We start from the raw sequence: 54,459 nt of genomic DNA, 5'->3' as shown, positions 1-54,459 counted from the left end.
GTTTTCCAGCTTCGGCTTTTACGGCGACGAGGTGGATAGGGCTATACTCCGCAACTTCGCCTGGGTCTCCAAGCCCGACGCGCTGCTTTTGTTAGATGTAGAGAATAGGGACTCCGTGCTCAGGGCGAGGGGCTTCCAGAGGAGCTACAAGTGGACCTTGGAGCACGGAGACAAGGTAATGATAGTCAACAGCCACTACGACCCGTGGAAGTCCATGGATGAAAGCGAGGTAGAGGTGTACGAGAGGGGAGAGGACGGCTTGAAGAAGGTAGTTACCTTGAACTTGCAGTTCCGCCTCTACTCGCTCCACGAGCTCGCCAAGCTCGCTAGGGAGGGAGGGTGGAAGCCCTTAGAGGCCTACGGCGACTGGTCCGGCAAGCCCTTCGAGCCCTCCTCGCCTAGGATAGTACTGGTGGCCAAGAGGGCCTAGGCCCTCTTGAAGTCCACCGTCTTGTTTTCGTAATCTACCAGCGCGTAGTAGCCCCACTTCAGAGGGCCGGGGTTGACCACCAAGGTTTGGCCCAACGCGTCCCACCCCCTCGCCTCGTGTACGTGGCCGCAGTGCACGAACTCCGGCGACTTCTCCTCCACGAGCTTCCTCACCTCCACCAAGCCTATGTGGGCCCCGTTCCAAGCCTTGTCCACAACGCCCTTAGGTGGGTAATGACTCAACAACACGTCGAACTCCAACCTCATTAAGAGTTCTGCAGAGGTCCTCGGCTCTTGGCCGGAGAGGCCCGCGAAGCGCTTGCCGTTGACCTCCCTCACCTTGTTTTCCACGCTGTAACCGAGCTCCTCCAGGAGGTCAGCTATCTCCGGGTCGTCCAAGTTCCCCGTGACCGCCAACACGGGGGCCTTGGCCTCCTCCAAGGCGTGTACGACGCTCAAGCACTCGAAGTCGCCGGTGGCGACCACTAGGTCGTACTCCTCCCGCCTCAGAACTCCCTTGAGCTTCTCGGCGGCGCAGTGGACGTCGGAGACGTGTAGGACCTTCACCCTCTCTTCCCCTTCCTCCTGTTCTTCTTGAACCTGTCTATTTCAGAGAACCTTATTCCGTTCTTATCAATCAATATGAAGGTCCTCCCCCTCACCTCCAACAGCTCCGCCCCCAGCCTCTCGGCGACCTCTTTGGCCACCTCCCTCCTGTCCCTCTCCAACACCCTGATCACGCTCTTCTCTATCTTCACCTTGACGAACCCCCTCTCCTTCAACTGCCTCCTTATCTCCTTTAACACCTCCTCCGTCACGCCCTTCTTCCCTATGTGGACGGTCTCCCTCGTCTGGCTCAGCTCCCCCCTCAGCCCCTTCAAGCTCTCCCGGGTACCTCCTAACGTAGCCGCAATTTAAGCACCTAACCACCACCGTGGGCTTGCCCTTGTTCCTCACCCTAACGCTCGCCGTAACGCCCGGGACGAGGGGCGCGAAGCACCTCCTACAGAACCTCCTCTTGACCTTCCGGGGGACCTTGTAACCCCCTTTCTTGGCCACCGCGAAGGCTTGCCTCCCCAAGGAAGAAGCTATTTCTAACCTCCCCTTCCTGGCCTCCTCGAACGCCAAGTCTACGAGGGCGTAAAACCTCTGCTTCGCCAAGTCCTTCAAAAGCTCCCGCTTCTTCATCCTCCCTCCCTTAGGGCCTTCTCCAGCCAAGCCCTCGCCAAGTCCGGCCTGTCGGTGGCGAAGGCCTCCACCCCCAGCTCGAGGGCCTCCCTAACCTCCTTCGGCCTGTTGTGCAGCCAAGTTAGGACCTTTAACCCCAACTCCTTAGCCTCCCCCACCAGCTCCCGGTCGGCCATGTCCCTCCTAGGGGCCACCCACTCCAGCTCGAGGCCCTCCACGAGCCCCCTCAAGGTGAGCGGCCTGACGGTGAAGAGGAGTCCCTTGCTGGGGTACTTGAGCCTCTTGAGCTGCGGGGCGTAGAACGAGATCACGGTCACCATCTCCCAGCCCTCGAGCGCCTTGTCCAAGGCCTCCGCGGCCAGGGGGCTGGGGTCCTTCAGCTCCACGAAGAGCCTCTTCTTGTAACCTTCAACCACTAGGGACAACACCTCTTTGAGGGAGGGGACGTAAGGCAAGTACCTCTTCAACTGGCCGAGGGTGAACGACTTTATGTCGTACTTCTTGTTACCTATTTGTACTTCCCTATCGTGGTGCACTGCCAAGCTGCCGTCCCTCAAGCGCCACACGTCGCACTCCACTGCGTCAGCTCCGTTTTCCAAGGCGTACCGGAAGGCTTGGAGGGTGTTGCCCCTCACCACGAACCTAGCCCCTTGGTGACCCACTATCATGGGCCTCAACGTCCTTACCGCATTTTTAGCGGCCGGGAGGGCGCAAAAGTGAAGGATCATGGGGGCGTGCGATCGGCTCGAAAACTTCGAGGACACGTTTATTCAATACTTGGAAAAGGTGGAGGACTTCGCATTAAGGATGGCGACTACAAAGTTCTTCATCAGGGGTGAATCGATAAGCTTCCCGCTGAAGGTGTTGAGGAAGTTGAGCCCCCTCTTCGGGGGGAGGACATTAACAGAGACGATGTTCAATAGGTACTTGAGGACGTTAGAATGGCACCACTTCCCCCCTTGGACCTTCTCCTACTTCATGTACTCTGCGGTCTTCCACGGCGTCCTTTACGCTCTGATAAAGGCGCCGCGGGAGTTCGTGGAGGCGTGCGAGCTGTTCGAGGCCGAGAGCAAGGAGACCTACGTCAACCTCCTCAACTACCTGGCCTTGGCCGACTTGTTGAAGTTCATGGCTCCGTCGGTCGTTTCGAAAGCCTTCACCTTCTGTTACATACCTAAGGTGGACTTGGAAAAGAGGGGGATAAGGCAAGTCGGCTTGGGCAAGTATTTACCCTTGTACGACATAAGGGGCTTGTTCAAGATCGAGAACTCCGATAGTCTCTTAAAAGAGATATTCGCGTGCGAGAGCTACAAGTGCGAGGAGTGCGGGGTGACGCCGCTCGACGACTCGGCGTTCGTCGACTTGGGGGCGGCCTACGGGGAGACGGCCCTCTGGTACGCGCTCTACTCCTCCAACTCCAAGCTCCTCGCGGTGGACGCCTCTCAAGAGGCGCTTGCGGTCGCCCGAAGGAACGAGGAGCTCGCGCGCGAATTCTTGAGGTCGAAAAACAACGAGATGATTATAATAAATAAACTGATTAAGAAGGATACAGACGCGCGCGAGTTAATCAACTTGGGGAAGGATAAGAACGCCTACTTCATCAAGAGCGACATAGAAGGCTATGAAAGGGAGGCCTTAGAGGCCTTCAAGGACGTCTTGAAGGAGTATAAGCCCTACTTGGCGCTGGCCGCGTACCACAAGTGGGACGACTTGATAGTCCTCCCGAAGAAGGTCAAGGAGGCCAACCCGGACTACAAGCTCTACTTAAGGCCGCACATAACCTTCTACAAGGTCCCCTACGGCCACTCTTACGTGTTGTTCGCGAGGTGAGCCGAGGTGGACTTGCTCTCGTGGCCCGTGCCGGAAGGGATTACGTTCAGAGTGAAGGTAATAAAAATGAAGATGAAAATAGATTTCGAGACGAGCTTTGGAAAGGCGGAGGGGACGAGGGTAATAACTGTGGCCGAGGCCGGGGGGTGCAAGGGCTTCGGCGAGGCCCCGGCGGAGGCGGAGCCGCTCTACAGCGGGGAGTTCGTGGACTCCGTGGTCGCATTCGCTAAGTTGGTTATACCGAAAATCAAAATGGTTGAGGACGTGAACGGCCTCCTGAAGGTGCTCAACAGCTATAGAGGCAACAACTTCGCCAAGTCGATGATAGAGTACTCGGTCCTCACTTTACTCTCGTGCTTAAGGAAGGAGAGCTTGGTCAAGGCCGTGGGCGGGAGGAAGATAAAGATACCCGTCCAAGAGAGCATAGGCATAGTTAAGGACGAGGACGAGCTCGTCGCTTGGGCGGAGAGGGCGCTGGAGTGGGGCGCTAGGAGGCTGAAGGTGAAGATAAAGCCGGGCTGGGACGTGGAGCCCGTAAGGGCCCTTAAGAGGGAGTTCCCCGGAGTCCCTGTCTTGGCCGACGCCAACGGCGCTTACGACCCCTTGAAGGACGTGCACTGGGAGTACTTGAGCAAGGTCGCCTCTTACGCGGACGCGTTGGAGCAGCCCTTCCCCCCTCACGAGGTCGCCTTCTCGGCGAAGTTGGCCTCCTCCGAGGGAATAGAGGTCATTCTGGACGAGAGCTTGGAGGAGCCGGAGAGGGTGGCGGAGCTGGCTTACTTGAGCGAGGGCGTGGGCGCCCCCTTAGGGGTCAACCTCAAGCCCCCTCGGTTCGGGGGCTTGGTTAAGAGCGTGGAAACCGTGGAGCTCATAATCGAAAACGAGTTGCCCTTCTTCATAGGCGGTATGCTGGAAACGGCCGTCGGGAGGAGCTTGAACATGACCGTGGCGTCGCTGGCCAGGGGGAACTTGGAGCCCTCCGACTTCAGCCCGGAGGACCACTTGTTCGAGAGGGGGCTGGCGAAGGACCCGTTCGAAGTCAAGTGTGGGTTCGTGGAGGTGAGGGACTCCCCGGGCCTGTTGTTCGAAATTGACGAGGACTACTTGGACTCCGTAACCGTTTCTGAGGTGGTACTTTGAAGCCCTTGAGGCTCCCGCCCAAGATAAAGGTGTTGGAAGCCTTGGGCGCGCTGGCCGACGGGAGGGTGAGGCTGGGGGACGGGAGGGCGGAGGTTGTCTCGAGCGAGGGCGACCGGGTTTACGAGGTCTGCGTAGACTTAGAGAGGGGCTTGGCCGACAGCACGGACAACGGCACCAAGTTTAGGGGTTACGTGGGCTACCCAATAATAGCTGTCCTAATGGCCTTGGGCGCTCTCCCGTTCGACCGTGAGGTGGCGGAGGCTCTGAGGGGCGTGCCTTGGAGGAAGCTGAACGAGAAGTACAAGAAGTACTCGAAAGTGATGGAGGTGGTGTTGGAAGAGGCGGAGAAGAAAGGGGTGAGCCGCGAGCGGGTGTTGAGTTTGGTGGACGAGGTTATGAAGAAATTAAAAGAGTTGGGGCTGAAGAAGGGCTGTCACCTATAGCTCAAGGCTGCCTCTGCGAGGTAGAGCTCGAGCTCCTCCTCGGAGGGCTTGGGCTTGGGGAGTTGAACTGCGGTCTGCACGTTAGACCCCAAGCGTTAGTTCGAGCCGTCCCTTAAAGGTCGGTGTCTAACGCTCTGTTCGGCAGTTGTTGAAAAAGCTACTGAAGGCACTCGGGCCCCACTTTGAGCACCTTAACTTCCTCTCCCCCGGCGTTGACCTCTACCTCGAGCTTCTCGAGCACGAACTTTACTTTCGCGTTTCCAAGGGTGCGTTCCAAAAAACTCGTGGCCTTTTCGTCCACTTCGACCACTAGCACTAACTTCAATTACTCCCCTCCCTTCTTCGCCTCTACTACGCTCTCCTCGGTGGGCTCGGCGGTAATTATTAGCTTCCCTTGGACGTCCTTTATTTCCATCACTACCTTGCTTACCCCTTTGGCGCTCAGGGCGCCGAATATCTTCTCCAAAACTTGGTCGTCTATTTCCGCCTCCATGTGGGCGTTCATCTTAGCCACGCGCCATCCCTCGAGGGCTTCTACAAAAGGAGAACTAATTTCTCTTATTTTTGAGAAAAGAACTATCTCTGCGATAGAAAATTAGGGGAGTCCCGGTAAGGGAGAGCTCCGGGTAGGAAAGGGAGGTGGTCCCTTGAAGCTCGCCGTCGTCGGGGCTTGGGGCTACCTGGGGGCCAACTTGTTGGAGCTAACGGACTCTTGCGGGGTGGCCCGGAGGTCCAGCGCGGAGAAGAGGCCGTTCTTGAATGAAGCTTTCAAGGATAAGGAGATGTATTTAATTGACGAAATAAGTGAAGAGGAGCTGAGGGAAGTCTTGGAGAGGTGTGGCGCGGACGCTGTAGTTTATGCTGCCGGCAAGCTCTTCGGCAAGAGAGAGGAGATGTACGATTCTCACGTGACCAAGGCATTAATTTCGTTGAGGGTAGCGAAGGAGCTCGGGCTCAAGTACGTTTACGTGAGCTCCGTGGCGGCGATGGGGCTCGCGGACGCTTGTGAGGAGGGGGGCAAGGTAAGGGAGGAAGGGGAACTCTTGAAGGGCTGCGTTCCCTTGGGGAAGTACTCCGAAACCAAGGCTGAGGGCGAGAGAGCGGTCTGGAGGGAGGGGGGCTCCATAGTGAGGCCCGCCCTAATAGTGGGCAAGTGGGCCTACCGGCCGGAGTGGAAGCTCTTGAACTTCGCGAGGGAGAGGTCCCTACCGGTCCCCAACATGAACGTAAGCAGCGCCGAGTGTGTGGCAAAGGCAATAGAAAGAGCGGCCTCGGAGCCCGGGTGGTACTTGGCGGTGGACGGCACTTTGAGGGACTTGGGCTTTAGGGCCTACGACCTCAAGCCCCCTAAGGCAGTAATAAAAGCCTTGAGGCCCGTCGCGCACGCCTTGGTGGTCATGAGGTACCGGTACGAGAGCAGGAGGCTCAAGTGCTAGCTGCTCTTGATGGCGTCTACCACCTTCTTGGCTATCTCCGCTACGGCCTCGTCCGTTATGGCAGTGGGGCCTATGGCGTTATACTTCACCTCGGCCACTGACTTGTAGCCGCAGTTCTCTAGGGTCTTCTTTAGGTCCTCTATCGCGGCGCTGGACCAGCCGTAGCTGGAGATCAAGACGGCCTTCTTGCCGTTGCCGACCTTCCAGCACAGCTCTTGGGCTACGAACTTCAAGAAGGGGAAGGCCTCCACCTCGTACGTCGGGGTGGCGAACACCACGACCTCCGCGTCGGAAGCGTCCGTGAGTATTTCAGAGATGTACGGCCTGGAGGTGTCGTTGAAGCCGTAAACCGCTACCTCCATCCCTTCCCTAACGAGCTCGCACTCCACCCCCCTCGCGACCTTCTCCACGGTGCCGTACATGGAGGCGTACACCAGAAGCACCTTGTTCTCCTTAGGCTTGGACTTGCCCACGTCCTTGTATACTTGGAATACTCTGTCGACGTTCTTCCTCCATATGAGTCCGTGGGCCGGGGCCACCACGTTTGGCTTTATTCCGAGCTTCTCGAGCTTGGCTATGTTCCTATCTATCCACTCTCTATAATGTCCTATTACCGTAACTACGTACTTCCTCATTTCTCTTATCATCTCTTCCAGCTTTACGCACTGGTCGTCGAAGAGGGAGAGCGGGATCCCGTAGCCCCCGAAGGCGTCGCAAGTTAGCAGCACCCCTTCCTCCTCAAGCCACGTCATCATGGTCTCCGGCCAGTGCAGCCACGGGGTGTGGACGAACCTCAACTTCTTGCCGCCTACCTCCAGCACTTCCCCGTCCTTGACCGGCTTGAACCTCTCCTTGGCCTTGGGGTAGGCGTTCATCATCCTCCCGGCCAGTGGGTGGCCCAAGACCTTCGCGTTGGGGGCCCAGCGAAGGACGTCCTCCAAGCTTCCCGTGTGGTCCGGCTCCATGTGGTGGACGACCACGTACTTCAGCCGGTCTGGCGAGGTAACCCTCTCCAAGGCCTCCATCAAGTGGCTGGAGAACTGCCTCTTCCACGCGTCGAAGAGCACGTCGCCTTCGTCAGTTTTGAGTAGGTAGGCGTTGTACGTTATGCCTTCGGGTATCTCCCACAAGGCTTCGAAGTACTTGGTGTAGCGGTCGTCCACCCTGAGGACGTACAAGTCTTCAGTGACTTTGGCCACGTGGTACATTACCAACTCGTCTCTCCTCCTAGACAACGGCCTCCCGCGAGAAATTTGTTTTCATGTAACGACCCCTCGACCCGAGCCCTTCGCGGGGTTCGGAGAAAGCGTACTTCTCCGCGTTTAGTTGTAAGACAACTCCTAATTCAAATTAGTGTGTAACTCATCACCAAACTTTTCCACTTACTCATTTCCTTTTCAACCTTCACCCATATGGGAACATTCTATGTTCGAAAGCGCACCATTACTATTCACTCTCTCAAACCCCCTTATATCTTTTCATGGGAACGCTGAAGATCATGGAGGGAAGGGCAGAGGAAATTTTTCTTGAATAAAGGGAAAAGCTTGGGGAATTGTAAGTTTGGGGTAGAACGCAATTCTTTTAAGGGAAAGACCTTGGAGCTTTATATGGAAGGGCTCGGTGGAGTCTCAAGAGAGGATAGAAAGGTCTTCAGTCTCTCATTTATAAAGTACCAATTGTTCTTCGTGTGGAGTCTCAAGAGAGGATAGAAAGGTCACGCCTACCCCCGCCGTTGATAAACCGCATTAACCCTGGTGGAGTCTCAAGAGAGAATGGAAAGGAGTAGTTGTCGAGGACCTCCTCTATCTTGTTCACCGCCTCCTGTAGAGTCTCAAGGGAGATTGGAAAGATAGTTCTCCTAAAAGATAACGAAAAACACAACCCGAGGTTCTAATAAAGACAAAGACCACAAAAAGCGCGTTACGCAAAAGCTCCTAAGGTCCGATAAGTAACTCGCCCTCAGATTTCCACAAGCCTTGAGGAAAGTGCGAGACGTGTGCTAAAATTTTATTAACCCCCACCGGTCTCCAAGCCCACGGAGCGGGCCCGTAGCTCAGCCTGGTAGAGCGGCGGGCTCTTAACCCGTAGAGGCGGGGCTTGGCCCGTTTCCCGCCGCGGAAGTCCCGGGTTCAAATCCCGGCGGGCCCGCCACACGGCGGCCAAGGGCTCCTACGTCACCACCTCCCTCAACTCGTACACTATGCTCGGAAGCGGCGTTACGAACAACAAGGTCATGATTGCGTAAGTAGCTAAGGACACGGGCCAAGGTAAGCTGAAGGCGAGGGAGGAGCTCGCCAGCCCGCTGCCGGCGCCGTAGAGGGCGAAGGCGAGCGAGGCCTTCCCCTTCAACTCCTCGGCGACGTCCTTCACGTACGCCACGACACGCTTGAACTTGCTGTACTTCGTTTGTATCAGCTCCTCCAGCTCCTTCCTCTCCTCCGGGTTTTGTATTAGCTTGGTGTCCAAGCCCTTTATGTCCAGCAACAAGTCCCACGCCTCTCTGACTGCCTCTATCTTGCTGCTTATGATCTTCTTGAACAAGACTGCAGAAGCCCCCACGAGGGCCAAGCCCGCCCCGGCGACGGCGGGCTGCTTGAGCGCCGCGCCCAAGGCGGAGGCGAGCGCGTAGGAAGCGGCGAAGGCTAGGAGCTGCTTCCTCTCGTAGAACTGGGCCGCCGCCTCCTTGAGCTCGGCCTCAGCGCTCTCCACTACGCTCATCCCGCGGACCACCTAAGGGCTAGCCCCGGGGCCCGAGCTTAACGGTTAGGGCCGCGGGCTCAGCTTCTTCACGACCTTGAAGACCTCCTCCGCCGGGGCGTCGGTCTTAACGGAGGTGTGGTCGTAGTGGGCCAATAAGGCCTTGTAGCCCGCAGCCCTGAGCTCCTCCACGACCAGCTTCGGGCTGGGCATGTTAACCTTCAATATGCTCGCGACCCTCTCAACCTTGTAAGAGTACGGCACGCCCACGGAGTCCTCCTCTATCAAGTGTTCCAAGAAGCGCTTGACCTCGCCCCCGACCAGCTCCGCGGCCCTCTTGGCCAAGGGGCCGGTCAGGGGGCCCAGCCAAAGGGGGCCCAAGGCGGTCCCCTCGGGCACCCTCTCGGGGAGGGGGTAGCCCCTCACCACCTCGACGGAGTAGTCCGGGCGGTAGAACAAGTAGCCCAGCTGGGACAAGGCCTCCTCGACCCTCCTCGCCCCCCTCTCGACGGTGAGGTGGGCCCTCACGTAGTAGTCCTTGAAGAACGCCGCCTCGGGCTTGAGTGCCACCTCCCTCACAGCCGCAACCCTCACCAAAGCAGCTATCAAGACCCTTATTGCAACCTCCTTGGAAAAGGGAGTCCTCCTAACGGAGGCGCCGTACTTGCGCAAGGCCGACTGGGGCCTCGCCCCGGTCAAGGGGGCGGTGTCTGTCGCGGTGAAGGCCACCAAGCCCCTCCTCCGGGCCGCCCTGATCGCCCCGTCGGCGAAGGGCATGGGAGAGCCGAAGGGGTCCACGTCCACCAAGTCGTAGTAGCCTCCCCTGAGCTCCCGGGAGTGCAAGACCGCGTTCGCCTCTGCGAGCAAGACCTTTACTTTGTCCTCTAGCTTGTTTAACCTTATATTGTACTTTATCAGCTCCACCGCTTTGGGGTCGGCGTCCACCGCAAGCACCTTGTCGGCCCCGGCCTCTACGGCGTACCTCAAGCTCCTAACCCCCGAGCCGGCCAAGGGCTCCAAGACCTCCAGCCTCCCCAGCCTCTCCTTGAGGGCGGCCCCCATGGCGACCGCCACGTCCCTGTTGAACTTAGCCTTGGGGTTGTAGAACACCGGCGCGTGGGCGGGCTCGTAGACCCCGTCGGGCCTCAAGTAGTCGCTCATCCTGGGGACTGCGAGCTTGACCTTCCCCTCCTCTATTATCTCTATGGGGTAGTCCGGCCCCGACAATTTACTTTCCCCCGCGGGCCCCTCCGGGGGAGCGGCTTGATAATAGTGGAAAACTTGGAGGAGTTCAGCGAGTGGCTGCTCTACGAGTACGAGCACGCCTACGAGCTGGTAGGCGACGAACTTTTAATAACGAACGTAAAGGACGAGAGGCTGAAGGAGTCCTTGAAGGAACTCGGAATACCTTTCGAGGAGAGGAGCGTGGTCGAAATTATAGATCACATGCCGAGGCCTTGGGTCGTTCTGGACCCCAAGGGGGAGGGCGAGCTCACTCCCGATGAGGCCTCTGGGACCGTGGTGGTCGGCGGGATCTTGGGGGCCCACCCCCCTAAGGGGAGGACGTGGGAGCTCTTGACCAGCAAGCTGCTGCCCAAGGGGGTTCTGGTGAGGAACTTGGGCCCCGAGCAGTTCTCCATAGACGGCGCGGTGGCCGTGGCTTGGTTGATTAAGAGAGGTAAGAAGCTGAGCGAAATAGAGAAGGTAGTGGGCTTGGAAGTGGAGGTCGGGGAAGTTATGGGCATGAAGGTGGTAGAAGAGCTCCCCTACGCGTACCCGGTGATAGGAGGGGGGGTGTTCTTCTCGGAAAAAGTAAAGGAGTATTTGAAGAGGAGGAGGTTAGCCGAATAGCGCCCCGAGGCCCGCGGAGAGGTCCTCCTCCGAGACCTCCTTCTTCTCCTCTTCTTCCTCTTCCGCCTCCTCCTTCTTCTCCTCCTTCGCCTCCGGCGCCGGCGCGGCCGGGACCTCCACCTCTATTCCGAGCTCCTTCGCCTTGTCGCCCAGAGCGCCCACCAGCGCCAGCGCTTGCGCGTAGGCCTTGCTGAGCAAGTACGGCGCGGTCTCCTTGGTGAGCCAGCCCGCCTCCACGGCTACCTTCAGCGCGTCCTGGAACGCCTTCGCCACGCTCAGCTTCAGCACCTCCGGCACCGGGTAGGCTATGCTCACTCCCAAGGCCAGCGCGTTGGTGTACGCTTCTTGTATCTGCTCCTTGTACTTGTTCAGGTCGAGCACCAGCTCCTCTGCGGGCACCCACCTGTTCAAGCTCTTTATGTAAGCTCCCTTGATCTTCATCTTTAGCTCCATGGGCGTTATGCCCAGCTTCTGGAGGAGGCTCGCGAGCTCCGGCGAGATCACGTCCCCGGGCTTCGCTACCACAGTGTCCTTGGCGATGTGTATGGTACCCCCTTTGACCATAGTTTTGATCTTCAGCTTACCGAAGGTTGAGAGTATGGGGCCCGGGGTGAGGCCGGTGTCGCCGGCCGGGACCACTATCTCGCTCTGGGCCACGTCGCCGGGCTTGGCGGGGGCGGGCATGCTGAACTTAGATATCTTGAGGGCCAGCTTGAAGGGGTTGTCGTTAGTGAATATGAACATGTTGGAGCCTACCAGTTGCTCATCCATCTCCTTAGGCATCTCAATGCCGCTCTGTTCAAACGCCTTCCTCACCAAGTTGTTCTTTATTACCTTCATGTAGGGGAGCTCTTTCCTGAACTTCTTCCTAAACTTGTGTACCAAGTTCGCTGGAGTTTCCACTAGGTCCAGTACCAGCACTACGTCGTTCTCCTTCAGCTTCTCCTTTACCTCGTTTACCAGCTTTACCTTCCACTCGGGGAACTTCTCCCTGTGGTAAGTGGAGACCCTGCCGGTGATCGCGCTCAACGCCCTTCACCTCCTGCTCAGAACGAGCACCGGCGGTCCCATCGTGGTCTTCACTATAACTTTAGCTATCTGGTTTTGAGGGTTGGGGAGCTTCCTCTCCAGAGCCCCCAAGACGGCCGCCGCGTTCTCCGCCAGCTCCTTGGGGTCCATGTCCTCCGTGCCTATGCTGCACATCACTTGCGGCTGCTTCCTAATCCTCAAGTTTACAGACTTGGAGTACCTCTTGACGAAGGCCTCCAGAGGCGCGTTGGGGGGCAGGGGGACCGGGGCCTTCCCCCTGGGGCCCAGGGCGGGGCCCAAGACCTTACCCGCTATGCCCATCAAGTCCGTCTGAACGAGCACCCAGTCGCACCTCTTCGCGAGCTTCTTGGCCGCCTTCTTGTCCATCTGTTGGAGCTCGTCCCTGGTGACCACGGTCAGGCCCATCTTCTTCGCTTGTAGCGCCAAGTCGCCGTGGGCCACCACGCATATCTTGACCTCCTTCTTGGGGGCGTGCGGGAGCTCCACCACCTCCCTTATCCTCCCTTCGGGCCCCTTCAAGTCTATGTCCTTCAATACCACTATCATGTCCACGGACTCCTTGAAGTTGCGCTTCCTGCTCCTCTCTACGGCCTCCTTGACGCCCCTCTCCAAAAGGGCTTCGTCCACTAACAACTTCGGACCCTCCCTCACCACTGAGAGGGGTTTTAACTGACTGCCTCCCACTCGGGCTCGTACTTCTTGAGCTGCTCGTCGTACTTGCCCTCCTCGACCAGCCGCGTCACCTCTTTGGGGTCCATCTTGTCCACCGTGAGCCCTATAGCCCTAGCGGTCCCGAGTACGGTCTTTACGGCCCCCTTCAAGGTCTTAGCCGTCAGCTCTGGAGCCTTGAGCAACGCCGCCTCTATTACCTTCTCGAAGGGCAGGTCGCCGACCTTCTGGTGTATCGGGTCCCCGGAGGGGGCCTTGGCGCCCGCCAGCTTTAGGAGGAGCTCAGTTATGTTTGGAGGCTCCACCTCTATCTCGTACTCCTTGGTGTCCGGGTCAACTATCACCTTTACGGTTACGGTAAACCCCTTGTACCTCTTGGTGACCTCGTTTATCTTCTGAACTACCTCGTTGGGGTCCAGGCCTACGGACTCCAGCGCCGGCTTTATCGGGGGCGCGGGCTTGGCGTTGCCGCCCTCGACGCTGAAGGTTAACACTTTCTTGGGCATCCCCGCTTCACCTCCGCACCGGCCGCACGTAGTCCGCGGGGACTGTTATTTGCAACGGATAAGCCGCCTCCACTATGCTGAGGACCAGTTCGTTCTTCTCCGGTATCTTGGCTTCAACCCTCGCCTTCACGCCCTTGAAGACGCCGGCCACCAGCTCCACTATGTCGCCCACCTCGACGGTCTCTATTATCGGCACGGGCTTTATCATTTTGAGCACCTCCTCCAACGATATCTTCTTGCCGGGCCCCCCTCTGACGTACTTTATCCCCCTTACCGCCTCTGCCACCACGAAGTGGGCGGGGCTCTCCACTATGACGAACCCCTTAATCCTCGGGGGCACTATGACGGACTTCACGTCTAAGTTCTTTGCTCTCGCCCTTTCTTCAATTAGCAGTGCAACGTCAATTTCCCTCCCGCTCACGGTCCTTACCGGGAAGAACGGCACCCCCATCACCCGTAGAGCATTAACACTATGACCAGCCTTATTATGTATGCCAAGGCTGCAATTATTAACGTGCTTAGGCCTACGACCTTCAAAACCGTCTTGAACTCGTCCTCGTCGGGCTTGCTCGCCAAGGCCAATATGGTCCTCCAGTCGTTCATCAAGTTCCTCAACTGCTCTAGGTAGCGGTTCAAGTCCTTCACTTCTCCTCACCCAACAGCCGCTCCACGAACCACTTGGGGTCGAACTTTATCAAGTCCTCATAGTTCTGGCCTACGCCCAAGTATAGGACGGGCTTCTTTATGGTAGCTGCGACGCTCAAGACCGCTCCCCCCTTGGCGTCTGCGTCCACCTTAGTCAATATTACAGCGTCGACGCCCACGGCCTCGTCAAAGAACTTCGCTTGTTCGACTGCGTCGTTGCCGGTTAAGGCGTCCAAGACTAAGACCTTGTAGTCCGGCTCTGCGACCCTAGCGACCTTCCGGAGCTCGTTCATCAAGTCCACGTCTACGTGCATCCTCCCGGCAGTGTCTATCAAAACTACGTTAAACCCCCTCGCCTTGGCGTACTCTATAGCGTCGTAGGCCACGGACGCCGGGTCGCTCCCGTAGGGCTTGGTTATTATTGGTACCCCCATCCTCTCCGCGTGTACCTTGAGCTGCTCCACCGCCCCGGCCCTAAAGGTGTCCGCGGCCGCCAGCACCGGGGTGACCCCGGCCCTCTTCATCGCGTAAGCGACCTTGGCTATGGTCGTGGTCTTCCCAACTCCGTTAACACCCATGAACATGATTTTAAGTATCCGGCCCTCCCTCTGGGCCCGCTTGGCCTCCTCGATCAAGTCGAACGCGGGTACGCTTATCAAGCCCAGAATTGCATCTTTTAACGCCTTCTCAATCACTTCCCTCTCGTCGACCCCCCTCTTTATTTTCAAGCCGGCTAAGTTCTTCTTGAAGTTTTCTATCAATTCCTCCGCGACTTCGTAGGCCACGTCCAGCTCGCTCAACGTCAGTACGTACTCCTCCAGGAGAGGCTCTAGCTTCTTTACGTCTATTTCTTTATAAACTATTGTGTCCTTTAACTTCGTTAAAAGGCCCTTCTTCTCCTCCTTCTTTTCCTTCGGCCTCTCCTCCGGGGTTACCGGCTTCTCCTCGGTTACTTCCTTGGTACTCTTAGCTACCTCGTTGACCAGTCCCTTGAGTGCCTTCTTTAGGCGCCCCAGCAACGTTCAGTTCCCGGTAGATCTCGGCGACCCTGGCTTCTATTGAAGTCAGCGCTTGGGTCACCTTAGCCAGCTCTGCTTCGAGGAGCTTCAGCTGCTCTTCGATCTTCTTCTTGTCCTCTTTGAGCCTCTGAACGGCTTCTTCGGGCTTCGTGGACAAGTAGACGTTGGCTCCCAACGGGTAAAGCACCTTGGTCTGGAGCTTAGACTTCACGAACACGGGCCCCATAGGGACCAAGGCTTCCTTCTCTTCCTTCAGCTCCTCCAGCTCCCCCGCCGCCAGCTCGGCGTCCTTCTTGAAGGCGTTGAGGCGCTCCACCTCGACCGCGAGGCTGGCTTGTAGGGCCCGGAGCTGTTCGTACTCCCTTTGGAGCTTCTGGAGCTCCTCCAGCTTCTCTTGGGGGACGTTCACTTCCACGCACCCCAGCCCAGCTTGTACTTCCTCCAGACCTTGTGGGCGTCGTAGGCCTCCCAGCTGTTCAAGTGGGCCAGCTGGAGGAAGTAGATGTCCTCTATCTCCTCCTCCTTCACCTCTTGTACGTTCTCAACCCTTATGTGGTACCTCTTCAGCTTGTGCCTGCTGCCGAGCTCGGAGAGCACCCTCTCCACTACCTCCTCGGGCTTGGTCCCCCTCCTCACCACCTCGAAGGCCTGCCACCTCGGGTTCTTGTCGTGCGATACCAGCATATAGCCCCTAATCTTGAAGAACTTGACGTCGCTCACGTTCGTTACCCCTCAGCGGCCCCCTTGGGGGCTTTTTAATGGCTCACACCTCATTAGCGTCCCTCCCTAAGGGGCCCCGGTAGGCATCGTTTGAGGGACCGCCACGAGATAGAGCTAATGAAGAGAGTGGTGGTGGGCCGAGGGACGAGGAGGGAGCTGCCGAAGGTCATCAAGGCCTTGGGCTTTGACGGCGGCGAGGTGCTCGTGGTCACCGGCCCTCACGTGTGGTCCGAGTGGGGCGACGAGCTCCAAGGGCTGTTGGAAAAGGAGGGGTTCAAGGTAGACTTCGTGACCGTCGTGGAGCCGTCCGTTGAGGAGGCGAACAAGGTGTTGGAAGGGTTGAACGGGGAACCCAACGTGGTGGTGGGCTTCGGCGGGGGGAAGGCGATAGACGTGGCCAAGTACGTTGCTATGAAGCTCGGGAGGGACGTCGTGAGCGTGCCCACCGCCACGAGCCACGACGGCATAGCTTCCCCGTTCTCCAGCCTCAAGGGCTTGAAGGGGCCGACCAGCGTCAAGACAAAGACTCCCATAGCCGTGGTCGCGGACATCGAAGTCATAGCTAGGGCCCCGGAGAGGCTCAACCGGGCCGGCATAGGGGACGTGCTGGCGAAGTTCTCCGCGGTGCGCGACTGGAGGCTCGCCCACGTGTTGAAGGGGGAGTACTACGGCAGTTATGCCGCCTCCCTCGCACTGATGAGCGCAAAGCACGTCCTCAAGTACTCTCCGCTGTTGAAGGCCTTGAGCGAGGACGGGTTGAGGATCTTGGTGGAGGCACTCATCTCCTCCGGAGTAGCCATGTGCATAGCCGGCTCTTCCAGGCCGGCAAGCGGGAGCGAGCACTTGTTCTCCCACGCCTTGGACGTCATAGCGAACAGGCCGGCGCTCCACGGCGAACAAGTGGGCGTCGGGACGATAATGATGCTCTACTTACACGGCTCCAAGCTCTGGAGGAAGGTGAGGAAGGTTCTGAGGGACTTGAACTTGCCTACTACGGCGGAGGAGCTAGGCGTGGAGGACGAGAAAATAATAGAGGCACTCACCATAGCTCACAAGATAAGGCCCGAGAGGTACACCATCTTGGGCAGCGACGGCTTGACCAGAGAAGCCGCGGAGAGACTGGCGCGCACCACAGGAGTGATAAAGTGACCCTCAAAGGCCCCCGCGGAGGAAGTCATGAGCTCTCCTCAGAAAGTCCAAATAAACAAGAAGCTCTTAGTGTTGGCCTCCGTCGCGGTCGCGGTGATAGCCGGCCTCGGCATAACCTTCCTCGTGCTGAGCAGCAAACCGCCCAAGGCGGAGGTCACCCAGCAAGAGCGCTTCGGCGCCCCCGCCGAGGAGGTGCCTAAGGTAAGCGTCGAGTACCCCCTCGAGTTCGTGGAGCTCGAGGGGGCGGCCACCGCCCAGCCCTTAACCTACCCGGACGAGGACGGCACGGCGTTCCTCTTCGTGAACACTATAAACGAGACTCAGGAGATATGGACCATAAAGGGTAACAAGGTAGTGGGCAAGTTTGAGATAAAGGGCCCGGTGGTGCCGGTCTTCGACCCTAGGAAGGGGGAGTCCGCCACCCTCGACGGGAAGCTCCTCCTCGGCGTCAACGGCACGCTGTACGCGATATACGGGGACGAGGCCGAGCCCTTGGGCAAGTACGCCCACTCCCCCGACGCCCGCGTAGGCATCTTCGTTAAGAAGAACGACGTCTACGCTTGGGAGGTGAGGGAGGAGAAGCTCGGCAACGACACTTGGGTCTACTGCACCCTGTACGACGTGCTCAAGGACAAGGTGGCCTCGAACATAACCTTCAACTTGGGCGCCAACGTTAGCGCCACCAACCCGTTGCCTGACTTGTTGGACGGGGACGGCTGTTTGGTCTTGTGGTTGAGGAAGATGTCGCCGATAATGTATTACCACTACAAGGGCAAGGGAGGGGAGGCGAAGGGCGAGGAAGACTTAATTAAGATGAAGGTCGCCACGTTCGCCCCCATATTCTTGGAGAACGAGCCCTACTCGAGCAAGCCCTACTTCATGCTGATAAGCTTGGGCGAGAGGGGAACTTTCGTGCTGAGGTTCCACGACATATTGGACAACGAGACCGTGCTCTACTCCTTGCCCGGCATATACAACTTCGTAGGGGTGGGGGACTACTTGGGCAACGGCTACGTGGGCGACGCCCTCTTCTTGGTCGCCACTAGGAGGGGCTTCGAGGCCTACATATTCGACGTTAACAACATGTATCAGAACTTCACCATAGGCAAGCTGGAGCCCGCGGTTGCGGTGGCCACCGGGATATCCTTGGAGCCCAAGGTAAAGAGGGTGTTCGGCTTGGGCAACTTCACCAACACCACCATTACTATAAAGAGCAACGTCGGCGAGCTGAAGTTCAAGGTGAAGAACGTGCCCCAAGAGGTCTCTTCGCTGTTCATAACCTTAACTATGGGCAAGAGGACGTGTTACACGGCTGTAGTGAACCCCACGGTGGGCGGGCTGACCACGCAGCAGCAAGTGATAAAGGGCAAGGTCTACTTGGCCAGCGGCTGCTGGGGCTAAGCTTAATTTTTTGTGAGGGGCCCTCGCCCGGGCATCGAGGGTGTACGAGCTCCTCCGAGAGCTCCCCCCTTCCGAGGAGGTCTTACAACTCCTCCACCCGACCGTTAGGGACTGGTTCAAGGAGAAGTACGGCAACTTGAGCCCGCCCCAGAGGGGGGCGATAAAGCTTATCAAGGAGGGCAAGAACGTACTCATCTCCTCCCCCACCGGGACTGGGAAGACCTTAGCGGCGTTCTTGGGTATCATAGACAGCTTGTTTAGGATGGCGGAGGGAGGGCTGCTGGAGGACAAGGTCTACGCCGTTTACGTCTCCCCCCTCAGGGCGCTTGGAAACGACATGAGGAGGAACTTGATAGAGCCGCTCAACGAGATCTACCAGAGGGTGGAGGAAGGCTTCCCAGAGATAAGGGTGGCCATTAGGACCTCCGACACCCCTCCCTCGGAGAAGCAGAAGCAGCTCCGGAGGCCTCCCCACATCCTAATTACTACTCCGGAAAGCCTCGCCCTCTCCTTGGCCTCCCCCAAGTTTAGGGAAAAGCTCAAGGACGTCAAGTGGGTCATTGTAGACGAGATCCACGAGATGGCCTCTAGCAAGAGAGGGACCCACTTAACCTTGACCTTGGAGCGCTTAGCTTTGCACGCCGGCGAGTTCCAGAGGGTCGGGCTGAGCGCCACCATCCACCCGTTGGAGACCGTGGCCAAATTCTTGGGCGGGAGGGGGAGGGAGGTCTGGATAGTGGACGCGAGGTTCGCCAAGCCCGTGGACATAAAGGTGATATGCCCCGTGAAGGACATAGTTAACGCCGACGCGGAGGAGCTCAACGACGCGATCTACCGCACTATGGTGAAGCTGATAAAGGAGCACAGGGCAGTCTTGATATTTACTAACACGAGGCACTCCACCGAGAAGGTCGCCTTCAAGTTGAAGCAGTACTTGGAGAAGGAGGGCTTGGCGGACAAGGTGGCCGCCCACCACTCCTCACTCTCCAGGGAAGTCAGGCTAGAGGTGGAGGAGAAGCTGAAGAAGGGAGAGCTGAAGGTGGTGGTGACCTCAACCTCTTTGGAGATGGGAATAGATATAGGGCACGTGGACTTGGTAATACTGCTTTCCAGCCCCAAGAGCGTGAGCAGGCTTCTGCAGAGGGTCGGGAGGGCCGGGCACAGAATAGACGCGGTTTCCAAGGGAAGGATAATCGTGGTGGACAGGGACGACTTGCTCGAGAACGCGGTCCTCGCGAAGTTGGCCAGGGAGAAGAAGATAGACAGGGTGAGGATACCCAAGAACGCCTTGGACGTCCTCGCTCAGCACTTAATAGCTTTGACCTTGGAACTGGGCGAAGTTCCATACGAGCTCGCGCTGGAGGTTACGAAGAGGGCCTACCCCTACTGGGAGTTGGACGAGAAGGACTTCGAGTCCGTCGTGAAGTACTTGGCGGGCGAGTACGGCTTAGAGGAGGAGAAGGTGTTCCCCAAGCTGTTCTGGGACAAGGAGAGGAACGTTTTGAGGAGGAAGAGGACCAGCAGAATGATATTCCTAATGAACGCCGGCACGATCCCGGACGAGAGCAAGGTAAAGGTGGTAGACGCTAAGAGCGGCAAGCTGTTGGGACACGTGGAGGAGCTCTTCGCCCAGAACTTGGTCCCCGGGGACGTCTTCGTGCTCTCCGGGAAGACGTATAGGTTCTTGTACTCCAAGGGAATGAGCGTCTACGTGGAGCCCGCGCCCAGCGAGAGGCCCACGGTCCCGGCTTGGTTCAGCGAGATGCTCCCCCTTGCCTACGACTCCGCCAGAGAAGTGGCCAAGTTTAGGGAGATGTTGGTGGATATGAGCGTAGAACAGCTCGTCGAGGAGTACCAGCTGGAGCCTTGGGCCGCTAGGAGCTTGAAGGAGTACGTCCAAGAGCAGCTGGAGTACGTCGGCGCAGTCCCGGGCGACAGCACGTACTTGGTGGAGATATGGGATGAGGAGGACAGGAGGAACTTCATCTTCCACTTCCTAATAGGAAGGAGGGGGATAGACGCCCTCTCCCGGGCCTACGCCTACAAGCTGGGCCAGCTCACGGGCACTAACGTGAGCGTCACTGTGACCGACTACGGGTTCATGTTAACCGTGCCCGGCCACCCGGAGGTGGACGTGAGGGAGTTGGTCTTCTCCGTGACCCCTGAGAACTTGAGGCGCTACGTGGAGGAGGCGGTGAAGAGGACGGAGCTCTTCAAGAGGAGGTTTAGGCACTGCGCGCAGAGGGGCTTCATGATATTGAAGAGGTACAGGGGGAGGGAGAAGAGTCCGGAAAGGATGCAGCTCTCCGCTCAACAGCTCATAAAAGTTGTGGAGGGCTTGGAAGACTTCCCCATCTACAAGGAGACCTTGCGGGAAATCCTGGAAGATTACATGAACGTGGAAGCGGCGGAAGAGACGGTGAGGAGGATAGTTGAAGGGGAGGTGGAGGTGAAGGTGGTCGGCCCCTTGGACGTGCCGAGCCCCTTCTCTCACGTCATAGTGGCTAACGCCTTCAGCGACGTAGTACTCATGGAGGATAAGAGGAAGCTCCTCCAGAGGCTGAGGGAGATGGTGCTGAAGAAGATTCAAAGTTCGAAGGAATCGCCGTCGTCGGGGACCTCGACCTTCACCCCCAGCGCCTCTCCCTCCGCCAGCACTTCCGCCTCCCTAACCGAGGGCAGCAAGTGAACCGCGAAGACCACCTTAGCTCCTATCTCCTTCCCCAACCTCAACGCTTCCTCGTAAGTGTTGTGCGCTCCCTCCTCGCCCTTCGGCAAGGCGGCGTCCACTATTAGGTAGTCCACCGAGCCCTTCAAGAGCTCCAAGCTCTCTTGCGGCAGCCACTTGGTGTCCAGCGCGTAGGCCAGCTTGCTCCCACACTCCACTAAGAACCCGCTGGCCGGTATGGAGTGGTTCAAGGGGAAGGGAGTTATCTTCACTCCCTTTATTTCAAACGTTTCAAAGGGTCTTACCTCGAGGAGCTTGAGGGAGAACGGGGCGTCCTTGATCTCTCTGAAGTAGGGGTGCTCGAACGTCTCCTTGATGGAGAACGTGGGCATCTCGGGGCCCCAGCGGAAGAAGTTCAACCCTCCCCAGTGGTCCACGTGGGCGTGGCTTATCAAGATGAAGTCTACGTTCCCCAGCCTCTTCGCCCCCTCTAAGGCGGCCTCCCAAGAGCCCACGTCTATAAAGAACTTGGCCTCCCCGCACTCGAAGGCGTAAGTGCTGGGCCTCCTCCTCTTCTCCGTCTCCTTCCCGTAGGCCGGCCACCCGCTGGCCGGGCCCGTGCCCAAGAAGTGCGCCCTCAAAGGGCTCCGCCACTGACGGCGCCCCCTCTGCCCCCATATACCTAGGGTTCCAAAAGAAGCCGCGAGGAAGCGGTTGTGAAGGTCGTCGGGAGGGTGGTGGAGGTAGAGGGGCTTGACACCTATACCGTAGTTCTCGACAGCTCTACGAAGCTGAGCAAGTTCGAATTTGTATACTTTGAGGAGGACGGCAAGAAGGTGTTGGGTTACGTGGAGTGGATAAGGGTCAAGCCGTTCTTGCCCTCCGACGTCCCGTGGGACGTGGCAGCCAAGATGCCGTTGGACGGCAAGACAGCCGTCGCCTTAGCGAGGGTGAGGAGCTTGGACGAGGGGACACCTTCAGTAGGACAGTGGGTGTACTTAGCTTCCGACGAGGACGTCTCGGCGCTCTACGAGGTTCCCGAGGAGAGGGCGCTATGGATTGGAAACTTGAAGAACAGGCCCTCGGTCCCAATAAGATTGGACATGAACGCCTTGGTGAGACACTTAGCAATAATAGCGGCTACGGGCTCCGGGAAGACTTGGACCAGCGTGGTCTTGATAGAGGAGCTGTTGAAGAAGGGCGCTACCGTCTTAATACTGGACCCTCACGGCGAGTACGTACCGATAAAGGAGAAGGTGGAGGAGCTCGGAGGGGACGCGTTAGTACTGAAGGCCCACGCCGATCAAGAGGGGGACGTGCTCTACAAGATAGACTTGACCACGGTAGATACCGACGAACTCGCGTTCGTCATGGGGATACCCAAGACCGCTACGAGGATAAGGGCAGTGCTGGAAGGGGTCAGGTCGGCCGCGCAGAAGGCCTTCAAGGAGGGGGGCGACCGGGAGGCCCTAAGCTTGAGGAGGATGGTGGAGTACCTAAACGCGGTGGCGGAGGCCTCGGAGGTGTCTCGCTCCTTCAACCAGTTCGCCTCGCTCCTCAAGTCCAGAGACTTTCCCATAGAAGAGAAGGCGGTGAAGAAGCTGTGGAGCGTGGTTAGGAAGGGCCCCGACCCGGTCTACGACTTAATAAAGTACGTCTCTGAGCTGGAGAGGCTCGGCGTGTACGACACTAGACCCACACCCTTAATGTCGTTCTTGAGGCCCTCCACCGCGACCGTGTTCAACTTGAGCGGCATAAAGAAGGAGGTCCAAGTCCACTTGGTATACGACGTCCTCAAGAGGATATTCGAAGCGAGGGTGAGGTACATGAGGGAGGTGCCCGGGGAGAAGTACCCCTTCCCGGTAATGGTGGTGGTCGAGGAGGCCCACCGCTTCGCCCCTCCCCCGTCCGAGGAGAACGTTTGGACCACGAGCTTACTGAAGAGGATTGCCTCGGAGGGGAGGAAGTTCGGAGTGCTGCTCACCATAATAACCCAGAGGCCCAGCAGGGTGGACCAAACGGTCCTCAGCCAGTGTCAGAGTCAAATAATAATGAGGATAATTAACCCGAAGGATCAAGAGGCGGTGGCGAACTCCTCGGAGGAGCTGGGGGCGAGGCTGGCTTCGGACTTGCCCTCCCTCAAGCCCGGGGAAGCCATAGTGGTCGGCCCGGCGCTCCCCAAGCCGGCCTTCATCAAGGTCAGGCCGAAGGTGCTGGACTACGGCGGAGGGGACTTGGACTTGGTGGAGGAGTGGGGGAAGGCGACCTTGATAAAGGAGAGGGTCCGGGCTGTGGAGGAGTTGGCGCCTAAGGTGGCCGAACTCTTGGGGACCAGCTTCACTAAGGACGACATCGAGAGGGCTAAGGGAATTATAGTAACCGAGAAAATATACTTGAGCAAGGTAGGGAACAGAGTTAAGGCGAGGGTGGGGGAGTGCTCCTTCGTGCTCGGGGAAGGGGGCTGCGACCCGGCCCGCGCCTTGGCGGCGGCGGTGGAGGCGGCCCTTAGGGGCTACCTCTAGAACTCCACATTTAATAAAGGGCGAAGTGAACCCGTAGCGTCGGGAGCGTTAGTGTCCTTTCAGCCCACGACCCTAGGCATCCCGGAGGAGGTTAAGAAGGAGCTCATAAGCGACCCTATAGCGCGCAAGATCCTAATTACGATATTCAAGATGGGTTCGGTTAGGCCCAAGATAGGGCTGGAGACCGGAATTAGGTACCCTCCCTTCGAGGACTTGCCCAACTGGAGGAGCACGATTGAAAAGCTCATAAGGTACAAGTTGGTCGACAAGTCGATTGTGGACAGGCTTATCCACTGTCCGCGATGCGGCTCAATACACGTCTCCTCTAGGCTGCTCTGCCCCTGGTGTAAGAGCTTTAACATAGAGCCCACCTACATAATCCAGCACACCTTGTGTGGCTACATAGACACGGAGTCCAAGTTCAGGGACCCCAACACCGGCCAGCTGGTGTGCCCCAAGTGTAAGAGGCCCTTGAGGAAGGAGGGCCTCGACTACGTCGTCATAGGTAAGGTCTTCGAGTGCTTGAACTGTAAGAGGAAGAGCAACAAGCCGCTCATAGTGTTCTACTGTAGGAACTGCGGCCACCAGTTCGACTACCTCAATACCAGCTACGAGCCAGTGTACGAGTTCACCCTAACCCCCCTGGGCCAGAGGCTGTTGACCAGCGGGGAGCTGCACAAGCAAGACATAATTGAGGCCTTGAAGGAACTCGGCCTCATGGTGGAGAGCCCCGGCAAGGAGAGGGGGAGGAGCGGCATAGAGCACGTGTTCGACATAATCGCGAGGACCCCGCAAGGGCGCGTGTTGGCGATAGACTTCGCAGAGGAGAAGGACCCCTCGCTAGCGATAACCTCCAGAGTGCCCAAGGCCTTGGACACTGGCGTGGACCGTTACGTCATCATACTCCCGGCCAACGCCTTTGAGGCCTCAATGTTAGTCCAGATGAAGAACATAATAGTGCTGGACCTTACCGAACCTTACTTGGTCGAGAGGATAAAGAACATAGCGAAGGAGCTGCTGAAGAAGGAGGCGAAGGAGGTGGAGGTCACAGCAGAGGCCCCGCCGGAGCTCGGCGAGGAGGCCTTCTTCGGCGAGGAGATGTTGGGCGGCGAAGAGGAGGAGATACCGGAGGAGGGACTGCTGTTCGAGGAGGGCGGGGAGAGGAAAGAGGAAGAGGAGAAGGGAGGAGAGGAAAAAGGGAAGGAAGAGAAGAAAGAAGAGCTGCTGGCGGACGAGTTCTTCGGGGGATGAACGGCTTTTAGCGGTAAACGACCGGCTGGGATGACGGCTTCACGGACCGGTTGACCCCTTTTAAGATCCCGTTTCCGCGGCCTAGGGGACCAGTCGTGGAAACGTTAACGCGCTACCTCAGCGAGTTCAGACCTCTGGTCGACAAGAAGATCATGGAAGTCCTAGAGGGGAGCCCCAAGGAACTCTACGAGGCCGCGAGACACTTGCCCTCCAAGGGGGGCAAGAGGCTGAGGCCCGCCTTGGTCCTCTTGGTGAACAAGGCCCTCGGGGGCGAGGTGGAGGGCGCCTTGCCCGCCGCGGCCGCGGTGGAGCTCTTACACAACTTTACCCTGGTGCACGACGACATAATGGATAGGGACGAGTTGAGGCGGGGGGTGCCCACGGTCCACGTCCTCTACGGGGAGTCCATGGCCATACTCGCCGGCGACTTGCTCTACGCGAAGGCTTACGAGGCCTTGCTCCAGTCCCCCCAACCCCCGGACCTCGTAAAGGAGATGACGGAAGTGCTAACGTGGAGCGCCGTAACGGTCGCCGAGGGACAAGCCATGGACATGGAGTTCGAGAAGCGCTGGGACGTGACGGAGGAGGAGTACCTAGAGATGATAGAGAAGAAGACCGGCGCCCTCTTCGGCGCCTCCGCCGCGCTGGGGGCTTTGACAGCAAACAAGAGGGAGGTTAAGGACCTCATGAAGGAGTTCGGCCTAATACTCGGGAAGGCCTTCCAAATAAAGGACGACGTACTCTCGCTGTTGGGAGACGAGAAGGTCACCGGGAAGCCGAAGTACAACGACCTGAGAGAGGGAAAGAAAACGATACTCGTGATATACGCATTAAGGAACTTGCCGAGGGACGAGGCCGAGAGGGTGAAGTCGGTCTTAGGTAGGGAAACTTCTTACGAGGCGTTGGAAGAGGTCGCTGAACTGATAAAGAGGTCCGGTGCCCTCGACTACGCAATGAAGCTCGCCGAAGAGTTCGAGAAGAGGGCGTACGAGATATTGGAGACCGTGCGGTTCGAGGACGAGGAGGCAATGAGAGCGCTGAAAGAGCTCGTGGACTTTGCGGTTAAGAGGGAGTACTGATGGACCCCTACAAGTTCCCCCGGCTGTTCGTGGAGGGCAAGGAAGGGGAGGAGTACGCCGTGGTGGAGGGCGACGAAGTAGTTTTCGTTAAAGAGAAGGTCCCGGGCGCGTTGGGCAAGGTGCCCTACGAGATCCCCCTGGACGAGATAGTGGACAAGCTCAAGGAGGAGGCGAAGGTCACCTTCCTAATACACTTGCCTAACGAGGACAAGGCCATACTAGTCCCCAAGGGGAGCAAGGTGAAGCTCTTCAAGGTCTCCCACGTGAAGGTCGGAGTCACGGTAAAGGAGGGGGACGAGCTGGAGGAGGGAGACACCTACGCCTACGGCCTTACGGGCAAGGGAGAGGTGAGGAGGTTTAGGAGCATCGTCAAGGGGAAGGTGGTCATGGTTCACTGGGAACCGTACGGCGGGAGGGACGACTACCACGTCCTAGTAGTCCCCGAGGGAGCGAAGGAGTTGAGGACAAGAGCCCCAAGAGGCTGAGGGAGGCCGTGGAGGCCAACACCGTGGAGGTCAAGTTTATTATCCTCCAAACGGCCAAGCTCTCCGCCAGCTTGGGGTAGGCGAGCGTACAAGCGCTCTCCGGGAGCCCCACGCCCCCCGGGGTTATGGGGATCGCCGTCAGCGGGAGCGCGCTCGCGAAGACCAAAGTCCCCACAGTTCCGGCCCTCTCCAAGGCAGAAGCTATCACCCCGAAAGACATGACGTACAAGGCCACCCCCACTGTGGAGACTAGCACCGCCAAGCCGAAGGTCCCGTAGCCGGCCAGGCTTATCGCTTCCCTTATCCCCTCGCACAGCTCCCTAGCCTTTCCCTTGAGCGCCTTAGGGCAGTTGAGGGCGGGGACCAAGGAGCCCCCGAGGGCTTGGGCCACCCCCATGAGGACGGGGAAGATCAGGGGTGCCACGTTAACTTTGAAGCCGCCCAGCCATAGCATCGCGAAGGCCACGAAGGAGTTTACCCCTATAGCTACCGCTTCCGAGGTGGTCTCCAGCACGTTTACTGCGATCGACTTATTTATGCCGAACTTCTTGGATAGTGTGCTTATTCTCAACACCTCGCCCCCGTAGAAGCCCGGCGTCAAGGCGGCCAAGAGCCTGGACGCCTCCCATACGAGTAAGGAATCCTTCAGGCTGAGCTCCTCCCCCACCCCTTTGGTGAGGAGCTTCAACCTGAAGGCCCTCACGGCGTCTGACAAGGCGCTGAGGGCCACCGAAGCTACGACCGCGTACAAGGGGACCTTGCAGAACGCGCCCAAGTCCACCCCGGCGAGCTTGATGTAAATCCACATGACAGCTGCGGTGATCGCCAGCCCCAGTGCTATTCTCTTCCACAACTCCCCTTACCCTACCCCTCCGGCTTAGAAATTAAGCCCTTTTTCGAGGCGGCGGCGGGGCTTGGGTTGGAGTGCAGCGGCAAGGTTACCGACATACAGAAGGGTAAGATACCATACACCAACATATTGGTGTTTGAGTGCGACGACAAGAAGGTGGAAATGCTGTTACACGAGGACTTGATAACGTTCGTAAAGGGCGAGGCCGCGAGGTTCGTAGTGAGCGAGGAGGTGCCGCAGTTCAAGCAAGGGGTGGACTTCTGCGGCAGGGGAGTTCTGGTGAGGGACGACGGCGACAAGAAGCTGTTCTCAATAGGGGGCTTCGTGGTCGTGCTGCACAACTTCCAAGAGAAGTTTAAAGAAAACGTGAAGTACTACATATGCCTAATGAAGGAGGAATAAGCCTTGAGGGCCTCCTACAAGGCCGGCCAGTGCGGGGCCAGAGTGCTGGTGATAAAGGACTTAGGGATAGAGACTCCGGTCGCCAACGCGAGGGAGCTCTGCGGGGAGCTCAAGTGTTGTGAGGCGAAGGACGAGTGCGAGGCCGCCTTGAAGGTCCTCTCCGGGTGCGACGTGGTGATCGGCCCCGAGAGGGTGGAGAGGGCCTTGAGGTACGCGAGGGCCCTAATACCGATAGGGCGCTTCTTCCAGTACGCCGACTTCGTCTGCCGGACCACCTCCCGGGGGCTGGAGATGTTGAGGAGGCTGAAGCTCGAGTGTCCGGACTACTCCTACCCTAGAGCGCTCTTCGTGGCGGACTCCCTCTCACCGTCGGTCCACTTCCTAATGGAGTCGTTGAGGAGGGCGAGGGAGGTGGGCGAGGGAGAGGTGGAGGCGGGCTGCGGGCTCAAGGTGCCCGAGGGGCTGGAGGGGGCTTACCCCTTTTCACAAATAGAGTGCCCGCAGCCCTTGCCCAAAGACTTGGCGGAGAAGTTAAAGGACTACATGTAGTGAGACTCCCTCCCGGTGGCCCCGGACTCCAACATCTTCCGGAGCCTCTCCAGCTCCGACTCTATGCTCTCGGCCCTCTCCACGAGCTCGCTCACGTCCAAGCTCAAGTCCACTATCCTCGCGAACTCTTGAAGTCCGACCGCCGAGGCCCTCGGGTCTTGTCTCATGGACTCACAGAAGGGCAATATCGCTAGAGCCTTCACGCCCCTAACCTCCGCGGAGGCCAGCAAGAGGGCCAGAGGGCCTATGACCTTGAGCCCCCCAGTCATGGGCTTGCCCTCCGGCAAGGGGCCGTCGTAGTGTCTAGTCTTGACCCACCTCAGCCTCTCCTTGGGCTCCTCCTTGTAGGAGTTGTCCAAGCCCCCGAAGGCGTAAATAGCTTCAACTCCCCTCTTCTTAGCCCACTTGACGACGTAGTCCGCGTAAGCGAACCTCTCCACCGTAACGGGTATCCACCTGTTCATTAAGATTAATATCTTCTTGCCATCCACTTCTTTGTAATAGAGCTCGAAGGGGAGCTCCAGCCCCCTCTCCTCCGAGTAGGACACTTGCTCCGGCAAGTACTTGGTGACGAAGTACCCTATCTTCTTAGGTTTTAGCTTGTTCAGCAAGAAGTCGGTAGCTATGAAGCCCACTAGGCCGAAGCCCATGAAGCCCGTGACGAGCAATGAGCCCTTGAGGTCCTCGGGCCCCTCGCCGGTGGGGACGAACTTGACCTTCCTCACGGCACCTTACCCCTAACCCTCGCGGCCTCGCCCAAATTAAGCTCCTTCATCTCCCTCCCGGACATCAGCGCCTTACCGAAGGCCACCAGCCGCGACTCGTATATTATTAAAACGTCTACGCCCCTCCTTATCCCCTCGTCTGCGTCTATCACGTGCTTGGCGAACACCGTTTTCTCGGGGACCTCGCTGACGTAGACCCTAGCTACCTTAGGGGGGAAGCAGCCCTCCAAGAAAGCGGCCCCCTCCGGGGAGAGGGTTACGGACATGTCGTTGGGCTTGATGGTGAAGAGCCTCTTCCCATTCATGAGGACGTAGCGCGGCTTCCCGGTCTTCGAGTACTTTACCGTCACCCCCTCCAAGCTACACTGGGGCTCGGCGCCGTAGATGTAGTGTAGCAAGCGCCTCAACAAGAGGGGATGAGGTGTCGATCGCCGCCCCGAGCGGTGAGGAGGGCTGGGATTCACTGACCCGCACCCCCACAAGCGTTGAGGAGCGCCGAGGAGAGCGCGTAGGCCAGCGCCCCGCCCAGCGCCCCTCCGAGCAAGACCAAGATGGGGCTCGCCACCCCTAACAAGTACACGGCCGAGAGGGTTAGGAGTGTGACCAACGAAACGGCGAAGGACGTGGAAAACGCGACGGCCAAGAGGGAGCAGTGGGCCCTCATGTTCCCTTGACCCCCAGCGGAGGGCCCCGGCGGAGTAAAAGCTTACGATAGGACCTCGCTCAGCATGTACGTCAAGAAAGCGGTCAACAGGCCGAGGAGCAAGGGGACAGCAGCGGCGTTGTACACGAAGGCCTCCCAGCCGGAGCTCAAGGACAGTGCCCCCAGCGCGGCGAAGGCCCCGCAGAGGGCCCCGGAGAGGGAAGCCACCAGCCTCTCGTCCAAGCTTCTCACCTCAGAACAAGCTCAACTTCGACAACAGTTTGTTGGCCTCCTCTAAGTCCTTAAACGTGTCCACGCTCTTCCAGAAGGCGTCCGGGTACTTAACGGCCACCAGCTTCCCCTCCTTGGCGAGCTGGGGGAAAGCGGTCTTCTCTATGTCCCCGCTCTCGGGTAAGTAATCGAATATCTCGTTCCTCATACAATATACCCCGGCGTTTATCCAGTAGTCGTGTATCTTCGGTTTCTCCTTGAATTCCTTAACTTTCCCACTCTCATCAGTTATCACTATTCCGTAGGGGGAGGGTAGGGGGACCAGCGACATGGCCGCTACCGCCTCGCTCTCCCTCAACGCGTCGCAGAGCTTGGTGACGTCCAAGTTCGTTATTATATCTCCGTTGGAAACTGCGAACATCTCTTCGTTTCTCAACGCGCTCTCAGCGTTCTTTATGGCCCCTCCGGTCCCCAAGGGCTCCTCCTCGACGACGTAAACTACCTTCACGCCGTACTTGCTGCCCGAGCCGACCAATTCTATTACTTTTTCCTTCAAGTAGCCCACTGCCATAACTATTTCATTTATTCCGTGTCTCTTGTATAGGTCGAATTGCCACGCCACTATGGGCTTCCCCGCCACTTGGAGCAAGGGCTTCGGCAACTCCTCGGTGAGGGGCTTCAGCCTCTTGCCGTACCCCCCGGCGAGTATCAACGCCTTCACGGAGGCCACCGTACTGGAGCCTATGCGAGCATTAATTTTGGTTCTCGCGTTGTGGTAAAGGAGGTATTAAGGGGTTGAGGAGAGGGCTAGTCATATTGGGCGTCGAACTCACTACCGACCAAATAATATTCTACGGCACGTTGTTCTTGTTGGCGCTCATATCGCTTTTGGCTGGTCTCTACTTAAAGATGAAATACGATGAATTCGTCAAGTTCTTGAACGAGACGGCCGTCGCCGCCATCACAGGGTGATAGACTTGTGTAGGATGTTAATGATGAAGGGGTTTTCGGAAGACTTGGTAAAGGCTTTGGTCGAGGCGGCGAGGGACGACCCCTACGGGGCGAGGAGGTGGAAGGGCAAGGAGCCCAACCACCCGGACGGCTGGGGCTTCGTGGGCGTGGAGGAGGGGAGGTTCGTCGAGTATAGGAGCACTAGGGCGGTGTGGGAGGACGAGAGGGGCCTCGAGTTCTTGAACAACAACTTCGGAACTTTGAACTTATTGCACGTGAGGAAGACGAGCATAAAGGGGACCGAGGCGCACCCGCAGAACGTCCAGCCCGTGGGAGTTCTGAACGTGTTGTGGATAGGCTACAACGGCACCATAGACCCCTCCACCCTAGAGGCGCCCTACCCCATAAGGAGGATGATGAGTTCTGGAACCTTAGCCGACACCGCCGCGGTGGCGTGGGCGGTTATGGAGAACTACAGCGAGGACCCCCTCCTCACCGCGATGAGGGTGAAGGGCTGGCTCGAGGAGGTCCTCCCGGAGGGGAGCGGGGCCGCGGTCTTCTTCGTGGACGTCTACGGCAACGCGGGCTACGCGTGGGAGTGCAAAGAGTGCAAGAAAGAGGAGCTAGATTATTATAAAATATACTTTTATGAGGTCGGGAGCGTGAAGGCTGTCGCCTCGAGCACCGTGGCCCTAAAACACGGGGAGAAGAACTGGAGGGAGGCCCCGAAGTACGGGAGTCTTTAGACCCTGCTGGTGTTGGGGATGGAGACGCTGGGGAACTCCGCCTCCACTTGCCTCTCCGCCAAGGTCCTCGCCTCCTCCAGTATCTTCCTCGCCTCCCTGTCCAGCACCACGTCCGCCTCCGCCGCTCCGTAGAAGCTCATCTCGTCCACCGCCTCCTCCAGCTCCTCGTGTATCTTGCTCAGCTCTATCCCTAACTCCGGCACCTCCTTTAGCAGCTGGGCCTTCAGCATGCCCAACACCGGCACCACCGGCGCCAGAGTGGTCGCCACGTCGCCTATCGTCAAGAACAGTTCCATCCTGTACTTGACCCTCTCGAGGGCCAGCTGCGTAGTCATTAGAGTCTTCGCTATCTTCCTTATTTCAGCTATCTCGCTGGCCAGTATCTTAGCTCTCAGCTCGTCGTGGTTTACTATGCTGTCCACCAGCTTGTTGAACAACCTCTCGTCCCTCTCCTTCAACTTGTTTATGGTGTAACCTATCCTGTCTATCTGCTTCTCTATCAGATACCTGGCCTTGAACACCTTCTTCTTGAGCGGCTCCTCGCTCTCCTTGGTGCCGAATATCAAGAACTTCCTGCCGCCCTTGCTCCCCTCTTCCCATATCCTGCTGAACCTAACTATCGCGTCCATCCGACGCTCCCGTTGGGGGTATAGCTACCGAAGAAAGCTTAAAAGGGACCTATTGCGGTATCATCCGCCCCCCAAGCTTTAAACCCTCGCCTACACAGCTCCCGTTTTATGCTCGCGCGGCCCAACGCCCCCGGGGGCCGACGGTGGCCAAGTGGATAGTCGGGAGCGCGTGGCCCTACGTCAACACCGTGCCTCACTTAGGTAACTTGATCGGGTCCGTACTGTCCGCCGACGTGTTCGCTAGGTTCTTGAGGCTTATGGGAGAGGACGTAGTGTTCGTCTCCGGCAGCGACGAGCACGGGACCCCCATAGAGGTGGAGGCCCGGAAGAGGGGGGTGGAGCCCAAGGAGCTGACCGACAAGGTGCACGAGTACGTAAAGAAGCTGTTCGAGAAGTACTTGATATCCTTCGACAATTACACGCGCACCCACAACCCGGTGCACATGGAGTTCGTGAGGGAAACGTTTATGAAGATATACGAGAACGGCTACATATTCACGCAAGAGATGGTCATGCCCTACTGCCCCAAGGACAAGATGTTCTTGCCCGACAGGTTTACGGTGGGCACTTGCCCCTACTGCGGGGCCCCGGACGCCAGGGGGGACCAGTGCGAGAGGTGTGGAAAGCTCTTGGACCCCCCGGACTTGGTCAACCCCCGCTGCGCCTTCTGCGGCTCCAGGCCGGTCTGGAGGAAGACCTTGCACTGGTTCTTCGACTTGCCTAAGGCCGCGGAGGGGTTGGTGGAGTGGCTGGAAAGGAGCGAGCTGCCCAACAACGTTAAGAAGTTCACCTTGAACTGGGTGAAGGAGGGCCTCACGCCGAGGTCTGTCACTAGGGACAACAAGTGGGGCATACCCGCCCCGTTCCCGGGGGCGGAGGGCAAGACCATCTACGTTTGGTTCGAAGCGGTCTTGGGTTACCTCTCCGCAGTTAAGGAGTTGGACGTCAAGAACGGGACGAACTTGTTCGAGGAGTTCTGGAAGGACATCAACTCCAGGCCGGTATACTTCATAGGGAAGGACAACATACCCTTCCACTCCATAATACTCCCGGCCCTCTTAAAGGCGACCGGCGAGGAGTACCCGCTCCCCTACAACATATCCGCGACGGAGTACCTCATGTACGAGGGCCAGAAGTTCAGCAAGAGGAGGAGGGTGGGCGTTTGGATAGACGAGGCGCTGGAGGTGGTGCCCAACCCGGACTACTGGAGGTTCGCGTTGATTAGAATGAGGCCCGAGGAGAGGGACACAAACTTCACTTGGAGGGAGTTCTACAGGATAGTGAACAGCGAGCTGAACGACGACATAGGCAACTTCGCCCACAGGGTGTTAACTTTCGTGGAGAGGCGCTTCGGAGGCTCGGTCCGCGGGAGGGTGGACGAGGAGGTCAAGAAGAGCATAGCCGAGTTGCACGAGAAGTACGTGAAGGCCATGTATAAGGTGAAGTTGAAGGAAGCGTCCGGCTTAGTCTTGGAAATGGCCAGGTTAGGTAACAAGTACTTGAACGAGAAGGAGCCTTGGAGGCTCTTGAAGGAGGGGAAGGAGGAAGAGGCGAGGGACGTCATGTATACGTGCTTGTTCATACTTAGGGAGGTCGCCCTTCACTTGGCGCCCTTCGCGCCCTCGGCGGCGGAGGAGCTGTGGAAGATGATAGGCGAGCCCGGGAGCGTGCACGAGAGGGGCAAGCTCCTCACCAGCGGTTCCGAGCCCGCGGGGGAGGTCAAAGAGCCCAAGCCGCTGTTCCAGAAGCTGCCCAAGGACTTCCTCGAGAGGGTGGACGAGCTGTTGGAGGAGGCTCGGAGAAAAGTTGAAAAGCTCCGCCCCATCTGACTAACTGGTAAGGAAACAGTTAATAATGGCGTGCTCTTAGTTAGCGTGAGGAACTCCCATGCCAGAGACCCGTGCCCTGCACGAGGGCAACAAGAACTCTTTCAAGCTCATGAAGAATTTTGAAGAGGCCCTAAAGGTGATAAAGGAGAGGGACGTACCCCTCTCCTCTCTCACCTTGGCCTCCATGCTGGCGTCCTTGAACGAGTTGGGGCTGCTCAACCAAGGCACGGTAGGGGTGCTCTCCAAGTACTTCACCCCCCGGATCTTGGCCTACTTCGTAGCCCACGGGCTCGTGGACCCGAAAAAGGGTATAGAAGAAAACTTGAAGGTGATGTTCTCCGAGTACGGGTACTCGGAGGACGAGTACGAGGTGGAGGCTAACGAGAACTCCTTAAAGATTTCGGTTGTTACCAAGAGGTGTAAGATCTGCCCCAAGGGGGTTGGCGGGGCGGAGCTGGAGGGAGCGGCTTGCCCGTTGCCCTACATGGTCGCCGCGGCGCTGACCCTCATGGACGGGAGGGAGTGGAGGCCCAAGCTAGTGTCCAACGGGGGTAGGATGAAGGCCGTGGTGAAGGAGGACGAAAGGTGCGTCACCGTCATCGAGAGGACTTGAGGTAGTACCTCTCGAACTCCTCCTTGTTGGCCTCCAAGTACTCCCTAAAGGCCTCCCTGCTCAAGGCATCTGCCTCCTCGTTGAGCTCCCTCGGAACCCACTGGAGCTCCGCCTTAAACTTGGACAAGAGCTCCTTGGCCCTCTTGTAGAGCGGCGCTATCCTCGGGGACCTCACCTTGTACTCGCCCCTCAGCTGCCTTATCGCCAGCTGGGAGTCCCCCTTTACTACCACCTCAGCCCCCTCCAAGCCCTTCTCGAGCAAACACTCCAACGCCTTTATCAAGGCCGTGTACTCCGCTACGTTGTTGGTAACGTCGTCGCCCCTGGCGCCCACTCCAACCAAGCCCTTGCCGGAGCAAAGGACCTTCCCTCCCTCCTTAACCACGAAGCCGTAGGTGGCCACCCCTCCGGGGTTCACTGGCTCGCAGAGGCCGTCGAAGTAGAGCTCGAGTCGGCGAGACTTGCCGCCGCTCACCCCTTGCTCACCCTCGTCCTTCCTCATCCCCCTCCAGAAACGCTTTTAACCGGAAATAAGGAACGCGTTCCGGAGGCTGCGGCGGTCGTCTAGCCTGGACTAGGATGCCGGCCTCCCAAGCCGGTGATCCCGGGTTCAAATCCCGGCCGCCGCACCAAAGGCCCTCCGCCTACGAGCAGTTTACACCTTCCCGCTCCCGAGCGCCTTGGGAGGACCTCCTCCCTCGGGGAGCTGGCCTTGGAGGCTATGCCTCAAAGCTTGTTGTCGGATGCGCCGGGCGGTTCGACGGGGTTGAAGCCAGTGCTCCCGGGAGGGTCTTGAAGGGCGCGGCCAGGGTCACCTTGGAGGGACTCGGCGCACAAATAATCATCCCCGAGATGGAAATAAAAGACGAGAAGGTCATAGGGGTCGGCATAAAGGGGGGACGTCGCTTACGTGGCCGACGCCGGCGGGATGGAGGAGAAGTTAAAGAAGGCCTTGAGGGTAAGGGAGGTAATGCCGCTCCGGGTCGGGTGAGGGTCCCCGACCTCCAACCCTTTTGCGGTTCACAAGCTTCCTATCCCTTTGCCCTATAGAATAGGAAAGTATGACTCCTTCGATGCTTTTCTTGTTTCTTTTTCAGTCTATTAGCATTACAAATCACCAAACCTTTGTATTTTACTCATTTCCTTTTCATCTTTGCCCACATGGGAACATCCTATATTCGAAAGCGCACCATTACTATTCACTCTCTCAAACCCCCTTATATCTTTTCATGGGAACGCTGAAGATCGTGGAGGGAAGGGCAGAGGAAAAATTTCTCGAATAAAGGGAAAAACGTGGAGAATTGTAAACTCGCAGTAGAACGCAATTCTTTTAAGGGAAAGACCTTGGAGCTTTATATGGAAGGCTTCGGTGGAGTCTCAAGAGAGGATAGAAAAATACCATTATTCTGGCTCCGAAAAAGATTTTTTCTATAAGAGAGTCGAGGAGCCTAACAATCTAGGCCTAGGAATAATGCAAAGATAGACGACGCGGGCGGGGACCTTTCTCACCGACCTCCATGAAGGACCTTTCAAGAATGAACGAAAGACAAACCGGCCCGGGGTACTTTGAAGGGCCTCGGGAAGAGGGACCCCCAAGGATACTACGTAATAGTAGCGAAGGAGGGTGCCGAGGACCTCTTACCTCCAGAGGCCCTAGTCGAGAGGGTCGGCGACAAGATCTTGATCCGCTTGAAGTCGCGCTCCCTAGCCCTCAAGGTTCTTAGGACCCTCGAGGCGGCCGGCCTGTTGGACGAGCCTTGAAGGTAACAGTGGTTTACTACCCCGGGGACCCCGCTGCTAAGGGGGCGGCCGAGGCTCTGGAGAGGGAATACGGGATCAAGGCTTTGGAGCTGCCGGAGGACCCACCTTTCTTCGACTTCAACTCGCTCGCCGGCGATGCCTTCATCGTGCTTTCGAGACATTCCAGCGAGAAGAGGGTGAAGGCATTCACAGTCCACCACACCGGCAACTTCGGGGAGGCGAAGCTGGGAGGGGAGCCCAAGAGGCTCGGGGTCGCCTACCCCTCCCTCGCTTGCTCCTTGTTGAGGGCAATGAACGCCTTCCGGAGGGAGGGCTACGACGTGACTTACGAGGCTACCCACCACGGGCCCACCAGCGACAAGCCATTGGTCTTCGCCGAGATAGGCTCCGTGAAGGAGGACTGGGAGGACCCGGCGAACCACGAGGTCTTGGCCAAGGCGGTGGCCTCGTGGGAGGAGCACCGCTGCGAGGCGCCCAAGGCCGTTTGGGTTGGAGGCCCCCACTACTCCAAGAGGGCTACAAAGAGGTGCTTGGAGGGCGAGGCGTGCTTCGGCCACATTGCCCCTAAGTACGCCCTTGACCACTTGGACGAGGACTTGTTGAGGCAGATGGTGGAGAGGAGCTTCGAGAGGCCCGAAAGGGCCTACGTGGAGAAGAAGTCCTTGAAGTCCGAGCTCAGGTTGAGGGTCGTCAAGGCTTTGGAGGACCTCGGCCTAGAGGTCCTCGTGGTTTGAAGTTCAGAAATTATCCTTTTTTCGAGCCTGGGTTTAAAAAGGGTGTTAATATTTCTTTTGGTCTTCTGGCGAGTACCTTCAATTCTAAAATGCTTTTGGATAGTTCTTATTGGTCGGAAGGAGCGTCATGTTCAAACTGAGGGTTTATTTGGAAACGTCGGGAGGGGAACTCTTCGAGTACAGCGGGCTCCTCACGAAATTGATAGCTGAGGAAATAGCGTCCAACATCTTACACGTCTCTCCCCTCTACAGCATCGACGGGAAGACAATTTACCCGAAAGTTATGGTGGACTGCTCGTTCTGTAAGGTAGAGGCCCCCAAGTCCCTCTTACCCGTCAAGCTTCCCGAGAAGGGATACTTCGAGATGACCGTTTTGAACTTCCCTAAGACAATTACAAGCGAGGTCAAGGTCATCTTAGGTAATAAGGTCTACGAAATAAGGATAGAAGGGGTAGAAGAGATAATAACTGACGTGGGTTACGGTTCAAAATTAATAATAAAGTTCAACGGGCCGGTGATAATTAAGAAGGGAAAGGCCCCGTTCAACCTCCGCTTCCTTCCCCTCCCCTCTTATCTCTTCTCCCCCTACGTTAGCAACCCCAAGGCGCTCCTAAAGCTGGACGAAATATTTGTTGAAGACCACTCCATCCTCCACAGCGTCGGTAAGGTTTGGTACTTGTACAGGGGTAAGTGGAGGCCCGGGCTGACGGGGGTGGCTCTGTTCCACGTGGTGGAAGAGCTCCCGGGCTGGGTCTTGGAGATACTTAGGAAGGGGGCGCTCTTGGGCGTGGGCTTCCGGAGGAGGGAGGGCTTCGGAAACGTTACCCTGGAGCTCTTCGATTGAGGGGGCCTCAGCGTCACCCTCTGTCCTCACCGATCGAACCAGCTCACCCTCACCTCATCGGCCTTCGAGTGCTACCATGGTACCAATCTTTTTAAGTCGACACCGACTAGCCCTCGGACGGAGGGATCAGTAGTATGAGCAAGAAAGAGAAGCCCCACATGAACTTGATAGTGATCGGCCACGTAGACCACGGCAAGAGCACCCTAGTGGGCCACCTGTTGTACGAGCTGGGCTTCGTCGACGAGAAGACGCTGAAGATGTTGGAGGAGGAAGCGAAGAAGAGGGGCAAGGAGAGCTTCAAGTACGCTTGGCTGCTGGACAAGCTCAAGGAGGAGCGTGAGAGGGGCGTTACCATCGACCTGACCTTCATGAAGTTCGAGACTCCGAAGTACTACTTCACCATCATCGACGCCCCCGGCCACAGGGACTTCATTAAGAACATGATCACCGGCGCCAGCCAGGCCGACGCGGCCATCTTGGTGGTCAGCGCCAGGCCGGGCGAGTTCGAGGCCGGCATGAGCGCGGAGGGCCAGACTAGGGAACACATACTCCTAGCCAAGACCATGGGTATCGACCAGATAATAGTGGCCGTCAACAAGATGGACGCCACCGAGCCGCCTTGGAGCGAGAAGAGGTACAAGCAGATAGTGGAGACCCTGAAGAAGTTCATGAAGGGCCTCGGCTTCAAGGTGGACGAGATACCGTTCGTGCCCGTTAGCGCTTGGACCGGCGACAACATCATCAAGAGGAGCGAGAACATGCCGTGGTACAAGGGCCCCACCTTGGTGGAGGCCTTGGACAACCTCAAGCCGCCAAGCGTGGAGAAGTGGGCCAAGCTCCCGCTTAGGATACCCATCCAAGACGTCTACAGCATCACCGGCGTGGGCACCGTCCCGGTAGGGAGGGTGGAGACCGGCGTACTCAAGGTAGGCGACAAGGTAGTGTTCATGCCGCCCGGAGTTGGAGGAGAAGTAAGGAGCATAGAGATGCACCACGAGAAGATCGAGCAAGCCATGCCCGGCGACAACATAGGCTTCAACGTAAGGGGCGTGAGCAAGAACGACATAAAGAGGGGAGACGTGGCCGGCCACCCGGAGAACCCGCCCACCGTTGCGGACCAGTTCACCGCCAGGGTGTTCGTCATCTGGCACCCCAGCGCCATAGCGGTGGGCTACACCCCGGTGATCCACGCCCACACCGCCAGCGTGGCTAGCAGGATTATCGAGATCAAGCAGAAGATCGACCCGAGGACCGGTAAGGTGATCGAGGAGAACCCGAGCTTCCTCAAGCCGGGCGACGCCGCTGTGGTGGTGTTCAAGCCGCTCAAGCCGATGGTGATAGAGAAGTTCCAAGAGTTCCAGCCGCTGGGCAGGTTCGCCATGAGGGACATGGGCAAGACCGTCGGCATAGGCATAGTGACCGACGTCAAGCCCGCCAAAGTAGAGATAAAGATGAAGAAGTAAGCCCTTCAGTTTTTGTCCCCTTCTCTTATTAATTCCTTCACTATCACGTGTATACACGGCAAGGTCAAGAGGACCCCCGTGGGTAACAAGAAGGCCCTCTTCTGTTCCCTTCCGGGGTAACTCTCTAACAAGCGCTTCACTTGCTCGCACCCCCCGAACAGCATCAGGAAGAAGGCCGCTTCTACCAAGTCCACCCCTTGCTTCAAGGGGTCGCACGTCCTGGTGGCTTGCTCCCCGTCTATGTAGTACAGCTCCCCGTCCTTAACCAAGAAGTTGTCGAACTTCGCGTCGCCCAACGCCCAACAGCGCGAGTGGGCCCTCCAGAGGGCCTCGGCCACGGCCCTCCCGTCGGGTCCTAAGACCTTTCCCTCCAAGTACTCCCTCACCAGGAAACCCCTCCCGAACGAGAGGAGCTGAGGAGTGGGGAGCTCGGAGACCAAGAACAGCGCCTCCCGGGCGGACCTCTCGGCCGGGGAGAGGGAGTAGGGGAAGAAGGGGAAGAGCACCTTGGCCGGCAACCACTTGAGGGCCCTCCAGCCGCTGTAGACCTTAACCACCTTCCCCCCTTCGGGGGAAGCTTGGTACAGGGTGGAGAGCAGCTTGCTAAACAACTTTAAAAACTTGTTTAACATGGAGCATCAACCCAAGGCCGTGGGAACGGGCAGCGCTGGGTAGAAGTACAAGAGAAGTACCACGAACGCCATGAACCACATCATCAGCTCCAGCCCGGCGTTCGCCTCGGGCTCGCCCTCCGGCCTCTTGGCTACGGCAGCTATGGCTTTGGCGTAGCCGTATCCCGTGGCCGCCGTGAAGACCACGGCCGCTAGGGCTATAGCTAGGGCGTACCAGTTGGGCAAGTTGGTCGACGTGAGTAAGTTGAACAGCGCGAAGAGCTTGGCGTTGAACCCTGCAGTCGGGGGGATGCCCAAGAGCGATATTATCCCTATTGCGAAGGCCAGCGCAGTTAAGGGTCTCTTGTACAGCAAGCTAAGCTCACTCAAGCTCGCCTCGCCCTCCTTCTTCAGTAGCAGAACCGCGGAGAAGCCTATGGTGTTAGACAAGGAGTACACCAAGGCGTAGTAGGCCAGTATAGCTGCAGCTGTCGGGCCCGGGGCCGCTAGGGCCAAGGTAGCGAAGCCCGCGTGGGCTATGCTGGAGAAGGCCAACAACCTCTTGGTTTCGGAGCTGAGGGCCATGCCCCCCGCCGCCACTGCTATTGAAGCCACTGCCAAGAGCATGACCGGCACCAACACTTGCCAGTAGCCCACGGACATCGCCATCTCCAGCGGGCCGGCAGCGAGTATGCCCAGCGCCACGAAGGCGCTGGCCTTCACTGCGTTGGACAAGTACAAGGCCGCGCTGGTGCTGCTCAAGGAGTAGACGTCCACCGCCCAAGCGTGCATGGGCGCTAACGCTACCTTCACCATTATTGAGGCCAGTATCAACGTCAGCCCGACTATGGCAGTGGAGGTCTGGGTGAACTCTACCAAGCTGAACGTGTTGGTGCCGGCGAAGTAGAACGCCAGCCCGGAGAACAGCAGTACCGCGGCGAACACGCTGAACACCAAGTAAGTGCTCAGTACCCTTATCTTGTCTTTAGAGGCCGGGTAGAAGGCTATGGCAGCTGCGGAGAGCGAGAGGGCCTCCAAGGAGACCGCTAAGGTCGCCAAGTTCCTCGAGGCCGCCACCAAGTAGCCGGCGACCGTGACTAAGGTAACTAGCAAGATGAAGTGCCTCTGCGGCCGGGTGTGGAAGAGCAGCGTTATTATTGACGGCACTGCGACGGCCATCATGCCCATCTGGGTGTAGTAGTCGCCCACTATGCTGCCGACCTTCCCGCTGGCGAAGAATATGCTGAGGGTTAGCAAGAAGGCCGACAAGTACTTGGACAGCTGGGCCGGCAACAAGAGCGCTTGGAGTATGGCGAGCAAGTCTAACAGAAGGGAGGCCATCACTCCTCCTCACCTCCTTCCTTAATCTTTATGACGTCCACGTCGCGGTACACGTAGTTGAAGAGGGTAACCAAGGCAATTAACATGGCACCTTCAATTCCTATGGCGACTAGGGCCAAGAGGCCCAACACCTCCCCGGAGGCCTGCCACCGGGCCGCCGCGGCGGCTCCCAATATGGTCACGGTGGCGGCCCCCACTATTTCCAATGCCAGCATTATCCTAACTAAGTTCCTCCTCGCGGCTATGCCGTAGAGGCCTACCACCAAGAGGGGAATGGTCGCCCAGATGGCCGCTCCCAGCTCGCTCAAGCTCTCACCTCGCGTAAGAACACGTATCTAACTATGTAAGCCGAAGCGATCAAGGCTACTATCAACAAAACGCTGAGCGCTACGGTAAGTCCAACGTCCTCGAACAAGACTTCCGCTATCTTGGAGGCGTCCGAGCTGTAGAAGGTGAAGGTTCCGGGGGTGTTTAGGGTGAGGAAGCCCATGCTTATTCCCAAAACGCTCAGCGCGAGGGCAGCTATGGTGCCGGCGCTCCTGGACCTCAGAACCTCCTTCCTCTTCTTGGACGTTATAGCCGCGTACAGGGCGAGTATCGCGACGGCGCCGGCGCCCAAGAGCACTTGCATGGCCCCCACGAACCACGCCCCTAAGGAGAGCAGCGCGAAGCCCGTCAAGAGGAAGACCATCACTAGGGAGCTCGCGGCCCTAACTATGTCGGGGTCCCAGAGCACCGCTGCCGCGAACGCGGTGGCCAGTCCCATCAGCAGCACGAAGGCTTCCATCACTTCTTAGCACCCTTCTCTGCCTCTTCCTCGAGAGCTTTTTTGATCTGCTCCGCCCTCTCCTTAACTAGGTGTTCTACCCTGTCGTAGTCGATGGCGTCGTTCTCCCAGCCCTTTTCTTCTATCAGCTTAGTGAAGGCGGCCCACTCCCACGGCTCCCAGATTATCTTCTTCTTCGTACTTACTATGGAGACCACGTTGCTATGCCTCAAGGAGCTGGCCACCGGCGGGCAAGCGTCCACGCAGAGGCCGCAGAACAAGCAGTGGGTGGGCTCGAAGGCTATGTAGATCCCGGGCTTGTTCTTCTCCGTCTTCGGCCCGGGGCGGCGGTACAAGCAGTTGTTTGGACAAGCCAAGACGCACGCGCCGCAGCCTATGCACTTCTCTATGTCGTATACCAACACCCCCCTGAAGTTCTCCGGCAAGTCGTTCTTCTCGAAGGGGTAGAGCGTGGTCGGCCTGGACTGTACCAAGTATTCGGCAACGGCCTTCAAGGACTTCAAAACTCCGAGGGCGTTGGTCTTCCTACCCCACCTTTCCCTAACCTCTACGAACCTCCTCTCCTCCAAGGGTTTCACCTCACGCGAGCCAGACGCTCTTTACAATAAGGGATATGAAAAGGGCTACTATCGATAAGGCCAGTATCTTGGTCCAGCCCAGTTCGAGTATCTGATCCACCCTGGGCCTCGCGAGGGCCGCCCTTACCAGTATGAACAGCGCGAACACCGCAACCATCTTTACCGTAAACCATATGGCGTTAGTCAGCTCGACCGGCAGCCCCGGCAACGCCGGGCCCAGCCACCCCCCGAGCAAGAACAGCGTGATCAGCGCGTCCGCGTAGAGGGCCTTAGTGTACAAGTATAAACCGTAAAGGAGTATGAACTCGCCCGCCCCGTACTCCACGTTCCAGCCGTGCACTATCTCTTGCTCCGCCTCCGGGTGGTCGAAGGGGGGCCTCTCGCTCTCCGCGAGGAGAGTTATGAACAGCACTAGGGCCGCTATGGGGTTGAGCAGCGCCAGCCAAGCGGACTTCTGGAAGTCCACCACCCCGTAGAAGCTCAGCCCCCCTAGGGCGGCCACGGCGGCTATGGCTATCAGGAAGGGGACCTCGTAAGTTACGAGTAGCAACACCGTCCTGAAAGCGCCCAAGGCGCCGTACTTGTTCGCTTGGTTCCAGGAGAGCATGTACATCAACGGCATGGTTACTGCCACTACCGCGACGTAGCCCAAGAGCCCCACGCCGGGGGCCAGCTCGTCCAAAAGCTTGGAGGCTGCGTAGTCGCTCAAGTTAACGTTTATTCCGGCGAGCTTGAGCAGCCCCTCCAAGCCGGAGAGGGCCACGTAGTCCAGCGGGATCAACACTAACGGTATGGATATTATGGCTATCAGCAGCAGCGGCAGGCCGTAGTAGAAGAGCTTGTTGGGCCTCCTGGGGGCGAACAGCTCTTTGGACAAGTACTTCAAGAAGTCAGCTATGAGCTGCAACAGCCCCGCGTAGCCCACGTGGGTCGGCCCGTACCTCTGCATTATCTTACCCCACATCTTCCTCTCCATGTAGATTGTTACCAAGTCCAGCAGCCCGGCGTAGCCGAAAGCCAAGAGCACGGAGACGAGCGCTATTATGATTAGGAGCTCGCCGCCGATCATCGACTGTGGCCCTAGCTCGAGAGCGCGGAATTAGATTATCTTTGTTAACGCCGAAGAGGGGGCCCGCTGGGTACGCGGCTTTGAGCAGGAGCGAGGGGCTTAGCTTAGCGCTGCTCCTACTAGGAACCTTAATGCTGGCCTACCCCGCCTTGACTTACTCGCCCCCGGCGGGCTACTGGGGCTACGCCCCGGCGGTGGTGGGCTCTACCTCCGGCGCGCTCTCGAACTTGAGCGTCCGGACGCTGCCGGGGGAGGGTAGGTACTACGTCGGAGGGGCCTTGTTGGGCTACGACTTCCAAGGCTCTATGGGAGGGGCCGCAGTAGCGGCGGCCATAGTGGCCGGCAAGCCGCTAACGAGCTTTGACTACCTCTACTACCTAGAGGACTTGGGCTACAACATTACCTTTAGGGCCGCTGGCCCCAGCGGGAGCGCGCTGGCCTCCACCTTAACCCTCTTGAGCTTACTCAACTTAAGGGCTGTCAACCACCCGGCCATGACCGGAATGATAGGCCTCGGCGGCGAAGTGTTGGTGGTTGGAGGAGTAAACGTAAAGGCTAAGGCCGTCAAGAGCTACGGCATAGACACGTTCTTGGTGCCCGTGGGCGAGGCGGTGCCCGTTAAGGGCCTCAAGGTAATCACCGTGGAGAGCATAATAGACGCGGCGAAGTACTTCACCAACCAGAACGTCACGGCCGCCTTGGGGGAGGTCTGCAACCCTCCGGAGGAGCTGAAGAAGCTTAACGTGTTCGAGAGCCACTACAAGAAGCTCTACGATATGACTGTAGAGCTGATGAAAAAGTACAATATAAATAGCACCGAAATAACGAAGAACTTGAAGTTCGCTAGGTGGGCGGCGGAGGAGGGCAACTACTACGCCGCGGCGAGCTACGCCTTCACCGCCTTGATAAACGCCTACACGATTTACTATAACAGGCTTCTCAACGTAAGTTCAATAGATAAGGCAAAAGATGTAATAAAGACTGAAGTGGACGGGTTGAAGAGGTACGCCGAGCTGGAGCCCTCCGGCTGCGGGGCCAACTACTGGAGCGCTGAAGCTTGCGCAGCCGTGTACAACAGGGAGTTCAGGCTCAAAGAGATGATAAAGTTCTTGGAGGCCCACGCGAACTTCACCGCCCCCCAGTCGCTATCCTCCGTGGCTTCCACGCTAGCTAGGGCCAAGGCGAGGGCAGTGAGCGTGGAGCTCTGGGCCTCCGCGGTGGAGGAGCTCGCCCAAGTGCCCTACGCCCCTCCGATTAGGGACTTGCACGCCTTGGCGAGGGAGGCCTACGCCCTCGGGCTGGCCGCTGCGAGGTACGCCTTGAGCGTGGTTCCCCCGGGTAACGCGCTAACCAACCAGATCGAGGACTCCGTCGACGAGATGGCTAAGGCCATGTTTGACGGAAACTTCTTCAAGGTGATAGGGCTTTCATCCTTCGCCTTCGAGAACTCTGCAGACGCCTTGGGCAGTATACAGAACAGCACGGTGGTTGCCAAAGAGGTGATGCCCTTGGTCGTGGGGAGGAGCTACTGTAGGACTCCCTCCTTCATTGCTTACAACTACTCCCAGTACGTGGGCAGCTTGCTGAGGACCGACCCCGTGGCGGCGGAGTTCTTGGCCTACACGGCCTTGTACTACGCCCACCTGGCGGAGCTCAACTGAGGGGCTTCGCCCGGTAGATTCCCCTCTTAGGCTTTTCCACCAACCCGTTTTTCTCCAACCTCTCAAGGGCGCTCCACAAGGTCTTCTTGTTAACTCCGAGTTCCTTGCTCAGCTCGTCCAAACTCGCCTCGCCCTTCAAGGCCAACGCCGCGTAGGCCCGGGCCTCCAGCTTGCTCTCGAAGGGGTCGGGGACCCTCAAGTCCAGACAAGGTCCCCCTCCCTCGTGGCCCGCCCACAGCTTACACCGGGAGCGGCTCAAGACACAAGCCAAGAGGAGCTGGAGCCCGAGGACCCTCAGCCCCGAGCCCCCACAGATCAAGTTATCATCTCCCATATTCATTACCATTTGGAATAGCGTCTCGCCGTCGCAAGGGTTTAAGTAAACTACCTCGGACCTCTTTCCTGCTCCCTTCAAGAAGGCGAGGAAAGCGTTTAAGGCCTCCTCCGCCTTCGGCGACCTCTCCTTCGGGACGTAAATTACCACTTCCGTCACTTCTCCTAAATGGGAAGAAACGCACGTTATCGGCTGCGTGGCGTCGAAGCCCAAGGGGACGTGGGCCCTCAAACTTTAGCCCCCCTTGACTCCTCCGGTCAACTCCCTATGGCCCCCTCCCTCGGCCTGTCGCCTCGGGGTTTACTGGCAAAATACAATGTAGAGATTTAGCTCGGTGGGGCGACGTTTCTTCGGGAACGAAAGCTTTGGGTGAAGAGAGACGTCGCAGCAACGAGGAGTACTACTGGCTGCCCCGGGCGCTCTCTTACTTCGCGGACAAGGAGGTCAGACAGTTCAACATAATAGATAGGCTGGCCAACGCGGTTAACGAGGAAGTAGCTCTGAACACTTTGTACGACGCAATGAGGACTCTGAAGACTATAATAACTAGTAATAAGGTTGAAGAGGTTCGGAGGTTCGTCAGAAAGTTCGGCGAGCTCAAGGACGAGGGAGGGAGGCCCCAGTACTGCTACGAGGGCAAGTGTCCAGCCGAGTGCAAGAAGGTCGGGGAGGAGTGCTGCTGCGACGCTGAAGCCCTTTACAAACTCGCCATGAGGGAGGTCGACGACCTCAAGCACTCTTTTGTGGATGAGAAGAGTAAGAAGAAGGCGTTTTTGACGCTTAAGATAATCGCAATAAACGCGTTGGGGTGATGGGCGTGTTCGTGGGCCTTAGCGTTAGCGGACGCATACTCTTGAACGCGGAAGCGTTAAACATGGCCGAGAGCGTGGGCAACGTAACCAGGCACAGGAAGGCGCCGGTGGTGTTGAAGACCAACCAAGGCTTCAGGGTAGTTTACGTACCAGCTATTAGCGGGGAGAGCTTGGCCCACGCCTACCAGTCCCACTTAGCTGACGTGGCTAAAGAGATGGGGCTACCGGTCTGCAAGTGCTGCGAGCAGAAGGTTTTCATAAAGAGCAACGACAGTAAGATGGCAACCCAGTGTGGCCACTCCATAGACGTTAAGGCGAAGAACGTTAGCCAGATAGACATCGAAAGGAAGATCGTGGAGGAGTGCGTGGTGGAGGACGTCGGAGGCTTCTTGTTCACCGACAAAGCTGTCAAGAGGACCTCGAGGTTCCGCGTCGGTTACATGTTGCCGACCTTGGACAGCTTGCGAGAGGGCGCCTTCGGCTCCGAGCCGGAGATACACGTCCGCTTCGCCGGCGCACAGCAAGAGGAGGGCCAGATACTCTACTACGTAGAGGTGGGCAGCGCCTTGTACAACTTCAACTTCAGCTTGGACGTCAGCGAGATAGGGAAGTTAAGCTCTGAGAACGCCGACTTGGGCAAGGCCCCGGGAGAGCTGCCGGCGGAGGAGAGGCTGAGGAGGGCGGAAGCGGCCGTGGTGGCCTTGAAGAGGTTCTTAGGCACCATGCTGTTCGGCGCGAAGAGGACTAGGTTCAACCCGGTTTGGGACGTGTACAGCTTACAAGCGGTCGTTACTACCCTCCCCTTCGAGGCCACTCCCGGTAACGACAAGGACTACGTCAAGGACACTGTGGAGAGGCTGTGTAGCTTGGGTGTAAAGGCTTGGGTATTCTACTTCGACAAGGAAGATAAGAAAGACAAGGAAGACAAAGAAGGGGTTGAGGAGCTCAAGGGCTGCGACGCGGTGAGCGTTGAGAAGGTCGGGAGCTACTTGGAGGCGGTCTCTAAGGCCGGCGAGAAAGCTTTGGAGCTGCTAAAGGGGGCAAAGTAAAACATGATGGGTTTATTCTTTGAGTTGGAGCTAGCTTGGGGCTTTAGCGTTAGGTACCCTATGAGCTCCGCCGCCCAGCTGGCGCCTCCCCTGCCGCCCCCCAGCACCGCGATAGGCGCGCTGGCGGAAGCCTTGGCTATAACCTTGGGCTTGGGCGAGACAATAAAGGTGGCCGGAAAGGCCGCGAAGAGGGGTCGAAAGAGGTCGAAGGAGGGGCTTTGCAGCACTGCTTATGCAGTTTTCAAGGCTACCAAGGGGGCGGCCTTCGCGTTGAGCCCGGAGAGCCCCGTGGGGGTGGCGCTGAAATCTGAAATAAACAGACTGCTCCAAGCACCTTACTTGAATCCCGGCAACGTACACGAAGGAGATGAAATAAATAAAGTCAGGATGTTTGGCGTACAAGCTATAACCTCAGCCTACGCCCCCAAGGGTCTGCTCTGGATGATGGTCGTGCTTGACGAAAAGGAGTTGGTGGGCGAGCTCCGCGCGATAAGGAAGGACTTGAAAGGTGAGGAGGTAATGGACGCTTTGGAGAGGGTTACAATTAGGAGAATAGGCGTTAAGGAAGGTATCGTCAGTACCAAGAAGAAAGAGGTGGGAGAGGTTACCAAAGAGGAGGAGGTGGAGAGCTGCTTCTACGCTAGGAAGGGATCCGTAGTAAGGAAGTTAGGCAAAGCGGTCCCAATAGTTATGTGGAGGCCCGGCAGGGAGACCTTCTGCGGCGGGGATCCGAAGTACGACGTCTACTTGGTTCCCGCCGGCCCCCTCTCGGACCAGTTCTTCCTCACCCCTCCAAGAGGGGTGAAGGGGAAGTGTGAGGACTCCTTAGTTATCAAGAAGGCCTGGTGTTTGAACAAGTACTGCGTCGAGGGTGGTGAAACGTGAGAGTGTATCTCCTCCCACCATTCATGTTAGGTAGGTACTTCCAAGCGCTCGCGGTGTACTTGAGCGAGGAGCTGGAAGTAAAGGAGTACAGGGTAGATTACTTGGAGGTAGAGGATGAAAGCTTCTACGAAGCGATAGAGGAGCTCGCGAACAAGGCTGACCAGCACTTGAACAAAGTGAAAGCTTCCATACCCTTGTTCGGTAACGATTACAGACACTTCTTCCCTAAGGTGTTGGGTCCCGACTACAAGGAGAGGTTCCAAACAAACAAGGAGAGGTTGCTGGGGGCGGCGAAGAAGCTCGCGGAGCTTGAGAGTACGAACGCGTCCCACCTATCGATCTTGAAAGCTACTATGTTCAAGCACGTGAAGAGCTTCCTAGCAGCAAAGGATGAGAGGAAACTGAGCGAGATACAAGACCCTAAGGGCGAGGCCTTGGCGCTGCTGGGGCTCGCGCTTTCCGTTCTCGGACAAGTGGGAGACTTTACAACGATGCTCCTCCCCCCGCTGCCGGAGGAGCTCAGAGAACTGCCGGAGGTGGCCTTGGGGATACGTTCTAGGTACGAACTGCTGGAGGGCTTGAGCTTGAACAAGTACAAGTTGGACAAGCTCCCTTGTTCTTCAGAACTGTTGTTACAGTTCCTAATCGCCAACGAGTTCCGGAAGGGGGTGGAGGAGGGGAGGATAAACTTGAACTGCTACGCCCCCAACGACGTCCTCACCATAGCGGCCGTAGGGGGCGGCAACAGGGCGCTGGTGTACTCCGTGACGCCTATACTCGCGAGCGAGCTGTTGTGTTCCCTAACAAGAGACCTCGTGAGGGACCTAGTGAGATCGCTGGGCCAGCGCCCGGAGCTCGCTTGCGCTTGTATGAACGACGCGTTCTTGTACGCGACCTCGAAGAACCCCGTCCACTTGTACGACTGCGCCCGAAGGTGTGCTGAGGAGGAAGACGCGCGCGTCCGGGCGCTGGTCAATAAGATAAAGAAAATAACCAAAGAAGCGGTGGTCTAGGTGCCTTTCAAGCCTAAGGCCGCTCACGAAGAGGCGGTAAGGCTTCTGGAGGAGAGCAACGTCGTCATGGTAGCCCCGACCAGCTACGGGAAGAGCAAGGGAGTACCCTACATGCAAGACCGGCTGAAGCTCCCGAGGAGCGTCCATTCCATGCCTTTGAGGAGCTTGGTAATATCTCAATATAACTTCTTGCTCCGCGAGTACGGGGAGGCGTGTCACGCGTCCGGCCTTCAGCTGGAGGGCAAGTGTCCCTACTTCGGGGGCAAGAGGGTAGTTTCGACGGTAGACTACTTGTCCTTGAACTTGTTGAGGCTGCCCCCGGCGGAGCTCGGGTGGGCGTTGAAGTACAGCTACGGCCACTACGAGTACCCCAGAGCCAATTTGTTCTCTTCCTTGGTGGTGTTCGACGAGGCCCACTTGCTCTCAGAACCTTGGAGCGGGGGCGAGAGCGCCGGGAGGGACTTCCTCCACGCCTCCTTGGAGGCCCTCGGCGCCCTCTCCCAAGGCTTGAGGTTCAAGGTGTTAGTCGCCACCGCGACCTTGCCGGAGGTCGAGCTGAAGAAGATAGTTAAGAAAATGAAGCCCAAGGCCGAGGTGGTCGCGGTCTGTAAGGGTTGTTACGGCGGCTTGAGAAACATAAAGAGGGTAAACGACTTCTCCTCGGACGTCCGCTGGGAGACGGAGGCGGAGGGAGTCACGCTGCTGAACTACCTCCAAAGCGAGTTGAAGAGGGTAGAGGACGAAGCCTCCTCTGGGAAGGTGCTGATAGTTGCCAACACCGTTAAGGAGGCCATCAAGGCGGCCGAGCTCCTTAGGCCTTACTTCGGCAGCGACTTGGTGCTGGTCCACGGGAGGCTGAGCGAGGAGGATAAGAAAAATTCTGTGAACAAGATAGAGAAAGCTAAGGTCGTGGTCAGCACCCAAGTGATAGAGGCCGGAGTCGACGTGGACGCCACTTGGCTGATAACCGAGGCCGCGCCCGTCAGCTCCCTGGCCCAGAGGGCCGGGAGGCTCTGTAGGTCTAGGGACTGCGACGTAGCTAAGGTAACGGTGCTCGCGCCCTCCAAGGGAGATCCTTACGGCGACGCCTCCGAGAAGGCCTTCAAGACGGTGAAGGAAGTAGCGGAGGGAGGTGGGATAGAGTGGAGGGAACTGGACGACACGCAGAGCGGGAAGACCTTCTTGAGCTTGATAAACGCGTTGGAGAGTAACTTCAAACCTTACCAAACTAAGAGCACGATTACTAAAATAATAACTACGCCTTTGCCGAACATAAAGGGCATAAAAGAGCTGCTGGACGAGCTCTGCTCGTTCGTGAGGGACTCCGCGCTAATAGAGCTCAGGGCGGGCGAGGAGAGGCTAGAGGTCTCCTTGAGCTGGCTCGCGGGAGCGCTCAAGAGGGGTTTGGAGGTGAGCGGCGTGAAGGCCGTTAAGTTCGGCGGCGAGGAGCCCTTGAGCGAAGGGGACGTCAGCAACTTTCTCAAAAGGCTCGTCAAGGCTAAGAACAGCCCCAAGGCCTCGTGTAGAGCCTACTCGACGCTCCTCGAGAAGTACGGCGCCTTGAGCTTGGCCGTGGAGGTCCCAGCGGACGAGTACAGAAAGGGGTGGGGGATGAGAGTTGACTTGCGTTGACGCGCCGGCGTTCTACGAGGTGAGGGGAGGGAAGGAGGTCTTCGAGGGCCTCTGTGAGCACAGCCTTAGGACGGCTGCCGCGGGCTTAGCGCTGTTCGAGGACGAGCTGGAGGTACACGGGCTGGTGGGCGAGTTCGTAATAGCGGCGCTGTTGCACGACGTCGGGAAGGCAAACGACGACGTGCTCAGAAGGTACGAAATACTCAAGAACTCTAAACTCGAGGGCAAGCTTTCCTTCAAGTGTCACGAGGTGCTCTCGGCCCAAGTGGTGTTGGAGTTGGGGCCCCAACTGAGGGGGGCCGGGTTGGAGCACGAGGCCATATTCTACGCAGTGTTGAGGCACCACCACGCCATGAGGATGTTGGAGGAGTGTAAACACTTCAACGCCCCTCTTGGGGACGTGGGCCTCCTCGGGAACTTGATGCCGGAGCTGAAGGAGTTGAAGGGGCTGAAGGTGAAATTGGAGTCGATAGAGGGGGAAGCCCGGTCGCTCGGGAACCAGTTGCCCACGTTGGCAAAGGGCTTCGTGTTGGCGGGCTTCTTGAGCTTGGCCGACAGCGTCGCGGCGGCCTTGGCGAGAAGGGCCGACAGCGCCCAGAAGCCCAGCGGCTACGTGAGGAGGGCCTTGGAGGAGAGGGGGAAGACCTTGGAGGACGTGGAGAAGGAAATCGAGCGCGAGCTACCTAAGGTCTATGGGATAGTTAAGGAGGTCTCCAAGGACACAGGCTTGAGTACTTGCAGTAGCTGCAGTACCTCGAAGGCCTACCCCTAGGCAAGACGTCCAAGTCCCTTTCCAAGGCTTCTAACAAGCCCTTCACGTGTTCCCTCAAGGAGTAGCTGAAGGGCCTCCTCTCGCACCCCTCGGGCGAGCAGAGCCAGAGGGCCTCGCAGGGGAGGCCGAACTGCTCCTCCGCCAACAAGCAGTAGAACGCCGCTTGGGCGAGCTGTTGCCTCTTAAACCCCCCGCCCAGCTTCGCCTCCACCACCTCCAGTCGCCCCTCGCAGAGCACCACCGCGTCGGCCCTTCCGGAGCCCAGCTTCCCCCTCAGCGGGACTTGGTACCTCACCTCGCACTTCGGCCTCACGAACTTCTCAACCAACTCCCTCACGTCCAATTCCTTCCCCAGCTCCATGGAAGGGGTCTGGGGCTCGGGGAAGTGGTACTTGAAGTAGGCGAAGGCCGGGCAGAGCGCGTAAGCGTTAACCAACCTTCCCTTCAACGGCCCACGCCTCCCTGAACTCCTTGTCGCTCACAACTATGATGAATAATTTATCTCCGTCGTCCAAGTACTTTACTGTTGCGTTGAAAGCGTCTTTGGCGTCTCCCCTGCTGCCCCTCCTCACGTAAACGCTCTTCTGGAGCCTAGAGAACCCCAAGGCCAGTAGCCGCTTCATTACCTTAAGCCTCTTCCTATCGTCCTTTATGTCGTAAGAAACTATCACGTACACCCCTTCCACCCCGGGAGGTACTCCCTCCCCTCCCTCATTGAGCTGGCCAAGTTCCACGCCTCGGCGAGCAAGGTCTTGTCGCAAGACTCCAAGAGCTTCTTGATTTCCTCTCCTAAGGCCTTCCTGGAGCTGTAAGTGAGTGAACAGCCGTCCACCTCGAGCTCGTGCGCTAAGGGCAACGCGCGCCTATCTACTAACGGCTTGAACTGCTCCGAGAAGTCGTAGACCAAGGCTTCCCTCCCGCTCTTGATCGCGTGGAACAGGCCGGCGTAGGGGTCCAAGCCGGTCACGCTCAAGGCCTTGAACGCGTAAGAGTAAAGGATCCCGTAGGAGTAGTTTATGGCGGAGTTGTACGGGTCGCAGCCCTCGTGCTCCCTCCCCGGGAACTCCGGGAAGGCCTCGGACAGCAGCCCCCAGTAGAGCCTCGCCGCTTGCGCCTCCACGGCCCTCAGCGCCTCCGGCGAGCCTGCGGAGGAGGCGTCCGCGGAGAGCTTCTCCAGCTCGTAACTGGCCTCCCTGAGCCACTTCATCCTCTTAGTCTTGGCGAAGTATCTCAACGTCCTGCCTTGTTCTATTATCTTTCTAACTATCATGGGTTTTGCGTACTTCAAGCCTTCCCCCTTTAAGACCACTTCGTACTGCTTGAGGCGCGCGAGGGCGCTCTTGTTGGGGACGGGCGAGGAGAACCTCCCCGAGGGCCTGCCGTTCCACTCCAAGACCACCAAGTCCACCCCGAGCCTCCCCATGGCCCTGAGGGCGGCGCCCGTGACAGAGACCTTTGAGGTCGCTAGTATTATCACGTCGTACAAGTTGGCCAAGTAGGCGACTTCCCCCTTAGAGTTGGCGAAGGCCAGTCCCCCGTCCTTCACGAACAGCTTCCCTGGCTCGGAAATTACGAAGACGTTCACCTCTTACACACCTCCGCGAAGGGACACGCCTTGGGGCACTCCTCGGGCGCGCCCGGGTCCTCCTTCTCGCCCAAGATCCTCGCCACCTCGTCCCTCACTTCAAGGAACCTCCTCCTCAAGCCCTCGTGTATCCTGACCACGTTCCAGTAAGTCTTCTTGTCGGTAACGCTCACCACTATTCCGACCTCCACCGGGTGGCCTATCCAAGACTCCAAGGCCAGGGCGTAGCCGGTAACGGCTAGCTTCTTCCTTTCGAGGCCGTTACCGTAAACCACTTCAACCGGTATGAACCCCACCAAGAAGTCCGGCTTGAGGGCGCTAGAGAGGCCCACCGAGTGGCCGGGTATCTCCGGCTCTACCTCGACGGGTATCCCCTCCTCCTCGGCTGCGGCCTTCCTCACCTTTGCCTCTTCGTAAACCCTCTTCAAGAGGGGGTCCTCTGTCTCCAGCTCGACTCCTTTGAACGGGGCCATGAAGGCCTCGTGGACGGCCCTTCCCTTGCTCATTGCCTCGCTCTCCAGCCTAACTCCTAACACCTTCCTCAAGTATACGTCCCTCTTCGTGGGGCACGGGCTGGTGAGGTCGCTCACGCTGGGCCTAGCCTTGTAGCGGGGCTGCAAGAGCTGCCAGTCCCAGCCCCTAGTGTGGACTACTGTTTCCCCCGCGGTGGCCCTCAGCTCGTCCCAAACCCACCTGGGAAGCGCGACTCCCACCGAGGAGTACTTACACCAAATCACTTTTGTCATTAGATGAGAAAAGCCGAAAGTGAGAAGTCCTTGAGGAAGGGGAACCTTTTCTGACGTCCCACGTGAAAGCTTTGAGGAGAAATCTCATATAATAGAACTTGGGCTTTCTGATGAAAGCTTTTAACTGGGAATCAGTAAACCTTCCTAAGGAAGGCCCAGAAGCCCGTGAAGGTTATCCCCGTCTGCTCGGGCCTGGTGGCGCCCTTCTCGACCTTGAGCCTCCTCTCGTTGACCTCGAGGCTCTCCATCCAAATGAACTTGCCCCGCGAGGCCTCCTTCAGCTTCTCCAGCTGGTTGTAGGTGGGCAGCCAGAAGGCCGCCGGGGCGCCGCCCTTGAGGGCCCTCCACACCCCGTCCACGTACTTCCAAGGGTCTCCCACGTCCACAGCCGCCGCGTCGAAGCTCTCCTCGCCGTAGACCTCCGGGGCCTCCCCTA

General features: G+C 58.0%; 67 protein-coding genes, 2 tRNA genes and 1 pseudogene (2 of these 70 only partly in view). 32 read left to right on the top strand and 38 right to left on the bottom strand.

Annotated elements, in window-relative coordinates:
* Window positions 1–430, top strand: partial view of a class I SAM-dependent methyltransferase gene (locus tag IGNI_RS06155; protein ID WP_012123334.1) — the 3' portion only. It extends 362 nt beyond the left edge of the window; 430 of the gene's 792 nt are visible here — the last part of the coding sequence; the start codon falls outside the window, past its left edge; it ends in the stop codon at window positions 428–430.
* On the opposite strand, the gene IGNI_RS06150 is transcribed toward IGNI_RS06155, so the two are convergent.
* From IGNI_RS06150 to IGNI_RS06140, 4 genes and pseudogenes are all read right to left on the bottom strand, one after another.
* On the bottom strand, window positions 427–996 hold the full coding sequence (locus IGNI_RS06150) for a metallophosphoesterase family protein (RefSeq protein WP_012123333.1): 570 nt from the start codon (window positions 994–996) through the stop codon (window positions 427–429). The genes IGNI_RS06155 and IGNI_RS06150 overlap by 4 nt on opposite strands.
* The gene (locus IGNI_RS06145; RefSeq protein ID WP_083756936.1) at window positions 993–1,310 is read right to left on the bottom strand and encodes a YhbY family RNA-binding protein; all 318 of its coding nucleotides are present in this window, start codon (window positions 1,308–1,310) and stop codon (window positions 993–995) included. The genes IGNI_RS06150 and IGNI_RS06145 overlap by 4 nt, the downstream gene beginning before the upstream one ends.
* A gap of 37 nt (window positions 1,311–1,347) precedes the next feature.
* Window positions 1,348–1,617, bottom strand: a pseudogene (locus tag IGNI_RS08000) (ribonuclease P protein component 4); the annotation flags it as partial.
* Complete coding sequence (locus IGNI_RS06140) at window positions 1,614–2,285, bottom strand: glycerophosphodiester phosphodiesterase (protein WP_012123332.1); 672 nt, start codon at window positions 2,283–2,285, stop codon at window positions 1,614–1,616. The pseudogene IGNI_RS08000 and the gene IGNI_RS06140, both read right to left, overlap by 4 nt.
* 58 nt (window positions 2,286–2,343) lie before the next feature.
* On the opposite strand from IGNI_RS06140, the gene IGNI_RS06135 reads away from it, so the two are divergent.
* From IGNI_RS06135 to IGNI_RS06125, 3 genes are read left to right on the top strand one after another with little or no spacing between them, the layout of a single operon-like run.
* On the top strand, window positions 2,344–3,447 hold the full coding sequence (locus tag IGNI_RS06135; protein WP_052570301.1) for a class I SAM-dependent methyltransferase: 1,104 nt from the start codon (window positions 2,344–2,346) through the stop codon (window positions 3,445–3,447).
* Between the two features lie 6 nt (window positions 3,448–3,453).
* The gene (locus IGNI_RS06130; protein WP_012123330.1) at window positions 3,454–4,587 is read left to right on the top strand and encodes an enolase C-terminal domain-like protein; all 1,134 of its coding nucleotides are present in this window, start codon (window positions 3,454–3,456) and stop codon (window positions 4,585–4,587) included.
* Window positions 4,584–5,030 (top strand): hypothetical protein, encoded by a 447-nt coding sequence (locus IGNI_RS06125; RefSeq protein ID WP_012123329.1) that lies wholly within the window; start codon window positions 4,584–4,586, stop codon window positions 5,028–5,030. Before IGNI_RS06130 ends, IGNI_RS06125 begins: the two co-directional genes overlap by 4 nt.
* Window positions 5,031–5,187: 157 nt before the next feature.
* Here the strand turns inward: IGNI_RS06125 and IGNI_RS07820 are convergent, their stop codons facing one another.
* Window positions 5,188–5,355 (bottom strand): hypothetical protein, encoded by a 168-nt coding sequence (locus tag IGNI_RS07820; protein WP_187145956.1) that lies wholly within the window; start codon window positions 5,353–5,355, stop codon window positions 5,188–5,190.
* Window positions 5,356–5,544 carry a hypothetical protein gene (locus IGNI_RS06120; protein WP_052570298.1) on the bottom strand — a complete coding sequence of 63 codons (189 nt, stop codon included), beginning with the start codon at window positions 5,542–5,544 and terminating at the stop codon, window positions 5,356–5,358. It lies immediately after the preceding gene.
* Between the two features lie 133 nt (window positions 5,545–5,677).
* Here IGNI_RS06120 and IGNI_RS06115 point away from each other — a divergent pair, with 133 nt between their 5' ends.
* Window positions 5,678–6,466, top strand: coding sequence for an NAD-dependent epimerase/dehydratase family protein (locus IGNI_RS06115; protein WP_012123328.1), 789 nt, complete (start codon window positions 5,678–5,680; stop codon window positions 6,464–6,466).
* Here the strand turns inward: IGNI_RS06115 and IGNI_RS06110 are convergent.
* A complete protein-coding gene (locus IGNI_RS06110; protein WP_012123327.1) occupies window positions 6,463–7,701 on the bottom strand; it encodes an FprA family A-type flavoprotein in 1,239 nt (412 codons plus the stop codon). The genes IGNI_RS06115 and IGNI_RS06110 overlap by 4 nt on opposite strands.
* An 807-nt stretch (window positions 7,702–8,508) precedes the next feature.
* Here IGNI_RS06110 and IGNI_RS06100 point away from each other — a divergent pair.
* Window positions 8,509–8,617: transfer RNA gene (locus tag IGNI_RS06100), tRNA-Lys, on the top strand.
* Between the two features lie 18 nt (window positions 8,618–8,635).
* Here the strand turns inward: IGNI_RS06100 and IGNI_RS06095 are convergent.
* Both IGNI_RS06095 and IGNI_RS06090 read right to left on the bottom strand, forming a co-directional pair.
* Window positions 8,636–9,184 (bottom strand): hypothetical protein, encoded by a 549-nt coding sequence (locus tag IGNI_RS06095; protein ID WP_148202274.1) that lies wholly within the window; start codon window positions 9,182–9,184, stop codon window positions 8,636–8,638.
* A 45-nt stretch (window positions 9,185–9,229) separates the two neighbouring features.
* Window positions 9,230–10,390: an RsmD family RNA methyltransferase gene (locus IGNI_RS06090; protein WP_012123325.1), complete on the bottom strand. Its 1,161-nt coding sequence runs from the start codon at window positions 10,388–10,390 to the stop codon at window positions 9,230–9,232.
* A gap of 45 nt (window positions 10,391–10,435) precedes the next feature.
* Here IGNI_RS06090 and IGNI_RS06085 point away from each other — a divergent pair, with 45 nt between their 5' ends.
* Window positions 10,436–11,014, top strand: a complete 579-nt coding sequence (locus tag IGNI_RS06085) for an SAM-dependent methyltransferase (RefSeq protein ID WP_238374130.1) — start codon at window positions 10,436–10,438, stop codon at window positions 11,012–11,014.
* Here IGNI_RS06085 and IGNI_RS06080 read toward each other — a convergent pair.
* Genes IGNI_RS06080 through rpl18a form a run of 8 tightly spaced genes read right to left on the bottom strand, consistent with a single transcriptional unit; the run spans window position 11,003 to window position 15,623 of the window.
* A complete protein-coding gene (locus tag IGNI_RS06080; protein ID WP_012123323.1) occupies window positions 11,003–12,043 on the bottom strand; it encodes a 50S ribosomal protein L10 in 1,041 nt (346 codons plus the stop codon). The two genes, IGNI_RS06085 and IGNI_RS06080, sit on opposite strands and share 12 nt — an antisense overlap.
* A 6-nt stretch (window positions 12,044–12,049) precedes the next feature.
* Window positions 12,050–12,697, bottom strand: coding sequence for a 50S ribosomal protein L1 (locus IGNI_RS06075; protein WP_052570559.1), 648 nt, complete (start codon window positions 12,695–12,697; stop codon window positions 12,050–12,052).
* 32 nt (window positions 12,698–12,729) lie between these two features.
* On the bottom strand, window positions 12,730–13,239 hold the full coding sequence (locus tag IGNI_RS06070; protein WP_012123321.1) for a 50S ribosomal protein L11: 510 nt from the start codon (window positions 13,237–13,239) through the stop codon (window positions 12,730–12,732).
* Between the two features lie 7 nt (window positions 13,240–13,246).
* The gene (locus tag IGNI_RS06065) at window positions 13,247–13,690 is read right to left on the bottom strand and encodes a transcription elongation factor Spt5 (RefSeq protein ID WP_012123320.1); all 444 of its coding nucleotides are present in this window, start codon (window positions 13,688–13,690) and stop codon (window positions 13,247–13,249) included.
* Window positions 13,690–13,884 (bottom strand): protein translocase SEC61 complex subunit gamma, encoded by a 195-nt coding sequence (locus tag IGNI_RS06060; RefSeq protein ID WP_012123319.1) that lies wholly within the window; start codon window positions 13,882–13,884, stop codon window positions 13,690–13,692. The genes IGNI_RS06065 and IGNI_RS06060 overlap by 1 nt, the downstream gene beginning before the upstream one ends.
* Window positions 13,881–14,903 carry a signal recognition particle-docking protein FtsY gene (ftsY, locus tag IGNI_RS06055; protein WP_012123318.1) on the bottom strand — a complete coding sequence of 341 codons (1,023 nt, stop codon included), beginning with the start codon at window positions 14,901–14,903 and terminating at the stop codon, window positions 13,881–13,883. The genes IGNI_RS06060 and ftsY overlap by 4 nt, the downstream gene beginning before the upstream one ends.
* On the bottom strand, window positions 14,851–15,318 hold the full coding sequence (gene pfdA / locus IGNI_RS06050) for a prefoldin subunit alpha (RefSeq protein ID WP_052570291.1): 468 nt from the start codon (window positions 15,316–15,318) through the stop codon (window positions 14,851–14,853). The genes ftsY and pfdA overlap by 53 nt, the downstream gene beginning before the upstream one ends.
* Window positions 15,309–15,623 (bottom strand): 50S ribosomal protein L18Ae, encoded by a 315-nt coding sequence (gene rpl18a, locus IGNI_RS06045; protein WP_012123316.1) that lies wholly within the window; start codon window positions 15,621–15,623, stop codon window positions 15,309–15,311. The genes pfdA and rpl18a overlap by 10 nt, the downstream gene beginning before the upstream one ends.
* 90 nt (window positions 15,624–15,713) lie before the next feature.
* Between rpl18a and IGNI_RS06040 the strand changes: the two genes are divergently transcribed.
* Genes IGNI_RS06040 through IGNI_RS06030 form a run of 3 tightly spaced genes read left to right on the top strand, consistent with a single transcriptional unit; the run spans window position 15,714 to window position 20,862 of the window.
* Window positions 15,714–16,772, top strand: a complete 1,059-nt coding sequence (locus IGNI_RS06040; RefSeq protein ID WP_012123315.1) for an NAD(P)-dependent glycerol-1-phosphate dehydrogenase — start codon at window positions 15,714–15,716, stop codon at window positions 16,770–16,772.
* Window positions 16,773–16,799: 27 nt separating this feature from the next.
* The gene (locus tag IGNI_RS06035) at window positions 16,800–18,173 is read left to right on the top strand and encodes a hypothetical protein (RefSeq protein ID WP_012123314.1); all 1,374 of its coding nucleotides are present in this window, start codon (window positions 16,800–16,802) and stop codon (window positions 18,171–18,173) included.
* Window positions 18,174–18,213: 40 nt separating this feature from the next.
* Entirely contained in the window at window positions 18,214–20,862 is a 2,649-nt protein-coding gene (locus IGNI_RS06030; RefSeq protein WP_012123313.1) for an ATP-dependent helicase, read from the top strand.
* On the opposite strand, the gene IGNI_RS06025 is transcribed toward IGNI_RS06030, so the two are convergent.
* Entirely contained in the window at window positions 20,760–21,482 is a 723-nt protein-coding gene (locus IGNI_RS06025; protein ID WP_012123312.1) for an MBL fold metallo-hydrolase, read from the bottom strand. The genes IGNI_RS06030 and IGNI_RS06025 overlap by 103 nt on opposite strands.
* A gap of 75 nt (window positions 21,483–21,557) precedes the next feature.
* Between IGNI_RS06025 and IGNI_RS06020 the strand changes: the two genes are divergently transcribed.
* The 4 genes from IGNI_RS06020 to IGNI_RS06005 all read left to right on the top strand — a co-directional run bounded on the left by IGNI_RS06020 (window position 21,558) and on the right by IGNI_RS06005 (window position 26,178).
* Window positions 21,558–23,363: an ATP-binding protein gene (locus tag IGNI_RS06020; protein WP_012123311.1), complete on the top strand. Its 1,806-nt coding sequence runs from the start codon at window positions 21,558–21,560 to the stop codon at window positions 23,361–23,363.
* A gap of 51 nt (window positions 23,364–23,414) precedes the next feature.
* Window positions 23,415–24,614 carry a TackOD1 domain-containing metal-binding protein gene (locus tag IGNI_RS06015; protein WP_012123310.1) on the top strand — a complete coding sequence of 400 codons (1,200 nt, stop codon included), beginning with the start codon at window positions 23,415–23,417 and terminating at the stop codon, window positions 24,612–24,614.
* A gap of 95 nt (window positions 24,615–24,709) precedes the next feature.
* Entirely contained in the window at window positions 24,710–25,693 is a 984-nt protein-coding gene (locus IGNI_RS06010; protein ID WP_012123309.1) for a polyprenyl synthetase family protein, read from the top strand.
* Window positions 25,693–26,178, top strand: a complete 486-nt coding sequence (locus IGNI_RS06005; protein ID WP_012123308.1) for a DUF2118 domain-containing protein — start codon at window positions 25,693–25,695, stop codon at window positions 26,176–26,178. Before IGNI_RS06010 ends, IGNI_RS06005 begins: the two co-directional genes overlap by 1 nt.
* Here the strand turns inward: IGNI_RS06005 and IGNI_RS07585 are convergent.
* Window positions 26,078–27,031 carry a lysylphosphatidylglycerol synthase transmembrane domain-containing protein gene (locus tag IGNI_RS07585; protein WP_012123307.1) on the bottom strand — a complete coding sequence of 318 codons (954 nt, stop codon included), beginning with the start codon at window positions 27,029–27,031 and terminating at the stop codon, window positions 26,078–26,080. The two genes, IGNI_RS06005 and IGNI_RS07585, sit on opposite strands and share 101 nt — an antisense overlap.
* 66 nt (window positions 27,032–27,097) lie before the next feature.
* Here IGNI_RS07585 and IGNI_RS05995 point away from each other — a divergent pair, with 66 nt between their 5' ends.
* A complete protein-coding gene (locus IGNI_RS05995; protein WP_012123306.1) occupies window positions 27,098–27,430 on the top strand; it encodes a DNA-directed RNA polymerase subunit G in 333 nt (110 codons plus the stop codon).
* Window positions 27,431–27,433: 3 nt separating this feature from the next.
* Window positions 27,434–27,979 (top strand): hypothetical protein, encoded by a 546-nt coding sequence (locus IGNI_RS05990; RefSeq protein WP_012123305.1) that lies wholly within the window; start codon window positions 27,434–27,436, stop codon window positions 27,977–27,979.
* Here the strand turns inward: IGNI_RS05990 and IGNI_RS05985 are convergent.
* From IGNI_RS05985 to IGNI_RS05965, 5 genes are all read right to left on the bottom strand, one after another.
* Window positions 27,970–28,704 carry a proteasome assembly chaperone family protein gene (locus IGNI_RS05985; protein ID WP_012123304.1) on the bottom strand — a complete coding sequence of 245 codons (735 nt, stop codon included), beginning with the start codon at window positions 28,702–28,704 and terminating at the stop codon, window positions 27,970–27,972. The genes IGNI_RS05990 and IGNI_RS05985 overlap by 10 nt on opposite strands.
* A complete protein-coding gene (locus IGNI_RS05980) occupies window positions 28,701–29,102 on the bottom strand; it encodes a PUA domain-containing protein (protein ID WP_052570285.1) in 402 nt (133 codons plus the stop codon). The genes IGNI_RS05985 and IGNI_RS05980 overlap by 4 nt, the downstream gene beginning before the upstream one ends.
* Before the next feature lie 62 nt (window positions 29,103–29,164).
* Window positions 29,165–29,368: a hypothetical protein gene (locus tag IGNI_RS05975; protein ID WP_012123302.1), complete on the bottom strand. Its 204-nt coding sequence runs from the start codon at window positions 29,366–29,368 to the stop codon at window positions 29,165–29,167.
* A 42-nt stretch (window positions 29,369–29,410) separates the two neighbouring features.
* Window positions 29,411–29,590: a hypothetical protein gene (locus IGNI_RS05970; protein ID WP_012123301.1), complete on the bottom strand. Its 180-nt coding sequence runs from the start codon at window positions 29,588–29,590 to the stop codon at window positions 29,411–29,413.
* Between the two features lie 10 nt (window positions 29,591–29,600).
* On the bottom strand, window positions 29,601–30,299 hold the full coding sequence (locus tag IGNI_RS05965) for a nucleotidyltransferase family protein (protein WP_012123300.1): 699 nt from the start codon (window positions 30,297–30,299) through the stop codon (window positions 29,601–29,603).
* Between the two features lie 74 nt (window positions 30,300–30,373).
* Between IGNI_RS05965 and IGNI_RS07815 the strand changes: the two genes are divergently transcribed.
* A complete protein-coding gene (locus tag IGNI_RS07815) occupies window positions 30,374–30,550 on the top strand; it encodes a hypothetical protein (RefSeq protein ID WP_012123299.1) in 177 nt (58 codons plus the stop codon).
* 5 nt (window positions 30,551–30,555) lie between these two features.
* The gene (locus IGNI_RS05960) at window positions 30,556–31,275 is read left to right on the top strand and encodes a class II glutamine amidotransferase domain-containing protein (protein WP_148202271.1); all 720 of its coding nucleotides are present in this window, start codon (window positions 30,556–30,558) and stop codon (window positions 31,273–31,275) included.
* Here the strand turns inward: IGNI_RS05960 and IGNI_RS05955 are convergent.
* Window positions 31,272–31,904 (bottom strand): Snf7 family protein, encoded by a 633-nt coding sequence (locus tag IGNI_RS05955; protein WP_012123297.1) that lies wholly within the window; start codon window positions 31,902–31,904, stop codon window positions 31,272–31,274. The two genes, IGNI_RS05960 and IGNI_RS05955, sit on opposite strands and share 4 nt — an antisense overlap.
* A 143-nt stretch (window positions 31,905–32,047) precedes the next feature.
* On the opposite strand from IGNI_RS05955, the gene metG reads away from it, so the two are divergent.
* Together metG and IGNI_RS05945 are read left to right on the top strand one after the other, a co-directional pair.
* On the top strand, window positions 32,048–33,733 hold the full coding sequence (gene metG / locus IGNI_RS05950; RefSeq protein ID WP_012123296.1) for a methionine--tRNA ligase: 1,686 nt from the start codon (window positions 32,048–32,050) through the stop codon (window positions 33,731–33,733).
* A gap of 58 nt (window positions 33,734–33,791) precedes the next feature.
* On the top strand, window positions 33,792–34,346 hold the full coding sequence (locus tag IGNI_RS05945; RefSeq protein ID WP_012123295.1) for a hypothetical protein: 555 nt from the start codon (window positions 33,792–33,794) through the stop codon (window positions 34,344–34,346).
* Here IGNI_RS05945 and rnhA read toward each other — a convergent pair.
* Window positions 34,330–34,848 carry a ribonuclease HI gene (rnhA, locus tag IGNI_RS05940; RefSeq protein WP_083756929.1) on the bottom strand — a complete coding sequence of 173 codons (519 nt, stop codon included), beginning with the start codon at window positions 34,846–34,848 and terminating at the stop codon, window positions 34,330–34,332. The genes IGNI_RS05945 and rnhA overlap by 17 nt on opposite strands.
* Window positions 34,849–34,899: 51 nt before the next feature.
* On the opposite strand from rnhA, the gene IGNI_RS05935 reads away from it, so the two are divergent.
* The 5 genes from IGNI_RS05935 (at window position 34,900) to tuf (ending at window position 39,148) form a co-directional block, all read left to right on the top strand.
* Window positions 34,900–34,978: transfer RNA gene (locus IGNI_RS05935), tRNA-Gly, on the top strand.
* 934 nt (window positions 34,979–35,912) lie between these two features.
* A complete protein-coding gene (locus IGNI_RS05930; protein ID WP_052570283.1) occupies window positions 35,913–36,107 on the top strand; it encodes a hypothetical protein in 195 nt (64 codons plus the stop codon).
* Window positions 36,104–36,841 carry a D-aminoacyl-tRNA deacylase gene (locus IGNI_RS05925; RefSeq protein ID WP_012123293.1) on the top strand — a complete coding sequence of 246 codons (738 nt, stop codon included), beginning with the start codon at window positions 36,104–36,106 and terminating at the stop codon, window positions 36,839–36,841. Before IGNI_RS05930 ends, IGNI_RS05925 begins: the two co-directional genes overlap by 4 nt.
* 109 nt (window positions 36,842–36,950) lie before the next feature.
* Window positions 36,951–37,685 (top strand): hypothetical protein, encoded by a 735-nt coding sequence (locus tag IGNI_RS05920; RefSeq protein ID WP_148202270.1) that lies wholly within the window; start codon window positions 36,951–36,953, stop codon window positions 37,683–37,685.
* 134 nt (window positions 37,686–37,819) lie between these two features.
* A complete protein-coding gene (gene tuf / locus IGNI_RS05915) occupies window positions 37,820–39,148 on the top strand; it encodes a translation elongation factor EF-1 subunit alpha (RefSeq protein WP_012123291.1) in 1,329 nt (442 codons plus the stop codon).
* Window positions 39,149–39,153: 5 nt separating this feature from the next.
* On the opposite strand, the gene IGNI_RS05910 is transcribed toward tuf, so the two are convergent.
* Genes IGNI_RS05910 through IGNI_RS05885 form a run of 6 tightly spaced genes read right to left on the bottom strand, consistent with a single transcriptional unit; the run spans window position 39,154 to window position 43,534 of the window.
* Window positions 39,154–39,780 (bottom strand): BUD32 family EKC/KEOPS complex subunit, encoded by a 627-nt coding sequence (locus tag IGNI_RS05910; RefSeq protein ID WP_012123290.1) that lies wholly within the window; start codon window positions 39,778–39,780, stop codon window positions 39,154–39,156.
* A gap of 6 nt (window positions 39,781–39,786) precedes the next feature.
* Window positions 39,787–41,100, bottom strand: a complete 1,314-nt coding sequence (locus IGNI_RS05905; protein ID WP_012123289.1) for a proton-conducting transporter transmembrane domain-containing protein — start codon at window positions 41,098–41,100, stop codon at window positions 39,787–39,789.
* On the bottom strand, window positions 41,100–41,408 hold the full coding sequence (locus IGNI_RS05900; protein WP_012123288.1) for an NADH-quinone oxidoreductase subunit K: 309 nt from the start codon (window positions 41,406–41,408) through the stop codon (window positions 41,100–41,102). Before IGNI_RS05900 ends, IGNI_RS05905 begins: the two co-directional genes overlap by 1 nt.
* Window positions 41,405–41,887 carry an NADH-quinone oxidoreductase subunit J family protein gene (locus tag IGNI_RS05895; RefSeq protein ID WP_012123287.1) on the bottom strand — a complete coding sequence of 161 codons (483 nt, stop codon included), beginning with the start codon at window positions 41,885–41,887 and terminating at the stop codon, window positions 41,405–41,407. The genes IGNI_RS05900 and IGNI_RS05895 overlap by 4 nt, the downstream gene beginning before the upstream one ends.
* Window positions 41,887–42,456 carry a 4Fe-4S binding protein gene (locus IGNI_RS05890; protein ID WP_012123286.1) on the bottom strand — a complete coding sequence of 190 codons (570 nt, stop codon included), beginning with the start codon at window positions 42,454–42,456 and terminating at the stop codon, window positions 41,887–41,889. The genes IGNI_RS05895 and IGNI_RS05890 overlap by 1 nt, the downstream gene beginning before the upstream one ends.
* Before the next feature lie 10 nt (window positions 42,457–42,466).
* The gene (locus IGNI_RS05885) at window positions 42,467–43,534 is read right to left on the bottom strand and encodes a complex I subunit 1/NuoH family protein (protein WP_012123285.1); all 1,068 of its coding nucleotides are present in this window, start codon (window positions 43,532–43,534) and stop codon (window positions 42,467–42,469) included.
* Between the two features lie 80 nt (window positions 43,535–43,614).
* On the opposite strand from IGNI_RS05885, the gene IGNI_RS05880 reads away from it, so the two are divergent.
* Window positions 43,615–45,195, top strand: a complete 1,581-nt coding sequence (locus IGNI_RS05880) for a S16 family serine protease (protein WP_148202268.1) — start codon at window positions 43,615–43,617, stop codon at window positions 45,193–45,195.
* On the opposite strand, the gene IGNI_RS05875 is transcribed toward IGNI_RS05880, so the two are convergent.
* On the bottom strand, window positions 45,188–45,760 hold the full coding sequence (locus IGNI_RS05875) for a helix-turn-helix domain-containing protein (RefSeq protein WP_012123283.1): 573 nt from the start codon (window positions 45,758–45,760) through the stop codon (window positions 45,188–45,190). The two genes, IGNI_RS05880 and IGNI_RS05875, sit on opposite strands and share 8 nt — an antisense overlap.
* Before the next feature lie 134 nt (window positions 45,761–45,894).
* On the opposite strand from IGNI_RS05875, the gene IGNI_RS05870 reads away from it, so the two are divergent.
* Genes IGNI_RS05870 through IGNI_RS05845 form a run of 6 tightly spaced genes read left to right on the top strand, consistent with a single transcriptional unit; the run spans window position 45,895 to window position 51,692 of the window.
* Window positions 45,895–46,341: a hypothetical protein gene (locus IGNI_RS05870; RefSeq protein WP_012123282.1), complete on the top strand. Its 447-nt coding sequence runs from the start codon at window positions 45,895–45,897 to the stop codon at window positions 46,339–46,341.
* A gap of 5 nt (window positions 46,342–46,346) precedes the next feature.
* Window positions 46,347–47,390 carry a type I-A CRISPR-associated protein Cas7/Csa2 gene (gene cas7a, locus IGNI_RS05865; RefSeq protein WP_012123281.1) on the top strand — a complete coding sequence of 348 codons (1,044 nt, stop codon included), beginning with the start codon at window positions 46,347–46,349 and terminating at the stop codon, window positions 47,388–47,390.
* Window positions 47,391–47,393: 3 nt separating this feature from the next.
* The gene (gene cas5, locus IGNI_RS05860; protein WP_012123280.1) at window positions 47,394–48,275 is read left to right on the top strand and encodes a CRISPR-associated protein Cas5; all 882 of its coding nucleotides are present in this window, start codon (window positions 47,394–47,396) and stop codon (window positions 48,273–48,275) included.
* Window positions 48,272–49,288, top strand: a complete 1,017-nt coding sequence (locus tag IGNI_RS05855) for a hypothetical protein (RefSeq protein ID WP_012123279.1) — start codon at window positions 48,272–48,274, stop codon at window positions 49,286–49,288. Before cas5 ends, IGNI_RS05855 begins: the two co-directional genes overlap by 4 nt.
* Window positions 49,289–50,920: a CRISPR-associated helicase Cas3' gene (gene cas3, locus IGNI_RS05850; RefSeq protein WP_012123278.1), complete on the top strand. Its 1,632-nt coding sequence runs from the start codon at window positions 49,289–49,291 to the stop codon at window positions 50,918–50,920.
* Window positions 50,907–51,692: a CRISPR-associated endonuclease Cas3'' gene (locus IGNI_RS05845; RefSeq protein ID WP_012123277.1), complete on the top strand. Its 786-nt coding sequence runs from the start codon at window positions 50,907–50,909 to the stop codon at window positions 51,690–51,692. Before cas3 ends, IGNI_RS05845 begins: the two co-directional genes overlap by 14 nt.
* Here the strand turns inward: IGNI_RS05845 and cas4 are convergent.
* The 5 genes from cas4 to IGNI_RS05820 all read right to left on the bottom strand — a co-directional run.
* Window positions 51,622–52,140: a CRISPR-associated protein Cas4 gene (gene cas4, locus IGNI_RS05840; protein WP_083756928.1), complete on the bottom strand. Its 519-nt coding sequence runs from the start codon at window positions 52,138–52,140 to the stop codon at window positions 51,622–51,624. The two genes, IGNI_RS05845 and cas4, sit on opposite strands and share 71 nt — an antisense overlap.
* A complete protein-coding gene (gene cas2, locus IGNI_RS07680; RefSeq protein WP_052570263.1) occupies window positions 52,121–52,369 on the bottom strand; it encodes a CRISPR-associated endonuclease Cas2 in 249 nt (82 codons plus the stop codon). Before cas2 ends, cas4 begins: the two co-directional genes overlap by 20 nt.
* Window positions 52,360–53,277 (bottom strand): CRISPR-associated endonuclease Cas1, encoded by a 918-nt coding sequence (cas1, locus tag IGNI_RS05830; protein ID WP_012123274.1) that lies wholly within the window; start codon window positions 53,275–53,277, stop codon window positions 52,360–52,362. Before cas1 ends, cas2 begins: the two co-directional genes overlap by 10 nt.
* Window positions 53,274–53,990: a type I-A CRISPR-associated protein Cas4/Csa1 gene (gene cas4a / locus IGNI_RS05825; RefSeq protein WP_238374085.1), complete on the bottom strand. Its 717-nt coding sequence runs from the start codon at window positions 53,988–53,990 to the stop codon at window positions 53,274–53,276. The genes cas1 and cas4a overlap by 4 nt, the downstream gene beginning before the upstream one ends.
* 164 nt (window positions 53,991–54,154) lie before the next feature.
* A protein-coding gene (locus IGNI_RS05820) for a tRNA (adenine-N1)-methyltransferase (RefSeq protein WP_012123272.1) crosses the window boundary here: on the bottom strand, window positions 54,155–54,459 show its 3' end. Its footprint extends 451 nt past the window's final position; only the last 305 of its 756 coding nucleotides appear in the window; its start codon lies off the right edge, out of view; it ends in the stop codon at window positions 54,155–54,157.

The organism is Ignicoccus hospitalis KIN4/I (genome assembly GCF_000017945.1).
Lineage (GTDB): Archaea > Thermoproteota > Thermoprotei_A > Sulfolobales > Ignicoccaceae > Ignicoccus > Ignicoccus hospitalis.
The sequence above is the reverse complement of the archived record's forward strand: the minus strand, read 5'-3'. Positions and strand labels throughout refer to the sequence as shown.

Excerpts from the sequence above, each read along its gene's own strand:
- IGNI_RS06070 (WP_012123321.1), bottom strand. The coding sequence starts at position 13,239 with ATGCCCAAGAAAGTGTTAACCTTCAGCGTCGAGGGCGGCAACGCCAAG.
- IGNI_RS05895 (WP_012123287.1), bottom strand. The coding sequence starts at position 41,887 with ATGGAAGCCTTCGTGCTGCTGATGGGACTGGCCACCGCGTTCGCGGCA.
- IGNI_RS05910 (WP_012123290.1), bottom strand. The coding sequence starts at position 39,780 with ATGTTAAACAAGTTTTTAAAGTTGTTTAGCAAGCTGCTCTCCACCCTG.
- IGNI_RS05975 (WP_012123302.1), bottom strand. The coding sequence starts at position 29,368 with ATGAGGGCCCACTGCTCCCTCTTGGCCGTCGCGTTTTCCACGTCCTTC.
- rnhA (WP_083756929.1), bottom strand. The coding sequence starts at position 34,848 with ATGAGGAAGGACGAGGGTGAGCAAGGGGTGAGCGGCGGCAAGTCTCGC.
- IGNI_RS06035 (WP_012123314.1), top strand. The coding sequence starts at position 16,800 with ATGAGCTCTCCTCAGAAAGTCCAAATAAACAAGAAGCTCTTAGTGTTG.
- IGNI_RS06140 (WP_012123332.1), bottom strand. The coding sequence starts at position 2,285 with ATGATAGTGGGTCACCAAGGGGCTAGGTTCGTGGTGAGGGGCAACACC.
- IGNI_RS06005 (WP_012123308.1), top strand. The coding sequence starts at position 25,693 with ATGGACCCCTACAAGTTCCCCCGGCTGTTCGTGGAGGGCAAGGAAGGG.
- IGNI_RS05885 (WP_012123285.1), bottom strand. The coding sequence starts at position 43,534 with ATGATCGGCGGCGAGCTCCTAATCATAATAGCGCTCGTCTCCGTGCTC.
- IGNI_RS05945 (WP_012123295.1), top strand. The coding sequence starts at position 33,792 with ATGCCAGAGACCCGTGCCCTGCACGAGGGCAACAAGAACTCTTTCAAG.
- IGNI_RS05955 (WP_012123297.1), bottom strand. The coding sequence starts at position 31,904 with ATGGACGCGATAGTTAGGTTCAGCAGGATATGGGAAGAGGGGAGCAAG.
- cas5 (WP_012123280.1), top strand. The coding sequence starts at position 47,394 with ATGATGGGTTTATTCTTTGAGTTGGAGCTAGCTTGGGGCTTTAGCGTT.
- tuf (WP_012123291.1), top strand. The coding sequence starts at position 37,820 with ATGAGCAAGAAAGAGAAGCCCCACATGAACTTGATAGTGATCGGCCAC.
- IGNI_RS06095 (WP_148202274.1), bottom strand. The coding sequence starts at position 9,184 with ATGAGCGTAGTGGAGAGCGCTGAGGCCGAGCTCAAGGAGGCGGCGGCC.
- IGNI_RS05905 (WP_012123289.1), bottom strand. The coding sequence starts at position 41,100 with ATGGCCTCCCTTCTGTTAGACTTGCTCGCCATACTCCAAGCGCTCTTG.
- IGNI_RS06065 (WP_012123320.1), bottom strand. The coding sequence starts at position 13,690 with ATGGGGGTGCCGTTCTTCCCGGTAAGGACCGTGAGCGGGAGGGAAATT.
- IGNI_RS06135 (WP_052570301.1), top strand. The coding sequence starts at position 2,344 with ATGGGGGCGTGCGATCGGCTCGAAAACTTCGAGGACACGTTTATTCAA.